Source organism: Acinetobacter sp. 479375, from assembly GCF_000581715.1.
GTDB lineage: Bacteria > Pseudomonadota > Gammaproteobacteria > Pseudomonadales > Moraxellaceae > Acinetobacter > Acinetobacter ursingii.
In genome coordinates this window covers 1-57671 of the sequence record NZ_JEZN01000002.1, presented here as the reverse complement: position 1 = coordinate 57671, position 57671 = coordinate 1, and the positions used below count along the sequence as shown (strand labels likewise).

The 57671-nt window shown below is 41.2% G+C and carries 55 protein-coding genes, 2 rRNA genes and 3 pseudogenes (1 of these 60 running past the window's edge); 30 read left to right on the top strand and 30 right to left on the bottom strand.

Annotated elements, in window-relative coordinates:
- The 7 genes in view from J500_RS02660 to tviB are tightly spaced (at most 53 nt apart) and all read right to left on the bottom strand, a layout consistent with a single transcriptional unit that may run on beyond the window.
- A protein-coding gene (locus tag J500_RS02660; RefSeq protein ID WP_171071565.1) for a glycosyltransferase family 2 protein crosses the window boundary here: on the bottom strand, positions 1 to 769 show its 5' portion. Its footprint begins 143 nt before the window's first position; the window shows 769 of its 912 coding nt (coding positions 1-769); it begins with the start codon at positions 767 to 769; its stop codon lies off the left edge, out of view.
- 5 nt (positions 770 to 774) lie between these two features.
- Complete coding sequence (locus tag J500_RS02655) at positions 775 to 2064, bottom strand: oligosaccharide flippase family protein (protein WP_034698017.1); 1290 nt, start codon at positions 2062 to 2064, stop codon at positions 775 to 777.
- Positions 2065 to 2117: 53 nt separating this feature from the next.
- Positions 2118 to 2693, bottom strand: a complete 576-nt coding sequence (gene rfbC, locus J500_RS02650) for a dTDP-4-dehydrorhamnose 3,5-epimerase (protein WP_034698014.1) — start codon at positions 2691 to 2693, stop codon at positions 2118 to 2120.
- A 41-nt stretch (positions 2694 to 2734) separates the two neighbouring features.
- A complete protein-coding gene (gene rfbA / locus J500_RS02645) occupies positions 2735 to 3628 on the bottom strand; it encodes a glucose-1-phosphate thymidylyltransferase RfbA (protein ID WP_034698011.1) in 894 nt (297 codons plus the stop codon).
- Between the two features lies 1 nt (position 3629).
- The gene (gene rfbD / locus J500_RS02640) at positions 3630 to 4535 is read right to left on the bottom strand and encodes a dTDP-4-dehydrorhamnose reductase (protein ID WP_034698009.1); all 906 of its coding nucleotides are present in this window, start codon (positions 4533 to 4535) and stop codon (positions 3630 to 3632) included.
- Between the two features lie 18 nt (positions 4536 to 4553).
- Positions 4554 to 5624, bottom strand: a complete 1071-nt coding sequence (gene rfbB, locus J500_RS02635; RefSeq protein ID WP_034698006.1) for a dTDP-glucose 4,6-dehydratase — start codon at positions 5622 to 5624, stop codon at positions 4554 to 4556.
- Positions 5625 to 5655: 31 nt separating this feature from the next.
- Complete coding sequence (gene tviB / locus J500_RS02630; protein WP_034698003.1) at positions 5656 to 6933, bottom strand: Vi polysaccharide biosynthesis UDP-N-acetylglucosamine C-6 dehydrogenase TviB; 1278 nt, start codon at positions 6931 to 6933, stop codon at positions 5656 to 5658.
- Between the two features lie 217 nt (positions 6934 to 7150).
- Here tviB and J500_RS02625 point away from each other — a divergent pair, with 217 nt between their 5' ends.
- The 5 genes from J500_RS02625 to J500_RS02605 all read left to right on the top strand — a co-directional run bounded on the left by J500_RS02625 (position 7151) and on the right by J500_RS02605 (position 12814).
- The gene (locus J500_RS02625; protein ID WP_171071564.1) at positions 7151 to 8254 is read left to right on the top strand and encodes a polysaccharide biosynthesis/export family protein; all 1104 of its coding nucleotides are present in this window, start codon (positions 7151 to 7153) and stop codon (positions 8252 to 8254) included.
- A gap of 12 nt (positions 8255 to 8266) precedes the next feature.
- Positions 8267 to 8695 (top strand): low molecular weight protein-tyrosine-phosphatase, encoded by a 429-nt coding sequence (locus J500_RS02620; RefSeq protein ID WP_034697997.1) that lies wholly within the window; start codon positions 8267 to 8269, stop codon positions 8693 to 8695.
- Between the two features lie 20 nt (positions 8696 to 8715).
- Complete coding sequence (locus J500_RS02615; protein WP_034697994.1) at positions 8716 to 10908, top strand: polysaccharide biosynthesis tyrosine autokinase; 2193 nt, start codon at positions 8716 to 8718, stop codon at positions 10906 to 10908.
- A 190-nt stretch (positions 10909 to 11098) separates the two neighbouring features.
- Positions 11099 to 11806, top strand: coding sequence for an FKBP-type peptidyl-prolyl cis-trans isomerase (locus tag J500_RS02610; RefSeq protein WP_004988785.1), 708 nt, complete (start codon positions 11099 to 11101; stop codon positions 11804 to 11806).
- A 318-nt stretch (positions 11807 to 12124) separates the two neighbouring features.
- Positions 12125 to 12814, top strand: coding sequence for an FKBP-type peptidyl-prolyl cis-trans isomerase (locus J500_RS02605; RefSeq protein WP_034697991.1), 690 nt, complete (start codon positions 12125 to 12127; stop codon positions 12812 to 12814).
- Positions 12815 to 12950: 136 nt separating this feature from the next.
- Here the strand turns inward: J500_RS02605 and murJ are convergent, their stop codons facing one another.
- Positions 12951 to 14504, bottom strand: a complete 1554-nt coding sequence (gene murJ / locus J500_RS02600; protein ID WP_171071563.1) for a murein biosynthesis integral membrane protein MurJ — start codon at positions 14502 to 14504, stop codon at positions 12951 to 12953.
- Between the two features lie 70 nt (positions 14505 to 14574).
- Positions 14575 to 15144 carry a 1,6-anhydro-N-acetylmuramyl-L-alanine amidase AmpD gene (gene ampD, locus J500_RS02595; protein WP_034697985.1) on the bottom strand — a complete coding sequence of 190 codons (570 nt, stop codon included), beginning with the start codon at positions 15142 to 15144 and terminating at the stop codon, positions 14575 to 14577.
- 161 nt (positions 15145 to 15305) lie between these two features.
- On the opposite strand from ampD, the gene nadC reads away from it, so the two are divergent.
- Positions 15306 to 16151, top strand: a complete 846-nt coding sequence (gene nadC, locus J500_RS02590; protein WP_034697982.1) for a carboxylating nicotinate-nucleotide diphosphorylase — start codon at positions 15306 to 15308, stop codon at positions 16149 to 16151.
- Here nadC and J500_RS02585 read toward each other — a convergent pair.
- From J500_RS02585 to J500_RS02565, 5 genes are all read right to left on the bottom strand, one after another.
- Entirely contained in the window at positions 16148 to 16348 is a 201-nt protein-coding gene (locus J500_RS02585; RefSeq protein WP_004988797.1) for a hypothetical protein, read from the bottom strand. The genes nadC and J500_RS02585 overlap by 4 nt on opposite strands.
- Positions 16349 to 16531: 183 nt before the next feature.
- Complete coding sequence (locus tag J500_RS02580) at positions 16532 to 18697, bottom strand: phosphocholine-specific phospholipase C (RefSeq protein ID WP_034697979.1); 2166 nt, start codon at positions 18695 to 18697, stop codon at positions 16532 to 16534.
- A gap of 297 nt (positions 18698 to 18994) precedes the next feature.
- Positions 18995 to 19711: a ribonuclease PH gene (rph, locus tag J500_RS02575; protein WP_004988810.1), complete on the bottom strand. Its 717-nt coding sequence runs from the start codon at positions 19709 to 19711 to the stop codon at positions 18995 to 18997.
- Between the two features lie 105 nt (positions 19712 to 19816).
- Positions 19817 to 20968, bottom strand: coding sequence for a fatty acid desaturase family protein (locus J500_RS02570; RefSeq protein ID WP_004988813.1), 1152 nt, complete (start codon positions 20966 to 20968; stop codon positions 19817 to 19819).
- A 38-nt stretch (positions 20969 to 21006) separates the two neighbouring features.
- The gene (locus tag J500_RS02565; protein ID WP_004988816.1) at positions 21007 to 22029 is read right to left on the bottom strand and encodes a flavin reductase family protein; all 1023 of its coding nucleotides are present in this window, start codon (positions 22027 to 22029) and stop codon (positions 21007 to 21009) included.
- Between the two features lie 189 nt (positions 22030 to 22218).
- Here J500_RS02565 and J500_RS02560 point away from each other — a divergent pair, with 189 nt between their 5' ends.
- On the top strand, positions 22219 to 22854 hold the full coding sequence (locus tag J500_RS02560; RefSeq protein WP_004988819.1) for a TetR family transcriptional regulator: 636 nt from the start codon (positions 22219 to 22221) through the stop codon (positions 22852 to 22854).
- A 124-nt stretch (positions 22855 to 22978) separates the two neighbouring features.
- Positions 22979 to 23626 (top strand): TetR/AcrR family transcriptional regulator, encoded by a 648-nt coding sequence (locus J500_RS02555; RefSeq protein WP_004988820.1) that lies wholly within the window; start codon positions 22979 to 22981, stop codon positions 23624 to 23626.
- Between the two features lie 63 nt (positions 23627 to 23689).
- Here J500_RS02555 and J500_RS02550 read toward each other — a convergent pair whose 3' ends face one another.
- On the bottom strand, positions 23690 to 24307 hold the full coding sequence (locus tag J500_RS02550; RefSeq protein WP_004988821.1) for a thiol:disulfide interchange protein DsbA/DsbL: 618 nt from the start codon (positions 24305 to 24307) through the stop codon (positions 23690 to 23692).
- Between the two features lie 199 nt (positions 24308 to 24506).
- On the opposite strand from J500_RS02550, the gene ubiG reads away from it, so the two are divergent.
- From ubiG to J500_RS02495, 12 genes are all read left to right on the top strand, one after another.
- Entirely contained in the window at positions 24507 to 25223 is a 717-nt protein-coding gene (gene ubiG, locus J500_RS02545; RefSeq protein ID WP_004988822.1) for a bifunctional 2-polyprenyl-6-hydroxyphenol methylase/3-demethylubiquinol 3-O-methyltransferase UbiG, read from the top strand.
- Positions 25224 to 25231: 8 nt separating this feature from the next.
- Entirely contained in the window at positions 25232 to 25927 is a 696-nt protein-coding gene (locus J500_RS02540; protein WP_026039966.1) for an HAD family hydrolase, read from the top strand.
- Between the two features lie 43 nt (positions 25928 to 25970).
- Entirely contained in the window at positions 25971 to 26717 is a 747-nt protein-coding gene (locus J500_RS02535) for a YciK family oxidoreductase (RefSeq protein ID WP_004988824.1), read from the top strand.
- Between the two features lie 160 nt (positions 26718 to 26877).
- Positions 26878 to 27033, top strand: a complete 156-nt coding sequence (locus J500_RS17485) for a hypothetical protein (RefSeq protein WP_004988825.1) — start codon at positions 26878 to 26880, stop codon at positions 27031 to 27033.
- Between the two features lie 295 nt (positions 27034 to 27328).
- Positions 27329 to 27724, top strand: coding sequence for an RcnB family protein (locus J500_RS02530; protein WP_004994549.1), 396 nt, complete (start codon positions 27329 to 27331; stop codon positions 27722 to 27724).
- A gap of 197 nt (positions 27725 to 27921) precedes the next feature.
- The gene (locus J500_RS02525) at positions 27922 to 28266 is read left to right on the top strand and encodes an RcnB family protein (RefSeq protein ID WP_004994551.1); all 345 of its coding nucleotides are present in this window, start codon (positions 27922 to 27924) and stop codon (positions 28264 to 28266) included.
- 120 nt (positions 28267 to 28386) lie between these two features.
- The gene (argA, locus tag J500_RS02520; RefSeq protein WP_004994553.1) at positions 28387 to 29742 is read left to right on the top strand and encodes an amino-acid N-acetyltransferase; all 1356 of its coding nucleotides are present in this window, start codon (positions 28387 to 28389) and stop codon (positions 29740 to 29742) included.
- Between the two features lie 361 nt (positions 29743 to 30103).
- Positions 30104 to 31078 (top strand): sulfonate ABC transporter substrate-binding protein, encoded by a 975-nt coding sequence (locus J500_RS02515; RefSeq protein WP_034697972.1) that lies wholly within the window; start codon positions 30104 to 30106, stop codon positions 31076 to 31078.
- Positions 31079 to 31102: 24 nt separating this feature from the next.
- On the top strand, positions 31103 to 32110 hold the full coding sequence (locus tag J500_RS02510; RefSeq protein WP_004988835.1) for an aliphatic sulfonate ABC transporter substrate-binding protein: 1008 nt from the start codon (positions 31103 to 31105) through the stop codon (positions 32108 to 32110).
- A 74-nt stretch (positions 32111 to 32184) separates the two neighbouring features.
- Positions 32185 to 33360, top strand: coding sequence for an FMNH2-dependent alkanesulfonate monooxygenase (gene ssuD, locus J500_RS02505; protein WP_004988836.1), 1176 nt, complete (start codon positions 32185 to 32187; stop codon positions 33358 to 33360).
- Positions 33357 to 34160, top strand: coding sequence for an aliphatic sulfonate ABC transporter permease SsuC (ssuC, locus tag J500_RS02500; RefSeq protein ID WP_004988837.1), 804 nt, complete (start codon positions 33357 to 33359; stop codon positions 34158 to 34160). The genes ssuD and ssuC overlap by 4 nt, the downstream gene beginning before the upstream one ends.
- A gap of 18 nt (positions 34161 to 34178) precedes the next feature.
- Positions 34179 to 34982 carry an ABC transporter ATP-binding protein gene (locus tag J500_RS02495; protein WP_004988838.1) on the top strand — a complete coding sequence of 268 codons (804 nt, stop codon included), beginning with the start codon at positions 34179 to 34181 and terminating at the stop codon, positions 34980 to 34982.
- A 46-nt stretch (positions 34983 to 35028) separates the two neighbouring features.
- Here the strand turns inward: J500_RS02495 and J500_RS02490 are convergent, their stop codons facing one another.
- The 6 genes and pseudogenes from J500_RS02490 to rutA all read right to left on the bottom strand — a co-directional run bounded on the left by J500_RS02490 (position 35029) and on the right by rutA (position 40190).
- A complete protein-coding gene (locus J500_RS02490; protein WP_004994558.1) occupies positions 35029 to 35895 on the bottom strand; it encodes an NAD(P)-dependent oxidoreductase in 867 nt (288 codons plus the stop codon).
- A 15-nt stretch (positions 35896 to 35910) separates the two neighbouring features.
- A pseudogene (rutG, locus tag J500_RS02485) lies at positions 35911 to 37276 on the bottom strand (pyrimidine utilization transport protein G).
- Positions 37277 to 37304: 28 nt separating this feature from the next.
- Positions 37305 to 37871, bottom strand: a complete 567-nt coding sequence (gene rutF / locus J500_RS02480) for an NADH-dependent FMN reductase RutF (protein WP_004988841.1) — start codon at positions 37869 to 37871, stop codon at positions 37305 to 37307.
- Positions 37872 to 37953: 82 nt separating this feature from the next.
- On the bottom strand, positions 37954 to 38334 hold the full coding sequence (gene rutC / locus J500_RS02475) for a pyrimidine utilization protein C (protein WP_004988842.1): 381 nt from the start codon (positions 38332 to 38334) through the stop codon (positions 37954 to 37956).
- A gap of 12 nt (positions 38335 to 38346) precedes the next feature.
- A complete protein-coding gene (gene rutB / locus J500_RS02470) occupies positions 38347 to 39084 on the bottom strand; it encodes a pyrimidine utilization protein B (RefSeq protein ID WP_004994559.1) in 738 nt (245 codons plus the stop codon).
- Positions 39081 to 40190: a pyrimidine utilization protein A gene (gene rutA / locus J500_RS02465; RefSeq protein ID WP_004988849.1), complete on the bottom strand. Its 1110-nt coding sequence runs from the start codon at positions 40188 to 40190 to the stop codon at positions 39081 to 39083. Before rutA ends, rutB begins: the two co-directional genes overlap by 4 nt.
- A 453-nt stretch (positions 40191 to 40643) precedes the next feature.
- Between rutA and J500_RS02460 the strand changes: the two genes are divergently transcribed.
- On the top strand, positions 40644 to 41264 hold the full coding sequence (locus tag J500_RS02460) for a TetR/AcrR family transcriptional regulator (RefSeq protein WP_010588879.1): 621 nt from the start codon (positions 40644 to 40646) through the stop codon (positions 41262 to 41264).
- A 92-nt stretch (positions 41265 to 41356) separates the two neighbouring features.
- Here J500_RS02460 and rutD read toward each other — a convergent pair whose 3' ends face one another.
- The 3 genes from rutD to J500_RS02445 all read right to left on the bottom strand — a co-directional run bounded on the left by rutD (position 41357) and on the right by J500_RS02445 (position 44001).
- Positions 41357 to 42148: a pyrimidine utilization protein D gene (gene rutD / locus J500_RS02455; RefSeq protein WP_004988852.1), complete on the bottom strand. Its 792-nt coding sequence runs from the start codon at positions 42146 to 42148 to the stop codon at positions 41357 to 41359.
- Positions 42149 to 42226: 78 nt separating this feature from the next.
- Positions 42227 to 42808 (bottom strand): 5'-nucleosidase, encoded by a 582-nt coding sequence (locus J500_RS02450; RefSeq protein WP_372463886.1) that lies wholly within the window; start codon positions 42806 to 42808, stop codon positions 42227 to 42229.
- 53 nt (positions 42809 to 42861) lie between these two features.
- Positions 42862 to 44001, bottom strand: coding sequence for a TDT family transporter (locus J500_RS02445; RefSeq protein ID WP_004994564.1), 1140 nt, complete (start codon positions 43999 to 44001; stop codon positions 42862 to 42864).
- Between the two features lie 204 nt (positions 44002 to 44205).
- Here J500_RS02445 and ribF point away from each other — a divergent pair, with 204 nt between their 5' ends.
- The 4 genes from ribF to J500_RS02425 all read left to right on the top strand — a co-directional run bounded on the left by ribF (position 44206) and on the right by J500_RS02425 (position 49117).
- On the top strand, positions 44206 to 45207 hold the full coding sequence (ribF, locus tag J500_RS02440) for a riboflavin biosynthesis protein RibF (RefSeq protein ID WP_004994568.1): 1002 nt from the start codon (positions 44206 to 44208) through the stop codon (positions 45205 to 45207).
- A gap of 65 nt (positions 45208 to 45272) precedes the next feature.
- Positions 45273 to 48110 (top strand): isoleucine--tRNA ligase, encoded by a 2838-nt coding sequence (gene ileS / locus J500_RS02435; protein ID WP_004994570.1) that lies wholly within the window; start codon positions 45273 to 45275, stop codon positions 48108 to 48110.
- Complete coding sequence (gene lspA / locus J500_RS02430; RefSeq protein ID WP_004988863.1) at positions 48103 to 48642, top strand: signal peptidase II; 540 nt, start codon at positions 48103 to 48105, stop codon at positions 48640 to 48642. The genes ileS and lspA overlap by 8 nt, the downstream gene beginning before the upstream one ends.
- Entirely contained in the window at positions 48635 to 49117 is a 483-nt protein-coding gene (locus J500_RS02425) for an FKBP-type peptidyl-prolyl cis-trans isomerase (protein WP_004988866.1), read from the top strand. Before lspA ends, J500_RS02425 begins: the two co-directional genes overlap by 8 nt.
- 148 nt (positions 49118 to 49265) lie before the next feature.
- Here J500_RS02425 and J500_RS02420 read toward each other — a convergent pair whose 3' ends face one another.
- On the bottom strand, positions 49266 to 49769 hold the full coding sequence (locus tag J500_RS02420) for a hypothetical protein (RefSeq protein WP_010588881.1): 504 nt from the start codon (positions 49767 to 49769) through the stop codon (positions 49266 to 49268).
- A gap of 6 nt (positions 49770 to 49775) precedes the next feature.
- The gene (locus J500_RS02415) at positions 49776 to 50222 is read right to left on the bottom strand and encodes a hypothetical protein (RefSeq protein ID WP_004994572.1); all 447 of its coding nucleotides are present in this window, start codon (positions 50220 to 50222) and stop codon (positions 49776 to 49778) included.
- A gap of 71 nt (positions 50223 to 50293) precedes the next feature.
- On the opposite strand from J500_RS02415, the pseudogene J500_RS02405 reads away from it, so the two are divergent.
- From J500_RS02405 to J500_RS02385, 5 genes and pseudogenes are all read left to right on the top strand, one after another.
- Positions 50294 to 51450 (top strand): annotated as a pseudogene (locus J500_RS02405) (IS3 family transposase); the annotation flags it as partial.
- Positions 51450 to 52079 (top strand): annotated as a pseudogene (gene icmH / locus J500_RS02400) (type IVB secretion system protein IcmH/DotU); the annotation flags it as partial. The pseudogenes J500_RS02405 and icmH, both read left to right, overlap by 1 nt.
- Before the next feature lie 9 nt (positions 52080 to 52088).
- Positions 52089 to 52661 (top strand): hypothetical protein, encoded by a 573-nt coding sequence (locus J500_RS02395; RefSeq protein WP_010589050.1) that lies wholly within the window; start codon positions 52089 to 52091, stop codon positions 52659 to 52661.
- Positions 52662 to 52670: 9 nt separating this feature from the next.
- Positions 52671 to 53627: a M15 family metallopeptidase gene (locus J500_RS02390; RefSeq protein ID WP_004988880.1), complete on the top strand. Its 957-nt coding sequence runs from the start codon at positions 52671 to 52673 to the stop codon at positions 53625 to 53627.
- A gap of 70 nt (positions 53628 to 53697) precedes the next feature.
- Complete coding sequence (locus J500_RS02385) at positions 53698 to 54246, top strand: NADPH-dependent FMN reductase (RefSeq protein ID WP_004988882.1); 549 nt, start codon at positions 53698 to 53700, stop codon at positions 54244 to 54246.
- A gap of 213 nt (positions 54247 to 54459) precedes the next feature.
- On the opposite strand, the gene J500_RS02380 is transcribed toward J500_RS02385, so the two are convergent.
- The 4 genes from J500_RS02380 to J500_RS02365 all read right to left on the bottom strand — a co-directional run.
- Positions 54460 to 54771 (bottom strand): ankyrin repeat domain-containing protein, encoded by a 312-nt coding sequence (locus J500_RS02380; RefSeq protein WP_004988885.1) that lies wholly within the window; start codon positions 54769 to 54771, stop codon positions 54460 to 54462.
- A 619-nt stretch (positions 54772 to 55390) separates the two neighbouring features.
- Positions 55391 to 55732 carry a hypothetical protein gene (locus tag J500_RS02375; RefSeq protein WP_004994577.1) on the bottom strand — a complete coding sequence of 114 codons (342 nt, stop codon included), beginning with the start codon at positions 55730 to 55732 and terminating at the stop codon, positions 55391 to 55393.
- Between the two features lie 179 nt (positions 55733 to 55911).
- Positions 55912 to 56026 (bottom strand): 5S ribosomal RNA (rrf, locus tag J500_RS02370).
- 174 nt (positions 56027 to 56200) lie between these two features.
- Positions 56201 to 57671, bottom strand: a 23S ribosomal RNA gene (locus tag J500_RS02365); the annotation flags it as partial.

Genomic DNA, 57671 nt, shown 5'->3' with positions numbered 1-57671 from the left:
AATCAACTTTAAGCTTTACTAAGCTTAATTTTACAATATCAGCTTTACTGTTATCGTACTTTTCCAAAAACAAAATAGCTTTTTTGTAGCCATCAATTAGTTTCTGATTTGCCTTCGCAACTGAACTTGTCGTTCTTTGTCTATAGTGCACCAATGATTTGTTAATGTGGTATATAGTAATATCTTCAAGATATATCTTCGAAAAGACTTGTACATCTTCAAGCAGGATGTTTTCAGGAAAAAGATTCTTTTGCATGATTTCTGCTTTAACAATCCGACTCCAAGATTGCCATGAGCACTCTTCAAATACTTTTTTTAAAAAAATATGATCATTCTTAAACAAGCCTTCTGGTAATTGATCCCCTAATATTCCTAGTTGTTTATTGCTAACATCTTCAAAATGAATCGCTGAGAAACTAAATAAATCTACATTTGGCTGTTGTTCAATATGAGTCAAAATTGTTTCAAAGTAATTATCTGCAATATAGTCATCGGAATCAAGAAAGCCTATATATCTTCCCTTCGCAATTTTGATTGCATTATTCCTTGCGACACTCTGCCCTTGATTTGATTGATTAAGTATGACGAACTGTTTTTGCTGATTTTCAGAAAGGCCTCTAAGAACCTGCTCGACTATGCACATCGAATCATCAGGAGAGCCGTCATTTATAATAATAACTTCAACATCACTTGGGAGCTGTCTTACTATGCTTAAAAGACACTCCTGTATGTAATCTTGTACCTTATAAACAGGTACAATTAAACTCAACTTCACTATGCACCTGCTTTCTTATAGGTTGAACTGAGGAAAATTCGTCTATGGGTATCAAAAATGATATTGTTTTTAAAGAAATAATTAAAAATGGTAGTCGAAAGAATTTCAGTAACAAGTATGGCAAATACGGCGCCATATACTCCATATACTTGAATGATTAAAAATGCCAGCACAATATTAAATACAACCAAAACGTTTGTTTTCTTTTGTAGATATGAATAAGCATTGAATTTTAATAGGTACTTTTCAGCAACTGTTGATAAACCAGAGAATAAACAAACAACGACCATCCACAAGATGATCTGTGCCGCCTGTTGAAACTGTTCGCCATACAATACTTTGATAATCCACTGCCCAAAGAGCAAGAAAAAGACAAATGCACCTATGCTAATAAATATGACCAATGCATTTAATCGAGCAACTTTCTTTTGAGACTCTTCCAATGACTTTTCTTGATAAATATCTGTCATAAAAGAAGAGATTAGAGCAACCAGTACAAAATAAAAACTTGTTCCCAGTGTGGCCGCTACAGTGTAAATACCTAAATCGTAAGCCGACTTTAAACCTAAAAATATTTGCGAGGTTTTAGTAAAAATTGCTACCGATAAACTATAAAAAACTAGTTTAGATCCCACATGCATCATATAAGATCTGTATCTTTTATCTTTAGAGTCGAGCAAAACATTCTTTTGTTTTACTCGCTTATAAAATATTACTCTTCGGAGAAGAAAAGGAATAAGCGCAACAGCAATAATTGGTATTACCAAATATTCTACATTTAATTCTAGTACCGCGATGATATAACGCAAAATCAAAGATATGATAATACCGATGACGTTACAAAATGCATTTATTTTTGACTCTAAGACAGCATTGAAATATATATTAAAAACATCATGTAATGAAAAGAATACCGCAATACAAGACGCAACTGAAAAAATAAAAGTAAGTAAATCAACAGAAAAATATAAGTATGTTAGTAATATCGAGCTACTTATTAAGAATAATATATTCCGTATAATCCTTGTGGCTGCAATAATTTTAATCCCCATTTTGGGATCTTTACTTGTTTTTTGGAAAATAACACTTTCAGAGCCAAAAAGAGAAATTGTTTGGACAATTGCAAACAAAGATCCAGCAAATGTAAGCTTCCCAAAATTTTCAGGACCTATATATTTAGCAACAAATGATGTCACAAAGATTAACCCAAAGATTGAGATAATTTTTTCAGATATCATCCAAAGCGAATTAGAAAAAAGCCGGCCTTTTAATAAAGAAAATAGTTTCATGGTTTATAATTTTGTACCGACTTAATTTCTATACAATATTTCATCTAGCTAGATTAAAAAATTTTATTTTCTAATATAGCCTGCTTTAAACTCAATGCGTATTTATCTTTATCTGTTAATTTCAGCTCAAGTCCATGCTCAATTGGCCATTCAATGTTAATGGTTTCATCATCCCAAACAATAGAGCACTCACATTCTTTAGAGTAATAGTTCGTTGTTTTATATAAGAACTGCGTATTATCCTCAAGAGCCACGAAACCGTGTGCAAAACCTGCTGGAATCCAGAACTGCTTATGGTTTTCGCCAGTAAGTTCTACACCGACCCATTGACCAAATGTAGGAGAACCTTGGCGAATATCAACAGCCACATCCCAAGCACGGCCTTGTACTACACGTACCAATTTGCCCTGAGCATGTGGATTCAACTGGTAATGCAACCCTCTCAGTACACCTTTTTGAGAGTACGAATGATTATCCTGAACAAAATTTGGAACCTCAAGACCGCGCTCTGTTAAAGCTTGTTCAAAGTTTTTTTGGTTAAAGCTTTCCATAAACCAACCACGGTCATCTCCAAACACGCGTGGTTCAAGTATAAGTAGGCCATTAATTTTTGTTTCAATAATATTCATTCGTATCACTCAGTTTTATCTAGTTTTTTATGGCACTATATTTATGCTTGACGCTCTTTATATAGTTTCAGCAAGTACTGACCATAACCTGTCTTTTTAAAGAACTCGCCACGCGCTTTGAGCTGATCGGCATTGATCCATCCATTGTTGAAAGAAATTTCTTCCAAACTCGCCACTTTCAAACCCTGACGGTGTTCAATTGTTTGTACAAACTGACTTGCTTCGAGCAATGAGTCATGTGTTCCCGTGTCTAACCACGCAAAACCACGACCAAGTACTTCTACATTCAGGTTGTTCTGTTGCAGGTAAACATTATTCACATCCGTGATTTCTAATTCGCCACGATGTGATGGTTTAATATTTTTGGCAATTTCAACGACTTTGTTGTCATAGAAATATAATCCCGTCACCGCGTAGTTTGATTTTGGTTGTTCAGGCTTTTCTTCAATACTGAGAGCCTTTCCTTCCGCATCAAAGTCAACCACACCAAAACGTTCTGGATCATTAACATAGTAACCAAACACTGTAGCACCCTGATCTTGGACTGCTGCACGTTTGAGTTGTTCACTGAAATGTTGACCATAGAAAATATTATCACCCAATATCAGTGTGACATTATCCTGACCAATAAATTCTTCACCCAAAATAAATGCCTGGGCAAGTCCGTCTGGTGATGGTTGTACTTTATAAGACAACTTAATTCCGAGTTCTTGGCCTGTACCTAATAATTTCTCAAAGTTTGGCAAATCCTCTGGTGTCGAAATAATTAAGATTTCATTAATCCCTGCCAACATTAACACTGACAATGGATAGTAAATCATCGGCTTATCATAAATTGGGAGAAGTTGTTTGGATGTTCCCATCGTGATTGGATACAAGCGTGTTCCAGAACCACCCGCTAAAATAATACCTTTACGTTTTTTTTGTACTGTCATATTAAATCATCTCTGCAATCGCATGTTCTACACCCTGTTGCCACTCTGGTAAGTGGATGTAAAAAGTCTGTTGTAATTTTTGGGTATTTAATCTGGAGTTAAGTGGACGCTTGGCAGGCGTCGGATAAGCAGTTGTCGGAATTGCTTCTACCTGCTTAATCTGTAGCTCAATACCCTTTTGACGTGCTTGTTCAAAAATAAATTGTGCATAGTCATACCATGAGGTTTCACCTTGTGGAGCAAGATGATAATGCCCATGTAAATCATGGTGTTGATCTGGATTAAAATCATAATATCGTATGACTTGAGCTGTGACATCCGCGATCAATGCTGCACCTGTCGGTACACCAATTTGATCCGCAATAATATTCAGTTCATCTTTACTTTTTGCGAGTTTCAACATGGTTTTAATAAAATTATTGCCATGCGTACCATAAACCCAACTGGTTCTAAAGTTAATAAATTTAGCTTGGCTTTGCTCTAGTGCAATTTCACCTGCTAGTTTGGTATGTCCATAAGCATTTTGAGGAGCTTTCTCATCTGTTTCTTGCCATTCGGTTTGTCCCTGACCATCAAACACATAATCAGTTGAGTAATGTATCAACAATGCATTCATTGTTTTACATTGTTCGGCCAAATGCTTTACCGCCAAATGATTAATTAAATCCGCCTGTTCAAGATCAGTCTCAGCTTGATCCACCGCAGTATATGCGGTTGCATTCACTACAATATTGGGACGAAATTGTGTAATGACTCGAGCGATGGCATCAAAGTTTGAGATATCACCACAATAATGAGTTTTCGTATCTTGATAGCGATCTAGAGCCAATACTTCACCTAAGGGTTGTAATGCTCTTTGCAATTCCCAACCAACCTGCCCATTCTTACCTAAGATTAACAGCTTCATCTCTATTCACTCACTGTTTTAGGCATTGGCATACTGTTGTTCAACCCAGTTCTGGTATTCGCCACTTTGTACATTCCGCACCCAATCCTGATGATCCAAATACCACTGTACTGTCTTTCGCAGCCCTGTTTTAAACGTCTCTTCAGGTATCCAATTTAAATCTTGTTTAATTTTAGTAGCATCAATCGCATAGCGTAGATCATGACCTGGCCGATCTGTAACATAAGTAATCAGATCTTGATACTGTGCTATACCTTCTGGCTTGTTAGGTACAAGTTCTTCTAAAAGTTCACAAATCGCTTTGACTACATCAATATTTTTCTGCTCATTATGACCACCAATATTGTATGTTTCGCCTACTTTAGCTTCAGTAACAACTTTATAAAGTGCACGTGCATGATCTTCAACATATAACCAGTCCCGAATTTGTGCACCATTCCCATAGACTGGTAATGGCTTACCAGCAAGCGCATTTAAAATGACCAGTGGAATCAGTTTTTCTGGGAAATGATAAGGTCCATAATTATTAGAACAATTGGTTAATACAACAGGCAAACCATAAGTACGATACCAAGCACGGACGAGATGATCCGAACTAGCTTTACTTGCAGAATAAGGTGAACTTGGGGCATAAGGCGTGGTTTCCAGGAATAAATCCTCTGTACCCTCTAAATCACCATAGACTTCATCAGTAGAAATATGATGAAAACGAAATGCTGATTTTTTATCTTCTGCTAGGGTATTCCAATAATATCGTGCTGCTTCCAGTAACTGATAGGTACCGATGATATTCGTTTCTATAAAATCAGCTGGACCTGAAATTGAACGATCCACATGTGACTCCGCAGCCAAATGCATAACGGCATCGGGTTGGAAATCCAAAAAAAGTCGATCTAAAGCAGCACGATCACAAATATCGGTTTGGGAAAATTGATATCTTTCATTTTGATCAATTTCTTTTAATGACTCTAAATTCCCCGCATAGGTTAATTTATCTACATTTAAAACTTTATTATCAGTATGTTGAATAATATGGCGTACTACAGCAGAACCAATAAAACCCGCTCCACCTGTAATTAATATTTTCATAACCAACCTTTTAGTATTTTTAACTTTAAATTTACAAACGAATATTACTTTGCTCTTTATCGAGCACATATTTTAAATCATACAAGACATGTTTTTCTTTGCCTAATTGTTTAAATTGATCAATTGTCATACTTTTAAACTGGTCATGTGCCACCGCAAGCACGATGGCATCATACTGCCCTTGATGTAATTCTTTAATAGGTGCTAGGCCATATTCATGTTGGACTTCTGTATCATCGACCCACGGATCATAAATATCCAGATCAAGATCATATTCTTTCAGAGCTTTGACCATATCTACAATTTTGGTATTACGGATATCAGGACAATTTTCTTTAAAACTCAGTCCCATGATGAGGATTTTTGAACCCACCACTTGTATCCGTTGTTTGACCATTTCTTTAATCAATTGGGTCGCCACATATTCGCCCATTCGATCATTTAAACGTCGAGCGGCGAGTATAATTTCTGGATGTAAACCGATCGATTGTGCTTTATGGGTTAAATAATAAGGATCGACACCAATACAATGCCCACCGACTAAGCCAGGACGGAACGGTAAAAAGTTCCACTTAGTGCCCGCCGCTTTCAGCACTTCTTCAGTATCAATGTCGAGTTTATTAAAAATTAATGCCAATTCATTAATCAACGCAATATTCACATCACGCTGAGTATTTTCAATGACCTTTGCTGCTTCAGCGACCTTAATACTTGGTGCTTTATACGTGCCTGCATCTATGATCAACTGATAAACTTGATCAATATAATCAGCGACTTCAGGCGTAGAACCCGAGGTTATTTTTAAAATATTGGTCACACGTCGTTGTTTATCACCTGGATTAATACGTTCAGGACTATAACCCACAAAAAAATCCTGATTAAATTTTAAGCCTGAAACCTTTTCTAAAACTGGAATACAAACCTCTTCAGTGGCTCCTGGATAGACTGTGGATTCATAGACTACGATGTCGCCTTTTTTTAGGACTTGACCAATGGTTTCAGAAGATTTGATCAATGGGGTTAAATCAGGCTGCTTAAAATCATCAATCGGTGTAGGTACAGTCACAATAAAGAAATTGGATTGTTTTAATGCAGTAAAATCATGGGTATAACGCAAATTGACTGCTTGTTTTAATTCTTCTGCCGAAGTTTCTAGCGTATAATCATGCCCAGCAAGCAGTTCAGCAATACGTTGTTGATTAATATCAAAACCAATGGTGGGTTTTTGCTTGCCAAACTCAACGGCTAGTGGCAGCCCAACATAACCTAGTCCAATAATTGCAATACTGAGCTGTTCAAGCTGAAACATAAGAAACCCGATAATGACGAAGCAATCTGCGAAGTATATTAAGTATATTACAAAAGTAGATCTTTACATGTTACAAAATATAGCAGATCTTACATGACGGATGTTTGAATTATACAATTTAACATTTAAAAACCTACATCTTATTTTCATTATAGTCTACAATTCTGACAGAATTTTGATTCAAAGTTACAACGAATTACAAACAAAGGGTTTTGCTGTGAAGTTGAGAAGCGCCTCATTTTTATTATCTATCTGTATTTTAAGCCTTTCAGGATGTGCTGTTACTTCCGGATTACAGACCTACGATTTACCAGAACAAGGTCATTTTAGAACAGACCAAGGCGCAGATGTCTCTGTTGTTCAACTTAATCAGGCGAATCTTCCTGCATTACAAACCACAGCGAATGTGACCTCCTCAGATTTAGCATCATTATTTCGTTCGCAGCATACCTTATACCGCTTAAGTGCAGGTGATGTACTGTCGATACAGCTTTGGGCTTATCCAGAACTAACACCTCCTCTTCAACAAGATTCTGCCAATATCAAAGCTTCAGGCTATCCGATTGATAGCGATGGCAATATCTATTTACCACTTGTCGGTAAAATTCACGCTGCTGGCAAAACCGTGTCTGAACTGAATCGAAACCTTCGAGCTCAATTTGCGCATTATTTAAAAACCCCTGATGTTGTAGTTCGGGTACTTTCTTACGAAGGGAATCGTTATTTTGTCAATGGTCAGGTGATGAAAAGTGGTCAATACACTTTAAATGACCAACCGATTAGTATTTATACCGCACTGGGTATGGCGGGTGGTGTCAATACCGAAACTGGTGACAATACCTCGATTCAACTGATTCGTAATGGTAAAACGTTTGATTTAAACGCGGTGAGTCTAGAAAAACAGGGCTACTCGCTACACAAACTTCTCATCCAGCCCAATGATACGATTTATGTCAACACCAAACAAAACCAGAAACTCTATGTGATGGGTGAATCGAGTAAAAGTCAGGCGCTGTCTTTACGTGATCAAGGCATGACTTTAAGTGACGTATTGGGTGAAAGTGAAGGGATCAATCCATATTCAGCCAGTGCAGCGCGAATTTATGTGATGCGTACCAATTTACAAACGCGTACCTCAACCATTTATCATTTGGATCTCAGCAGTATTGGAAACCTAGCGTTGGCCAATCAATTTCAAATGCAAAAAAATGATATTGTTTATATCGATGCAACAGGTTTAACGCGCTGGCAGCGTATTATGAACCAGATTGTACCGTTCTCTAGCGCACTTTATACATTTGACCAATTGGGTAAAAACTAAGCGAATAAACGAATGCAAATACAAAATATTTTGGTGGTTTGTGTTGGAAATATCTGCCGTAGCCCAATGGCTGAGTATTTATTAAAACAAACGTATCCACATCTCAACATCGAGTCAGCAGGGATCTCTGGCTTGATTGGCGAAGGCGCAGATGCCAAGGCTATTCAGTGCATGGATGTACTCGATATTGATATGCGTCCACATGTTGCACGTAAACTAAATAGTGATTTAATCAAAAAAGCTGATTTAATTTTAGTGATGAGCTTAAATCAACAAAAGCATCTAGAACAGACTTGGCCTTTTGCCAAAGGTAAAGTGTTTCGACTTGGACATTGGCAACATAAAAATGTGCCTGATCCCTATCAACACGATCAGGCGTTTTTTGATGAAACCTGCCGTAATATTCAGGCTTACGTGTCTGACTGGAAATCACATATTTAATTTTAAGTAGTTGCATACCCATGAGTCAAAATTCAACAACAACTGAAGACACCATTGATTTAAAAGAGCTATTTTTCTCTTTGATTGCGCAATGGAAAATTATCGCGCTGTGCATTATTTTGAGTTTAATCTGTGCCTTGCTTTATCTTCGCGTTACGCCTGATGTCTATTCAGTCGATGCCATGGTACAGGTTGAAGACAGCAAGAGTGCTGCTTCAGCTGCTTTATTAGGCGAGTTAAGCAGTGTTGCAGGTGCAGTAGGCGGACAAAAATCCCCTGCCGATGCAGAACGGGAAATCCTGAATTCGCGACTCGTTTTGGGTCAGGTCATTCAGAATTTGCATCTGGATATTCAGATTAAAGATACACAAGATACGTTGTTTAATCGTCTCGTATCAGAATCAAAACGTAAACTGGATTATTCTCAATCAGGCGTTTTATTTAAAGAAAATGGACAGTCTTTTTTTGTTGAAACGTTTGAAGTGCCTTATTACTTTTTGGATAAGCCTTTAACCCTTCAATTTAAGCAAAATCAATTTAGTTTGAGTTATAAAGACAGTATTGTTGCTGAAGGCCATTTAAATCAGGATAACCTTTTAACCACCAATAAAGGTCAATGGAAAATCCGCATCAATAGCACTACACCATTTAAACATGAGTTCAAAATCACCAAATTTGCTTTACCAACAGCGGTTAAAAATTTAACTGAAAATTACAGTGTGGCTGAAAAAGGCAAGATGACGGGAGTGCTTGGTCTGACCTATCAAGGACAAGATCAGGAGGAAATTACTCAAGTTCTGAATAATATTTTAGTGGTTTATCATGCACAAAATATTGAAAGAAAGTCCTTAGAATCTAAACAAACTTTGAGTTTCCTAGATAAACAGTTACCTGAATTGCGCAAACAATTGGAAGATTCTGAAAAGAAATTCAACCAGTTCCGTGAACAACATAATACCGTTGATGTCACTCAAGAATCAGAGTTATTGCTTAAGCAAAATATTCAACTTGAAACCATGCGAATTGAATTACAACAGAAACAAGCTGAGCTGGCTGCAAAATACACGCCTGACCATCCATTAATGGCTGAAATTAATGCGCAGGTGGCGACCGTTAATAAAAAACTGGGTGAACTGAATGGAACCTTGAAACGTTTACCAGAACTACAACGCTTATATTTACAGTTATATCGTGACGTCAAGGTCAATACTGAACTTTATACGAATTTACTTAATAGTTATCAGCAACTTAAAATTTCTGAAGCGGGTGAAATTGGTAATGTACGAATTATCGATAATGCAGTTGAGCCGATTAAACCGATTAAACCGAAAAAGCTGATCGTTCTGATTCTGTCTATTTTTGTCGGTGGTTTTATTGGGGTACTGATTGCTTTAACCCGTAATATGTTACGGACAGGTATTAAAGATTCTGCCCAAATTGAAAATGAACTTGAACTTCCTGTATACGCTACTGTGCCTCGTTCTCCAGTACAAGAAAACCGTTTGGCTGTTTTGAAAAAGAAAAAGAATATTCCTATTCTTGCAGTTAAACACAGTGATGATGTTGCCATTGAAAGCTTACGTAGTATTCGTACTGCGATTCATTTCGCGCTTTCAGGTGCCAAAAATAATATCATTATGATCAGTGGTCCTGCGCCAGAAGTTGGTAAGTCCTTTATCTCGACCAACTTGGCGACAATTTTTGCTCAAGGTGACAAAAAAGTCTTACTGATTGATGCCGATTTACGTCGTGGTTATTTACATAAATATTTTAATCTGGAGACTCAACCCGGTCTTACCGAATTATTAACCGATCAAGCTTCTTTGACGCAAATAATGCATTCAACTGAAGTGCCAAATTTAAGCTTTATCAGTCGTGGTAAGAGTCCGTCGAATCCCTCTGAGCTACTCAGTTCTCAAAAGTTCCAAACTTTATTGCAAGAACTTTCTCAACACTATGATCATATTATTCTGGATACACCGCCAGTACTTGCAGTGACCGATGGTATTATTATTTCACAATATACTGGTGTAAATCTGATTGTGGCGCGTCATGCCAAAACGCAAATGAAAGAGCTTGAATTGACGCTTAATCGTTTCGAGCAAGCTGGAACCAAAGTGAATGGCTTTATTCTTAATGATATTCAGCGTTCTGCTAGCGGTAGTTATGGCTATAACTATGCTTATGCCTATAAAGCGGCCAAAGATGATTAATTATTCTTAAGCTCTGTATCGTTAAAAAATCGAATCTACGGATTCGATTTTTTTATGCAGAATTCAGGATTGGTGTGAAATTAGATAAAAATCCTGTTATTTTTTTTATTAAACAGGATATGCTTAAGGTAGCCATGCTAAGATTGCATGCGATTGATATTTGGTTAAATAAACAACATTTGGAACACTCATGAGTAAAGCCTTACCCATTGCTGTCGCTGTAATTTTAGGCGGTGCTGCACTTATTCCCGTTTACTATGCATCTCAACATCCAGTGGCAGAGGTTGGTTCAAAGGCAGACAAGAATGCCTCGCCTGTTAAAAAAATCAGCTATGCACTGGGATATGAAGTTGCCCACCAAACGCCACCAGAACTTGATGTTAATGCCTTTGTTAGTGGGATTCGTGATGGTCATGACAAGAAACCTGCGGCTTATACTGAACAGGAACTTCAAGCTGCCTATGTAGAGTTTCAACAGCAAATGCAACAAAAACAATTGGAAGATGCGAAAAAAACCGAATCTTCTAATGCGAACTTCTTAACTGAAAATGCTCACAAAGACGGCGTTAAAACTACGGCTTCAGGTTTGCAATATAAAATTATTAAAGAAGGTACAGGTAAGCAACCGACAGCGACCTCTGTCGTCAAAGTCCATTACAAAGGTCAATTGACCGATGGTAAAGTGTTTGACAGCTCTTATGATCGTGGTGAACCTGTCGAGTTTCCACTGAATAAAGTCATTCCTGGCTGGACAGAAGGTTTACAACTCCTAAAAGAAGGTGGAAAGGCAACTTTCTATATTCCTGCGCAACTGGCCTATGGTGAACAAGGTGTGCCGGGTATGATTCCACCAAATAGCACTTTAATTTTTGATGTAGAACTGTTAGAAGTTAAATAATTCGTGAGGAAGGAGAGCAGGGTCTGTTGACATTTCACAGATGCGTGCGACAGAGGATATTTTTTAGACGGTACAAGGCATGACTTATGAAATTTAGTCATTCTAAATGAATAAGGCATAACGCAGTAACGGCAAAAAAAGTCCCTGTCCCGAAGGGTTATAGCTAAAACTGCCTCAAAATTCGTTATGAAACTTGACAAGGGAGATGCCATTGCCTGCGTTTCACGCCTCGTTTGAGTTGTTTTAGCGAATAACGCAAGGCATGGCTGAAGTGTCAACAGACCCTGAATACTCTCCTCTTTTATTTTAGGAAGCACAATGAAAAAAACCAGTTTAGCACTCTTATTACTTAGCATGACGGTGACCAGTTTTGCTGCTCCTGTCACATCAAAAAGCCCACAAAAAGACCAATTGGGTTATAGCTATGGTTATGTCATGGGACGTACCAATGCAGATACGCTAAAAGATTTAAATTTAGAAACGTTTATTCAAGGTTTAAAAGAAGGTTCTACAGGCAAAGCCTCTTCTTTAAGCGATGAGGATATGGCTAAAGCCCTAAGTCAATATAAAAAACAGGTTGAATCCAAACAACTGATCGAATTTCAAAAATTAGCACAAGACAATCAAAAACAAGGCCAGACTTTTTTAACTGAAAATGCTAAAAAATCAGGGGTCATCACCACTAAATCAGGTTTACAATATCAAGTACTTCAAGCGGGTACTGGCAAATCGCCAAAAGCAAATTCAAAAGTTAAAGTGAATTATGAAGGTCGCTTACTGGACGGTACCGTATTTGATAGCTCGATCGCACGTAATCATCCTGTTGAATTTCAGCTCAGTCAAGTCATTCAAGGCTGGACAGAAGGCGTACAAACTATGAAAGAAGGCGGAAAAACGCGCTTCTTTATTCCAGCGAATCTAGCCTATGGTGATGTCGGTTCGGGCGATGCGATTGGTCCCAACAGCGTTTTAATTTTTGATATTGAACTGCTACAAGTTTTACCCTAATTTATGATCTATGCGATCTCAAAAAGCATACCATCCTTTTTTACTTAAAAGCACAGCCAGATTTAGGCTGTGTTTTTTTATTCTCTATTAAAGATTTCATGACAGCAAAAACATCAAGTTCAATTTAGCAAGCTCATCACTCATGGCGTAAGTCGCGTGGTCGAAATCCTGTGGCTAACAGTGCAACACCATAAGCAATCACGCCCAATACACATAAAGCAGCCACTTCAATAATCCGTATCCACTGTGAAGACTGACCATCGTACCAGTGCAAACCAAGCCATAATGCAGCAATCATCGCAATATTGGCAATGGCATATTGAACTGCCAGTTTTTTCCAATGCCCACCAAATCGAAAAATATTGCGTTTATGCAGATAAAAATAGAGTAATCCTGCATTCACCAATGCCGAACCAGATGAAGCCAATGCCAATGCCATATGCTCGGCATGCCAATTGATTAATTTAAAAAAGCCAATCAACACCACGTTTATAATCGCATTGGCAGCCACTGCCATCAACCCAACACGCACGGGTGTCTTGGTATCCTGCTGCGCATAAAAACCTGGGGCAAAGACTTTAATCAACATAAACGCAATCACACCACCGCTCATACACTGCAATGCCAGAGCGGTCATCTGGGTATCCCGTAGATCAAATTCGCCACGCTGGAACAATGCCTGAATAATCGGGGTAGATAACATGAAGAGCGCAATACTGGCAGGTAATCCCACCAAGACAATGACACGTGCCGCCCAATCCAGCATGCCGCGAAACTTAGCCTGATCCTGTTCTGCATGTCGTGTTGAAAGTGAAGGTAAAATTACCGTACCAATCGCCACACCAATGAGACCGAGCGGTAATTCGGTCATCCGTTCCGCACTATACAGCCATGACACTGAACCATCCTGCATAAAGGATGCCCAGATGGTATTGAGTAATAAATTGATCTGAGTGACCGATACACCAAACAAGGCAGGCAACATCAATTTCATGATGCGTTCCACCCCCTCATGTTTAAAGTCAATTTTGGGTGGAATGAGCAGTTTTTTACGCCATAGTTCAGGAATCTGCACCGCAAGCTGTAAAATACCCGCGCCCAATACGGCCCAGCCCAGAGCCATAATCGGTTGTTGCATATATGGCGTCAACCACCACGCTCCCGCGATCATGGCGAGATTGAGTAACACGGGAGAAAATGCAGGTGAGGCAAACGAACCATAGCTATTTAAAATACTACTGGCAAAAGCGGTCAACGACATAAACATCAGATATGGAATGGTCAGACGAAATAGACTCACCGCCTGATCAAATTTTTCAGGATCATGATGAAAACCGGGCGCATAAGCATAAATGATGACAGGCGCGATAATCATCGCCACTAAGGTCAATAAACTCATGACTAGAAGCAAGCAACCAAAGACTCGACTAATCAAAATCTGAACTTCAGCATGCGCCCGTCCAGTTTTATATTCAGTTAAGACTGGAATAAAGGCCTGAGAAAATGCCCCTTCAGCAAACAATCGCCGAAAAAAATTGGGAATACGAAAGGCAACCACAAAAGTATCGAAATCCTTCCCTGCTCCAAATACATTGAGCAAGACCATATCCCGAACCAGTCCCAGTACACGAGACAACATCGTCATAGCACTGACAATAAAGGTTGATCGCCATAATGCCATCGCATCCACCCACGGCTAAATACAAAGCCGATATTGTAATGAAAGTAAAAATTTATTTCGTTGTGAAATGATGTCTAGCCTACATTTTTTTTGCATTCAACAGTCGCCGGAAATAAGGCCACTGAAAAAATGAGCCAGGATCAGTCTTACGACCACGTGCAATGTCTGAATGTCCTGCAATATGCTGCTGAATTTTGGGATAAGTTTGCTGCAAAACGGCGGTAATTTCCGCTAATGCTTGATATTGTATCTCTTCAAAAGCGAGGTCATCACTGCCTTCAAGTTCTATTCCTATCGAATAATCATTGCATTCGACCTGTGCCAAATAGCTGGAACGTCCTGCATGCCAAGCCCGATCATGAAAGTTAACAAATTGAATCACCTCACCTGTTCTTAAAATCAACAAATGTGCTGAAACCTGCATGCCCTCAATGGTCTGAAAATAAGGATGAAGTGACCCATCCAATTGATTTTGAAAAAACTGTTCAATATAGCCTCCGCCAAACTGAGACGGTGGCAAACTGATGTTGTGCACTACAATCAGTTGAATTTCAGCAGATTCAGGACGCTGATTATAGTTTGGAGACGCAATCTGTCTGGCACCAATCAACTGCCCATTTTCAACTCGATATGTTGTGCTTAATGGCATGGTTAGGATGATCCCATCTGGTTTTGAATGCTTCTAGTTTAATCGACTCCTCAAAAATTAAAACGGTATTGATGGCATATTTATGACAATCGTTTGTGAATTTTGAGAGGGACAGTGCTAATATATCGCTCAATTTTCTGGGTTAATACTGGGCATCAAGTATGAGCATTCCTCAATCTTTGCTAGAACAATCGATTCAAATCAATGTACAACAAGCACTGGCTGAAGACATTGGGGATGGCGATATTACTGCGCTATTGACACCAGAAAATGAACAGGCGAATGCAACGATTATTAGCCGTGAAAATATGGTGTTGGCAGGTCGTCCGTGGGTCGATGCACTGATTTCACAATATGACCCAACTGTGCAAATTGTATGGTTAAAAGAAGACGGTAACTCGGTTAACGCAGGCGAGGCTTTTTTAAAACTGGCGGGCTCAGCACGTAGCCTATTAACCGTTGAACGCCCTGCGCTAAATTTTATTCAGACTTTATCTGCGGTTGCTACAAAAGCTGCTTTTTATGTAAAACAACTCGAAGGCACTCAGACCAAGTTATTAGACACGCGTAAAACCTTACCCGGTCTACGTATTGCCCAAAAATATGCGGTTGCCATTGGTGGTGGTCAAAACCATCGTTTAGGTTTATTTGATGCGTTTCTCATTAAAGAAAACCATATCATGGCCGCAGGCGGGATTGCCCAAGCCATTGCTCAGGCGCATCGAATTGCACCGAATAAACCCGTTGAAGTTGAAGTTGAAACTTGGGATGAACTCAATCAGGCACTTGAAGCTGGCGCAGATATTGTCATGTTAGATAATTTTAGCCAACAACAAATGATCGATGCGGTTAAATACGTGGCAGGTCGTTGTAAGTTAGAAGCTTCTGGTAATATTACCTTAGACAACCTACGTGAAGTCGCAAGCACTGGTGTAGATTATATTTCGATGGGTGTACTCACCAAAGATGTGAGCGCTGTTGATCTTTCGATGCGGTTTAATGCTTAAGTCTGCTCGGTTTCAATATTTGTTTTTGTGGTTTGATTTTCAATCTTGGTCGCATGCTTAGGCTGGGTCAAAACTTCTGAAGTTTTGGCTTGAGCCTGCCATGCGGATGGATTGCGTGATGTCTCATTTGGGCGTGGATCACAGGCCATAATGGTAAATGTAATAATGGCAAACAGTACAATAAAACCTTGTAGCATATAGATTTCCCCAATTTCATAGAACGATAAAAATTATTCGCTACTTTAAAATTTAATCATGACCAACTTGAGCAGGCTTTGTTTTTAAGCTGAATGTAAAAAGTTATCGTTTGTGAAATAGTTGAGGTTTGTGTAAAAAGGATGCCTGATCGCATCCTTTTTCTTCATTCATTTCCAATTCAATTAGTTTTCAATATAGCCCATATAGGGATCAGAAATTGAATCTTTCTGGGTTTCAATACGTCCTGCAAATCGCCGACTATAGCTCGCGTCAGACTCTATATAGACTGTAAAATCGTACCATCCTCCAAATTCAGTCATATCCCAAGCCAGTTCTTTTTCTGAGTTCATGGTTTCAATTGACCATTGCTGATTGGGTAAATAAGCATTGGCTTTTACCTTGAGTTTACTACTCGATTGTCCATCATGACGAACTTTTAAAAACAGCTTAGCTTCACAGTCTTCCACACACACCCGAATCTCAGGTAAAGCTTGCCGCTGTAAACTTTGATTCAGGTTGCCTGTAAATGCACGATGAAAACCATTTGGACCTAAGACCCATAAATCATAGAGACCTTGTTGCGTATTCCATTCATCCTGTAATTGCTTGCCTGCTTCAACCATATAACGGCGAGGAATCGCATCCAGATTTAAACGATCATAGACATGAAAAACTGCTGCTTGTTTACCTGTATTGGCAAATAAAAGCTGTACGCTTTGTCCTGATGGATTGACCTTGGCGCTGGTATGCAAGATATACGGTAATGCTCTGGATGGACGAATCCCCATTTCTTGCTGTGGGAAGGCTTGTTGGCTCGGAACAGCGACTTGTGGCAATAACGACTGCGCCAAGCGAATTGCATCTGCTTCAGTTTTGGCTTTTTTACCTTCAAGTTCTGGAAGCTGTGCGCTATTTGGGGTTTTAAAATCAAAGGCAGTGGTTAAATCACCACAAATTGCACGACGATAAGCACTGATATTCGGCTCTTTCACACCAAAACGCTGTTCAAGAAATTGAATAATCGAGGTGTGGTCAAATACCTGTGAATTGACCCAACCACCCCGACTCCACGGTGAAATCACATACATCGGCACACGAATCCCCGGCCCGTAGACTCGACCATCGGGCTTAGGTTGAGATTTGGCTGTCGCCACCGCAGGATGGCTAAAATACTCTTGTGAGAGTGATTCAGCAGGCAATGTGGTTTTACCATATATCCTGCCTGTATCATCTTTAGATGGCGCACTTGGTGATGGTACGTGGTCAAAGAAACCATCATTTTCATCAAAATTGATCAGTAACACGGTTTGTGACCAAATCTCAGGGTTTGCGGTAAGGGCATTGAGCACTTCCTGAATATACCATGCGCCTTGTACTGGACTAGAAGGGCCTGGATGCTCACTATAAGTGGCTGGTGCTACAAGCCAACTAACCTGCGGTAATTTCCCTGTGGCAAGATCTTGCTTGAATGTCCCTAAAAAGCCTCCATCTGGCATGGTATTGGCAATCCCTTTGTATAAAGGTTGAGTGCTATCAATTTTCTCATCATAGGCAGGACTAATCAGATCATCATGGCTGACAGGTTGACCTGACAACTCATTGGCACGACGATATTGCTTAAAACCCGCCAATGGATTATCCGTAAAATTATCGGGCATATTTTGATAAACTTTCCAACTAACCCCTGCTTGTTGTAAACGCTCAGGATAAGTCGTCCATTCATAACCGCTTGAAGATGCACCCAAACCATCAAATTCATTCACCACCGCAGCAACACCCGCCGCTGGACCATTAGTACCTGTCCAGATAAACATGCGATTGGGATTGGTTCCTGCATGCATGGCACAATGATAAGCATCACACAGCGTAAAGGCATTGGCTAAAGCAAACTGAAACTCAACCTCCTGTTTTTTATAATATCCCATGGATTGCGGTTTTTTAAATTTCACCCAATCACCCATGCGCCCATGATTCCAAGCATCCTGACCATCTGACCATGAATGCGGTGTACCTGAAACACGCTGAGCATTGCCTAAACGACTATCTAAATGATAAGGCAAAATTTTATTTTGCTTGGCATCATATTGTTCCCAGACTTTACGCTTTTGACTCAATGGAATGCTAAAGCGATCACCAAAACCACGGACGCCTTTTAAGGTGCCAAAATAGTTATCAAAAGATCGGTTTTCTTGGGTCAAAATCACCACATGTTTAACATCCTGAATGCTACCTGTTTCTACTTTGGCATCAATGGCGAGTGCTTTCTGGATACTTAAGGGAAAACTGGATAATGCAGCAGTGCCAAATAAAGTCTTGGCAGTATTCAGTACAAAATCACGACGGTTCATTATTTAATCCTTATTTATGATTTTTATTATGGCGCACAGTGCATCGTGCAATTATTTTTAGGCGGTTGTGTCGGCTGGGTCGATGAGTCATCGTCCTTGCAAGCACTGAGCATGACAGTGCTAATCATGAGAAAAAAACAAAAGAATTTAGACATGGGTCTCTCCATTGAAGAATGGAGACTAGTAAAAAGCTTGAAAATTACAACAATATGATGATTTGATGTCGATTAGATGAAGACATAAAAAAACGCATCCGAAGATGCGTTTTCACTTAAAATATTTCCACTCAAGAAAAGATTACCAGCCCAATGCTTCCTGTTGTTTTTGAATCAGGGTTTGAATGCCTTTTTCAGCCACTTCCAACATGTCATTGGCTTGAGTACGAGTAAATGGTTTTTCTTCAGCCGTGCCCTGAATCTCGATAAATTCGCCCGCTTGGGTCATCACTACATTCATATCGGTTTGGCAATTTGAATCTTCTTCATAGCACAAATCCAGTAAAACTTGGTCTTGATAAATCCCGACCGAGATCGCTGCAACCAAACCTTTAAGAGGATCTTGTTTGATTTTCTTCTTTTCTAATAACACATTCATGGCATCAATCAAGGCCACTGCCGCACCTGTAATCGCTGCGGTACGTGTCCCCCCATCGGCCTGAATGACATCACAGTCGATGGTAATGGTATTTTCACCCAATTTTTTCAAATCGACCATCGCACGTAAACTACGACCAATCAAACGTTGAATCTCTTGGGTACGGCCACTTTGTTTGCCACGAGCCGCTTCACGGTCACTACGAGTATGCGTAGAACGCGGCAACATGCCATATTCCGCTGTCACCCAGCCTTGTCCCTGCCCTTTTAAAAAGCGTGGTACCGAGTGATCAACGCTTGCGGTACATAATACCTTGGTATGACCGAATTCGACCAAAACCGAACCTTCAGCATAACGGGTGTAATTTCGCGTAATTTTTACATCACGTAATTGATCAAGTGCTCGTTGGTCAAGACGCATCATCTATCCTTTCTTTGCCGCTAATAAGATTGCAACATAGTATAGCAAAAGCCCTCAATAAAATTGGGCCGAATTTGGCCCAATCTTGTCTTTTTACAAAAGCACTTATTTTGCAAATGAAAATAGATTTTTCACTTTTTGAATCGTATTGGATACTTGATCGCTATAGCCATTGGGTAATGAACATTTAGCTAAACGCACCCAAACACTCCAGAACTGTTTCATAAAGTTGGCTTCGTTATAGTTCACGCCATATTCTTCACACAATGCTCTGATTTTAGGGGCAACTTCCGAATAACGATTTGCGGGCATATCAGGAAATAAATGGTGTTCAATTTGGTGGCTCAAATTACCACTCAAGATATGTAAACCTTGAGTTCCACTAAAGTTACTTGAACCCCGAATTTGACGTAAATACCATTGCGCGCGGGTTTCAGTCTCAGTGTTATCTTCTTCAAAAGTCTCAGCATCTTCAGTAAAGTGACCGTTAAAAATCACCGCAGACGACCATAAACTACGAATGACATTTGCTACAGCATTACCCAAAAAGACAGGAATGGCATTTGGTCCAGCAATCAATGGAAAAAACACATAATCTTTACCGACCTGACGCACTACTTTTTTGCGCAATTTAGCCGAATCTTTCCAAACCTCTTTCCATGATTTGGTTTTGTATACAATGGCATCTTCTAAATGTAAATTCTGCGCCCCAACATACCATTCAAAAAACACCATTAGTTGCATTGCCATTGGAACATTCAATAAGAAGCGGGGTTCCCATTTTTGTTGTTCACTGACGCGCAATAGTCCATAACCGACATCATGATCTTTACCGACAATATTGGTATAGGTGTGATGGACATAGTTATGGGTATGTTTCCAGTCATCCCCTGTGGCAATGGTATCCCAGTCATAATTGGCACCGTTTAAGCTTGGGTCATTGAGCCAGTCAAACTGACCATGCATGACATTATGACCCAGCTCCATGTTCTCTACAATTTTGGAAATACCGAGTAAACCTGTACCGACTAACCATACGGGTGGAATCCAGCCGCCAAACATTAACATCCCGCGTGATGCGATTTCGCTATAACGGACAAAGTTACGAATTTTGTAGATGTATTTGGCATCGGCTTCGCCCAGATTATCCATGACTTCACGGCGAATCTCTTCGACACGGCGACCAAATTCCTCAACCTGTTCTGGGGTTAAGTAGTTAGATTTACTGTTTAATGGAAATTTTACGGACATATTCATTATTTTTCTCCGAATCTATTCAAATGGACTGACGATTGTTAAAGATTGATCGTGACAGGACTAATCGCCTGACTGACGCACAGTTTAATTTGGGTGTTATTGCCATGATCAATTTCACCCGTCAGAATATTTTTGGTGGAACCACTGATTTTGGTACAGGTACAGGTATTACAGATTCCCATACGGCAACCATGTGCTGGACGTAAACCCGCTTGTTCAGCACTTTCCAGTAAATTGGTATTGGCTTCAAATGCTTGCTGCGAGCGCAAAAAAGTGACGGGTTGCGCTTCAAGCGTTTCATCGACTACAGGCTGGAAATACTCCATATGCAAACGATCACTCAGATTTAACTCTGCAAAAATCGTTTTGGCTGCTTGCATCATGTTCGATGCACCACACAAATACGTGTGCTTTTGCTCTAAATCGCCAATTAGCTTATTTAACAAATCTACAGTTAAATGCTGTTTTTGCTGAGTGGTATCAATGTGGTGATAATGAATTGATGGATGATGATCAGCTAAACTTTGTAATTCTTGATGAAACGCCGCATCACGACTAAAGTAAATCACATCAATTTGCGGTAATTGTTGTTTAATCGCTTGCTGTAATAAGGAATAAATCGCGGTAATGCCACTGCCTGATGCAATCAGTAGCGCAGCGCTTTGATCCTGATGCAAACAAAACTCACCCTGAGTTTGAGAAATCTCAATCACATCACCCGCGTGTAATTGGCTCATAGCGCGTGAAACGACACCTTGAACTTTAACGCCCAAATACAGATTGCCCTGAGCATCGATCTGCATCACAGAATAACTACGCTGATAACGTACGCCTGCCACTACCACCGTTACCAGAACACTTTGACCTGTCTTAAAATTGTGTGCGGCAAAGTTGCTATTGGGTTGTAAACAAATTTGATAAAGTTCAGGCGTGATCGCGGTCACTGAAGTTACCTGAGCTTTGACTTTTTTCCAAGTCCACATTGGGTTAACTTTTTCCAATATGAAATCGACAAAATCTTCGCGAATCCATTGAGGCTGATAATTGGCTGCAATGTTCATACGTTCCTCGTTTGTATCTGGCTATTTATATGAGTGAACAAATGTTCTTTCAGTGAACATGTGTACACATTATTCTTTTTTTTTAATTCAGTCAACAGGTGTTCACTGATTTTTTATTGATTGATTTATTTTTTTGAAAGCAGGACAGTTTTTGGTAGACTCATGGCTGGTTTAACATAGGTCAGTTGCATGTCGATACGGGATGAACGTAAACAACAAAGTCGCCAAGCATTACTTGATGCAGCATTGCAACTGAGTACTGCTGGACGTTCATTTAGCAGTATTAGTTTGCGTGAAGTCGCGCGTGAGGTCGGTTTAGTTCCTACCGCGTTTTATCGACATTTTCAGGACATGGATGCGCTAGGTCAGGAATTGGTTGATCAAGTGGCGCTGCATATTAAAAATCTGATTCATCAACTCGGACAAAGTTATTTACATCAAGCCAAAGCCAACCCTTTAAGCAGCATCGAATTATTTGTGCAGGCAGTCAATCACAGTCCACTGGAATGGCAATTTATGATTGCTGAACGTTGGGGTGGATCTGCTACTGTTCGCTATGCGATTGCCCGTGAAATTGAAGATTTGACCGAAGCCTTGACCACAGACCTGCGTAAATTGCCGACCTTTGAGCATATTCAGGACAATCAGGATCTTAAAGTGCTTTCTACGATTTTGATTAATATGTCATTTACATGGGCCATGACGTGGCTCAGTCTACCGCGACAATACGAAGGCGAAGCGCTACACCAGCAGCAACAGGCTTTTATCGAAAATGCTTCTACACAAGTTCGTTTGATTTTCCGTGGTATTGCCAACTGGGAATAAGGCCAATGCCAAACACCATTTGATAGCAAAAATATCAGTAAATTCCTGCAATCAGCTTGGCGAATTTACCAATTTGGCTTAATGTCAGTACATGCGTGTATGTACTGCTGTAATAGGAAGGGTTATGAATCCAGATCGCCATCAACAATTTTTAATTCGCAAGGAACGTATCTTAAGCGTTGCAGAAAAACTATTGTTGGAAAACAATCAGGAAATCACGCTGGATGAACTCGTCGCTGAACTGGATATTGCCAAAGGGACGCTGTATAAACATTTTAAAAGTAAAAATGAGCTGTTACTGGAACTGGTCATTGAAAATGAGAAAAAACTCTTAGAAATCTCGCAAAAGCACAATAATAATTTTAAGGAATATGCCCCAATTTATATGCTGCATCACTTGCTTGCGCCAGCGCGAACTATTTTGCTGCATCAGCTCGAAGAAAATCTAACCATGAGCGAGTCCAAACTTAATCATTTATTTAAAGAACTGTATGACATTCGTCAGGAACGCATTTTGGCGATTAAAGACATTACTGAAGCCTATTTAAAATCAGTCAATTACGATATGTCGATTCGCGATTATCTGTCTTATATCTGGTCATTGACCTATGGCGCGGCGTTACTGCTCAATTCAAGTTATTATCAACGTTCGATTGGTTCACGGCAAAAATTGATTAATCTGTATGTCAATCAGGCACTTTCTCTACCAACGCAATCCATCAATCTGGATGCTTTTGAACTAGAAATTAAACTCGATGAACTCAACAAATAAAAAGATAAATAAAAATAAAGCCCCTTTATCTAAACAATAGAGGGGCTTTTATGACATTAAGGCTTATTTGCCTTTACGTTCTTTTTCAATTAGATAGTTAATAACTTGAGTCACTTTACCATCTTCACCCTGAACCACGTATTTACCATTCACCACCACCGCAGGAACGCCTGTGAGCTGATATTGCTGTGCCAATTTATTGGATTCTGCAATTTTTGCGGTAATTGGGAATGAGTTAAACATGCTATTAAATTTCTGCTCTGGAACGCCATAACCTGCGTAGAACTTCGCTAAAGATGCCTGATCAAAAATTTGCTGCCCTTGGTCATGAATCGCATGGAACAATGGCAAATGGGTCTTTTTACGCACGCCAAGCGCTTCAGAAACATAATACGCACGCGCGCCTTGTTCCCAAACCTTATTCATAGCAGCAGGTGTACGCAAAAAGTTTACATCTTTTGGAATCTGTTTTAACCAAGTTTGCATATAAGGTTCAAGCTTGAAGCAGTGCGGGCAACCGTACCAAAAAAACTCACGCACTTCGATTTTCCCGGGTACCGCTACCTTGCCAGGATTGGCAACAACCGTATAATCCTTTCCTGCTACAAAATCAGCCGCCATAGCTGTGCCAGAAATTGCCATCATCGCGGCACACAGACCACCAAATACAAACTTTTTCATTCGCTGTTTTTTCCTCTAAATCATTGTGTTAAGTTTATGCTCTAAATATAAAACAAATATGCTAAATTCGTTTTGCTTGTGTGAAGATTTTTAGCATATCTTTTAGCAAGCTGGTCGCTTTTTTCCGATTTCTGGTTACACTAACACTAGTAAACCAAACTTAACGATTGATGAAAACACTTATAAAAGAGGTGACACCATGTCGCAACTGAATGTTGATCCACAAGAAATCGCAAAATTTGAAGCACTCGCAGCCAAATGGTGGGATCAGCATTCCGAATTTCGTCCGCTACATCAGATTAATCCATTGCGTTTAAACTGGATAGATGAACACGCAGGCGGCATTGCAGGCAAGAAAGTGTTGGATGTCGGTTGTGGCGGCGGGATTTTAGCCGAAAGCATGGCACGTCGCGGCGCAAATGTGTTGGGGATTGATATGGGTGAAGCGCCGCTGAACGTCGCGCGTTTACACGCACAGCAGGACAATGTTAAGAATATCGAATATCGTCAAATTCCTGTTGAACAATTGGCTCTGGAGCAAGCAGGACAATACGATGTGGTAACGTGTATGGAAATGATGGAGCACGTGCCTGATCCAGCCTCTATCGTTAAGGCTTGTCAGACTTTGGTCAAACCCGGCGGTCATGTGTTTTTTTCAACCATTAACCGTAATCCAAAATCGTATTTGTTTGCCATTCTTGGGGCCGAATACGTTTTACGCTTATTGCCAAAAGGCACGCATGACTATCACAAATTTATCCGTCCCTCAGAAATGGCACAGGATATCCGTGAAGCAGGTCTGACCTTAAAAGAAATGACGGGCTTACATTACAATCCATTGACCAAACATTATTGGCTTGCACCGAATGTGGATGTCAACTATATGGTACATACCGTCAAGGCTGTCGCAGTATGAGTGCAGACATGAAAGCCGTTCTGTTTGATCTGGATGGTACCTTAATCGATACCGCTGCTGATTTTATTCGGATTATTCAGGCCATGTGCCGTGAAGAACAACGCCCAGTCGTTGAGGCTGATCTGATTCGTACTCAGGTATCTGAAGGCGCACGTGCGATGGTGAAATTGGTCTATCCAGAGTTAGAACTAGATGACCCTGTATTTTTACAGCATCGTCAGCGTTTTTTGGATATGTATGCCCAGCAAATTGTGGTGGATACCGATTTATTTTCAGGCATGTATCCATTACTTGAAGAACTAGAGGCACATCAAATTCCATGGGGCATTGTCACCAATAAACCGCGTGGCTTAAGTGAGTTGTTACTGGCTGAACTGAATTTAACTGAACGATGCAGTGTACTGGTGTGTCCTGAAGATGTCAGCAAGACCAAGCCCGACCCTGAGCCGATGTATCTGGCTGCCAGACAGTTAAATTTGCCTAGCGAACACATCGTTTATGTGGGCGATCATCCACGTGATATCGATGCAGGTCGCGCTGCCAAGATGTATACGATTTTGGCCGCCTATGGGTATTTGCCGCTGGAATATCAGGATGATCTGGACGCTTGGCAAGCCGATGCCATCGTGCAGGATGTTACTGAATTACACTGCATGTTACGCCAATTACTACAGTTAAGTTCACAAAAACCCGTTAGCATGTGAGCAGTATCATTATAATTTGAATCAAATTTTAGGGAGGTTCACCATGAAATATTCAGAATATCAGCCTCGTACCGATTTATTAAAAGACCGTATTATTTTAATTACTGGTGCGGGTGATGGCATTGGTCGTGCTGCTGCCATGAGCTATGCGCTACATGGCGCAACTGTGGTATTACATGGTCGAACCCTGAATAAACTTGAAGTGATTTATGATGAAATCGAAAGTCTAGGCGCACCGCAACCTGCGATTTTACCGCTACAACTTTCCAGCGCATCGGTGCGTGATTATGAATTGTTGGTGAATACCCTTGAATCGCAATTTGGTCGTTTGGATGGAATCTTGCATAATGCAGGAATGTTAGGTGAACGTGTTCCTCTAGCCGATTATTCACCCCAAATCTGGGATGATGTCATGGCCGTCAATGTACGTGCGCCCTTTATGCTGACTCAGGCTTTATTACCCCTTTTACAAAAGTCAGAACATGCTTCGGTGGTATTTACCAGTTCTGGTGTCGGACGTGAAGCACGAGCGCTTTGGGGGGCGTATTCTGTTTCCAAAGTCGCCATCGAAGCGGTCAGTAAAATTTTTGCCGCAGAGCATATCCATCCCAATATTCGTTTTAATTGTATTAATCCGGGTGCAACCCGCACCGCCATGCGTGCAAAAGCCTATCCTGATGAAGATCCATTAAGCTTACCTACTCCAGAATCGATTATGCCGGCCTATTTATATCTGATGGGTGATGATAGTTTGCATCTGGATGGTCAAAGTATCGATGCGCAAGACTGAACCTACTCTTAAAGAAAAAGATCAGCATTCTTCGGGATGCTTTTTTCTAACACAATAATCGTATTTTTAAATTAAAATAAGAAAATTATTCGTTTTTACAAATTATACAACCCCATTTAAACTGCCTTCATATTTTCATTGATCCTTAAGGAGAACAGTCATGCGGGATTCCATTCATAAGAAACAAATTATTCAATCGATTCGTCATTTACAACTTTCAGAAACCCTTGTGATTGCACTAGATGATGCTCAACAGGCAACAGACATCATCGTCATGCTAGATTCCTTGCAGCGTTTTTCTGAACAATGGCATTAAACCCGTTTCACTTCGCTAAGGATGTGAAACGTATGGAAAATTTGCTTTGAAATAAATTACCCAAGCTCTGTTATTGCTATATCTGCTATTTATAGATGTATTAAGCTTCAAATCCCTCAGACTTAAGACTTATCCGACTGGACAAAACAAATTAAAACAGTGCAAAATGCCTAGGCAAAAAGATCAGTCTTATCTTCATATTTTTAATTGAATTATTGCGCAATCTTCACAGTTTCTCTGCATTTTTTTTGTACATTAAAACCATGAAAAAGAAGTACGTCACCGAGGAAGCATGATGAAAAAGATTTTGACAGTTCTGGCATTATCTTTGACTGCACTAATGAGTACGGTTGCAGTGGCTGGACCGTATTTTGATCGCGATAATAGCCATGATTTTCCTCAGGCACGTAAAGAGCGTGGTTATGATCGCAATCATAATGATGACAATGAACAGATGCGCTCAGAACAACGCCGTATGCGTGAAGAACGTGGCGTACAACGCTTAAAACAGCATCGCTGGCAAGCAGGCTATGTCATGCCTCAACACTATCGCAGCAATGGCTATAAAGTTGAATATCGGGATCATAATCTGCCGAAACCTGACCGAAATCAGCAATGGTATAAAATCAACAATGACTATATCTTAGTCAACTCAGATACCAATGATATTATTCGGATTGTAGGTTTCTAAACGATTTAATTTTATTAAAAATATTACTTTTTCTAGCCCAGATTCCAAATCTGGGCTTTTTTTAACCCTATGTTCACATGCTCTTCTTAATCCGTCCCGATCTTTCACAATTTGCTATGCACTCTTCACGTTTTCTCTCAAATTTGACGTTAAGTTAAAACCATCAAAGATAAGTTGAAACATGATAGAGGTACATTATGCAGATGAATAAATGGATCAGTACAATGGTTTTGAGCATGAGTGGATTACTGGCAACCAGCGCCATGGCCGCTCCACAAGATCCGCATTCAAAACATTATGTCCATCAAAATCAGGCAGAACTTCATCAACCCAAACATGAAATGGATAAAAAGCTGGATCCGAGCCGTGACTGGCGGATTGGTCATACCCTACCACGTCAGTATCAGTCATCGCGTTATCAGGTTGATTACCGTAGCCACAAACACTTGGCACAGCCCAAACGTGGTCAGCAATGGTATCAGTTGAATGGACACTATGTTCTCGTCTCTCAACATGATCATAAAATTCTAAAAATGCTTTGATCACGTCTAAGCTTTTTTAAAACACCCTGATGATGATTAGGGTGTTTTTTTGCATCAGGCATTCCCCTTTAACGAATTTTGTTTAAAATCAATCTATGTTTCTCTATTTTTGAGTCGATTATGCAATTACACGAGACTGAGTCTACTTCTAGCACCACGCAAGATTATGTGCGTTGGTTTCGTCACTCAGCACCGTATATCAATGCACATCGAAATAAAACTTTCATTTTAATGTTCGGCGGTGAAGCCGTTCAACACCCTAATTTTCAACATATTATTCATGATATTGCGTTATTGCATTCGTTGGGTATCCGACTAATTTTAGTCCATGGCGCACGTCCACAAATTAATCAAAATCTGCAAGAAAAACAGATTCAAACCCCGATTCACCTGCATCGTCGCGTCACCACGCGTGAATCATTAAGTTGTGTCATGAATGCTGTGGGTTCTATCCGACTGGAAATTGAAGCCCTGTTATCGATGGGACTGGCTAACTCACCCATGTTTGGTGCGCGTATTGATGCTGTTTCTGGCAACTTTGTCACCGCTAAACCTTATGGAATTCGTGATGGTGTGGATTTTCAGTTGACTGGAGAAGTTCGCAGTATCGATACCGACGCGATTCAACGGCACCTAGATAATCATAATATTGTGGTGCTGGGGCCAACAGGCTATTCCACCACAGGCGAAGTCTTTAACCTGTTGGCAGAAGAAGTTGCCACCAAAACTGCAATCGCCCTACAAGCGGACAAACTGATTTTTTTGGGCAATAAACAAGGCTTACTGGATGATCAGGGCAAAGTATTACGGGAACTCAATTCACATCAGTTAGACCATTATATTGAGCAATTTCAGAAAGATGATGATGAAATGGCCTTGCATTTACAGGGAGCGCAGCGCGCCTCACTGTCAGGCGTACATCGGGTGCATTTGATTTCTTATGCCTACGATGGTGCTTTAATTGAGGAGTTATTTACTCGTGATGGTATCGGCACCATGATTACCGATGCACATTATGAAGAAGTCCGTATGGCAACCATTCAGGATGTTGGTGGACTGATCAATCTACTACGTCCACTGGAACAAGATGGTATTTTGGTCTATCGCTCCCGCGAACGATTAGAAAGTGAAATTGGACAATTTGCCGTGATCGAACGCGATGGCATGATTCTAGCCTGTGCTGCGCTCTATCCAATTCCAACAGCAAAAAATGAAATCCGTTCTGCTGAAATCGCCTGTGTCGCAGTGGATCCTGCTTATCGCAAGTCGAACCGTGGCAGTCAAATCCTACATTTCTTAGAAGAAAAAGCCCGACAAAACGGCATCTTACAATTATTTGTACTCACCACGCGCACCGCGCACTGGTTCTTGGAACAAGGTTTTCAGACTGCCAGTGTCGACGATCTCCCCAATGCACGGCAAGAGTTGTATAACTATCAACGAAATTCATTGGTATTTAAAAAAATGTTGATGTAAATCCTGATGTTCTTTTTTTGAGCGGCCAGTCCATTGAGCATAATGGGCTGGCTTTAGCATAACGGTGTATATCTTTATTCTAACTAAGCTTAGTCATAAAACTTCTGTTGCGCTTTAACAAGATTATTAATTATTTTCATAAACTTATTCTTATTCAATAAAATATTTAAGATCAAATATTTAATAGATATGTTTTGATCTTTGCTATTTCTTTTAAATATTCCTTTTTGCATATCCTTAGCACTTTTTTATTTATCCATTTTTTTCATAACTAATGTCAAAAAACTTATTTTTTATGCAATAGAAATGGTTTTAAGGTGTGCCCTCAAAGCTTACTTTTAGATTTAGGGCAATACACCTCATGACACGCATCCTTTCTTCTTCGTGGTTCAAATTTTCAGTGATGACGGCGAGTATCGCAGGAATCATGATGCTCAGTGGCTGTGCCAAAAAAGAAGCTCAGGATCTCACCACCTTAAATATCGGTTTTCAAAAATATGGTTTATTGCCGATAGTCAAAGAGCGTGGCGTACTAGATAAAGCGTTAAAAGATCAGGGGATTACGGTCAAGTGGGTGGAATTTCCTGCGGGTCCACAGCTTCTGGAAGGTTTAAATGTCGGAAGTGTGGTGTTTGGCGAGGCAGGTGAAGCGCCTCCTATTTTTGCTCAAGCAGCCAATTCGAATTTGGTCTATGTCGCCAATCAGCCTGCTGCACCCAATGCTGAAGCGCTGATTGTGCCTAAAAATTCTACAATTCAATCCGTTCAGGACTTAAAAGGTAAACGCATCGCCTTCAATAAAGGCTCCAATGTGCATTATCTATTACTTAGAGTCCTAGAAAAGAACCAACTAAGCCTGAATGACATCCAAGTGGTGTACTTACCGCCTGCCGATGCCCGTGCTGCCTTTGAAAAAGGTGCCGTCGATGCATGGGTGATCTGGGATCCATTCTTTGCTGCGGCAGAACAACAAATTGGTGCACGTGTCCTTGCCACTGGACAAAATCTGGTCAGCAACCATCAATTTTATCTGGCAGATCGTAAATTTGCCCAGAACCACCCAGATGTGTTGAAAACATTGGTCAATGAACTGAATCAAAGTACGGAATGGGTTAAGACTCATCAGGATGATGCTGCCAAACTCCTAGAAAAACCGACTGCACTGGATTTCAATATTCTAAAAACCTCAATTTCCCGCATGGGCTTTGGCGTGACGCCATTGTCGCCACAAGTGATTAACGAACAGCAACAAGTGGCCGATGCTTTTTATCAACAAAAGTTAATTCCACAGCCATTAAAAATTCAAGATGCCATCTTAACTGGCGAAATTAAATAAATAAAACCAATAGGATAATAACTGATGATTAGCTTAAAACAGTGGAGTGCGATTGGCGCTATAAGTCTTGGATTGGGGCTCAGTGCTTGCCAGAAAACCGAATCTCATGCGCAAGCACAAAAAGAGGCAGGCACAACCCAGACCGCGCCAGTGAAAACCTTAACCATCGGTTTTCAAAAATCTTCACTGAATTTTTTGATTGCTAAACAGCAAAAAATATTTGAGCAGGAATTTCCAAATGCCAAAATTGAATGGCGTGAATTTCCAGCTGGCCCACAAATGCTTGAAGCGTTGGCTGTAGGTGCCGTAGATTTTGGTGCAGTCGGCAATACACCGCCCATCTTTGCGCAAGCCGCTGATAAAGATCTGAGCTATGTCGGTTATGAAGTGGTCCCTGCCAATTCTCAAGCCTTGCTGATTCCAGCCAATAGCACAATCAAATCGATTCAAGACCTTAAAGGAAAACGTATCGCGGTACAAAAGGGTTCAAGTGCGCATGAATTGCTTGCCAAGGTGCTACAAAAAGCAGGTTTAAGCTGGCAGGACATTCAACCCGTCTGGCTCCCCCCTGCCGATGCCCGTGCCGCCTTTGACAAAGGTGCCATCGATGCTTGGTCAATCTGGGAACCGTACTTAAGTACCACTGAGCTTAAAGGTCATGCTAAATCGCTGATCGATGGCACAGCTTTCCCAACTACCTATTCTTTCTATATTGGTAATCCAAAATTTATCCAACAGCATCCTGATGCTGCGCAAAAAGTATTAACTGGCTTAAACCAAGCAGATCAATGGTTTGTGAAACATCAAGATGAAGGTTTAAGTATTTATGCACAAAGCACTGGACTGGATACCCAAGTCGCCAAAGCAGTACTAGACAAGCGACTTAAGCCATCACCTGTACAACCTGTGACGCCTGAAGTCACCCAAGCCCAACAGAATATTGCCGATCTATTTCTGCAAGTTCAACTGATTCCTAAAAGTATTCAGGTGAGTCAAACCATCTGGACAGCCAAATCACCCAAGGCTTCTTAATTTTTAAGTTAATGAATACTGAGTTTCTTAACACTCACGCAATTTGATGAAAACGCATTTAAAGGAAGGTTAATATGAATATTTTCTGGTTTATTCCCACTCACGGTGACAGTCGCTATTTAGGAACCAGCAAAGGTGCGCGTCAGGTGGATCATGCGTATATGAAACAAATTGCGGTGGCGGTGGATAATCTGGGTTATAGCGGTGTTTTGATTCCAACGGGACGTTCATGTGAAGATCCTTGGATTACTGCGGCCAGCCTGATTGATGCAACCAAGCATTTGAAATTTCTGGTGGCGCTACGTCCGGGGATTACCACCCCTGCACTGGCAGCCCGTATGGCCGCCACCTTTGATCGTTTATCTGGCGGTCGCGTATTGCTCAATCTGGTGACAGGCGGTGATGAACAAGAACTTAAAGGTGATGGCTTGTATGAAGACCATTCAACCCGTTATCAGACCGCCAGTGAATACGTTAAAATCTGGCGTGAAATCCTGACGCGCTCACATACAGGCGAAGCATTTACCTTTCATGGTGATCGTTTGAGCGTCGATGAAGCCAAACTGCTCTATCCACCGATTCAAAAACCTTATCCACCCTTATGGTTTGGTGGTTCATCCGATGCTGCTTCAGAACTGGCGGCTGAACAAGTCGATACCTATTTGACTTGGGGTGAACCTCCTGCGGCGGTTAAAGAGAAAGTTGAAGGTATGAAAGCAAAAGCTGCTGCAAAAGGACGCACTCTGAACTATGGGATCCGTTTGCATGTGATTGTGCGTGAAACCAATGAACAGGCTTGGGCAGCAGCCAACGAACTGATTCAATATCTGGATGATGACACCATTGCCGCAGCACAAAAGAAATTTGCACAAATGGATTCGGTTGGTCAGCAACGCATGGCGGCTCTACACGGTGGTCAACGTGACAAACTTGAAGTTTCGCCAAACTTATGGGCAGGCATTGGACTGGTTCGTGGTGGAGCAGGTACCGCGCTGGTGGGTGATCCAGAAACGGTTGCTGCGCGCATTCAGGAATATGCCGACTTAGGGATCGACACCTTTATCTTCTCTGGTTACCCTCATCTGGAAGAATCGATTCGTTTTGCTGAACTGGTGTTTCCACTACTTCCACTCAAAACCCGTGAAAAACTGGCGCAACCGAACCTTACAGGACCTTTCGGTGAAATTATTGCCAATAACTATGCACCTGATCAGACCAAGAAAGAAAAAGTGGTCAAGGAGCCTGTATGAGTTTCAATACAGCCTCCTCTATTGTTTCACGTGGAACAATAGCGATTTTTAAACGCAGCTTACCGTGGCTGTTTCCAATCGCATTGATCCTGATCTGGCAACTCGCGTCCAGCACAGGAATCCTGCAAAGCCGCGTCTTACCTGCGCCAACGGCGGTGATTAGTGCATTCTGGCATCTGCTGGTCAGTGGTGAACTTTGGCATCATGTCAAAGTCAGTGCAGGTCGAGCACTGCTCGGTCTGTTAATTGGGGGCGGATTAGGACTGCTGTTAGGATTACTGAATGGCTCATCCAAAACCGCCTCGACGCTACTCGACACGACCTTACAGATGATTCGTAATATTCCTGCATTGGCGCTAATTCCTTTGGTGATCCTGTGGTTTGGCATCGATGAATCTGCCAAATTATTTCTGGTCGCAGTCGGTGTTTTTTTCCCAATGTATATCAATACCTATCATGGTATTCGTTCAGTTGATCCACAATTGATCGAAATGGGAAAAAGCTATGGTTTGACCCGCTGGCAACTGTATAAAGACATCATTTTACCGGGTGCGATGCCGTCCATTCTGGTCGGATTACGCTTTGCACTGGGTCTGGTGTGGGTACTGTTGATTGTGGCAGAAACGATTTCGGCACAGTCTGGTATTGGTTATATGACTATGAATGCACGTGAATTTTTACAGACCGATGTGGTGCTGGTCGGGATTTTACTTTACGCCTTATTGGGCAAACTTGCTGATGTTCTGGCACAGGGGCTTGAGCGCTATTTCTTGCGCTGGCATGCAGGCTATCAACCATAAATTTCGAGGGCTTTGATCATGACCAATTTAAATTTACCGTTATATCCAGATAAACCAGCGAACCGACCTCTTGAAACGTCTGTTCAGGTTGAAGATGCACCGATAGGTGCCGAAATCAGTATTGAACAGCTGCATAAATTTTATGGGCAGGTGAAGGTTCTAGAAGATCTTGATCTGCATATTCGACCGGGTGAGTTTGTTGCGATTGTAGGTCGAAGTGGCTGTGGCAAAAGTACGCTGCTGCGCTTAATTGCAGATTTGGAACAACCCAGTTATGGCGAGATTAAGTTTAAATCTGCACGAAATTTTCGTGAAGGCATTACCAGTGATGATATTCGGGTGATGTTTCAGGATCCACGTCTTTTGCCCTGGAAAAGTATTTTACAGAATGTACAGCTAGGATTAGCCAAAGATAAACGTGATATTGCTGAACAACTCTTGGAAAAAGTCGGACTCAAAGACAAAGCAGATCAATGGCCATCACAGCTATCGGGAGGTCAACGCCAACGTACAGCGCTGGCTCGGGCTTTATCGCATTCACCACGTATCCTGCTTTTAGATGAACCTTTAGGCGCACTGGATGCTTTGACCCGTCTGGAAATGCAAAATCTGATTGAGCGCTTGTGGAAAGAACAAGGTTTTACCGCCATTTTGGTCACACATGATGTCAGTGAAGCAGTCCAACTCGCGGACAAAATTATTTTGCTGGATAAAGGTCATATTGCGCATAGTTTTGAGGTCAATCTACCTCGACCACGCAAAAAAGGGGCTGAATTTGCAGAATTAGAACAACGTGTATTAGAGGCTGTTTTGGCCACATAAATAAAGCCGCAATCTGCGGCTTTTATTCATTCAAGAATTTACCTATTTAATTCAACAATACTTGATGAGATTGCTCAAGCACTTGAATAGCCGCTGAAAAATCGACGTGCTCTGCTGTTTGTCGATCGGTTTGAGCATACAACTGTTGTACAGCATATAATAAACGTCCCTGCTGCTGAGTCTCTGCGATCAGATCAAGCGCGATTCCGATATCTTTTTGCAATAAATGCAGCGCAAACGTTTTATTAAAGCGCCGACTCATGATTTTTTGCGGCATCACCGTCTCAGACATGGTACTTTTACCACTGGAGTGATTAATACATGCCAAAGCAGCTTCTAAATTGACCCCACGCGCCTTGAGTACCGACAACCCCTCACTTAATGCCCAAAGATTAGCAGCCATCAAGCTATTATTAATCGCCTTGACCGCAAAGCCAGCTCCACTTTCTCCGACATGTTCAATCTTTCCCGCAAAGGCCTGAATCACAGCTTTGGCTCGTTCAAAAGCAGTGGCATCACCCCCAATCATTACAGTCAATGTTCCCTGTTCTGCACCAATGGTTTGTCCTGAAACTGGCGCATCCAAAAACTCGATATTCCGCTGTTTTAACGAATGGCTCAAGTGTTGTGCCGAGCAAGGAACACCACTGGTACAATCTATCCAGATACTGCCAGATTGAGGTGGATGTGCAGCAATCATCGCTTCCACCTCTGCACTTGTTGGAAGGGAGGAAAAAATAAAATCGGCCTGTACTAACACATCCAGATCAACTGCAACTGTTGCAAATTGGGCTGCATGTGCCTCTGCTTTACGTTGAGTTCGATTCCATACCATGACCGTGGCATCGAGCTGAGTTAAATGCCCCGCCATATGCCATCCCATCGCGCCTAGACCTATAAATCCGATACGCATCAGCAGATTTACTCCTTAAGACCGCGGGCTAAGCGGTTGAATATTTTGATCATCATGTGCTGAAGTGTCTGTCTGGTTTAAAGTCTTTTGATTTCGATTCAGTAATAAATTCAGTACAATCGCAGCCAGCGTCGCAGTTCCAATCCCGCCCAGATCAAACGAACCGATATGTAAACTGAAATTTCCTGCCCCCATGATCAAACTCACTGCGGCAATAATCAGGGTACTGTTTTGACTAAAATCAACCCGATTATCAATCCAGATTTTAGCCCCTGCCACGGTAATCAAACCCAAAGACCACGATCGAAGCGCCGCCCAGTAAAGCAACCGGAATGGTATGAATCACGGCACCAAATTTAGGTGAAAGACCCAGTAAAATGGCAAATATTCCCGCAACAACGAATACGGTCGTCGAATAAACTTTGGTTACCGCCATCACGCCAATATTTTCAGCATAGGTGGTCATCCCTGTCCCGCCAATTGAGGCAGACATGGTGGTACACACGCCATCAGCAAAAAATCCACGCCCCATATACGGCGAAAGATTGCGTCCAGTCATGGCAGAAACCGCCTTAAAGTGCCCCAGATTTTCTGCTACTAAAATCAAGGCAACAGGGGCTATCAGCAAAATCGCATTGGCTTGAAAAACGGGCGTATGGAAGGTCGGTAAGCCAAACCAAGCCGCTTGCGCAATGGGGGTAAAATCAATGGGTTTGCCCCATCCCAATACATTGGCGAAGATAAAATAGGCAAAATAAGCCACACATAACCCGACCAGTAATAGCAAACGTCGAAGCATGCCTTTGGTGAATACTGCTACTGCGCTAATACATAGAATAGTGAGAACCGCCATCCATGTATCAAAACCATTGCTAGAAACGCCTTTAATCGTCACTGGAGCAAGATTTAATCCGATGATCATGACGATGGCACCTGTGACAATCGGTGGCATCAATTTTTCAATCCATGCCGTACCTGTACGCATCACCACCAAACCAATCAGCGCATAAATTATTCCGCAGACAACTGTTCCTCCCAAAGCCAAAGCCAGATTTGGGTTTGCTCCAATACCGTTGTAGCCCGTTGCCGCGGCAACTGCTGCAATAAACGCAAAACTTGAACCTAAATAGCTGGGTAAACGCCCACCTGTAATTAAAAAGAATAAAATGGTGCCAAAACCAGTAATAAAAATCGTCAGATTGGGATCAAAACCCATCAATAACGGTGCCAGCACGGTTGCCCCAAACATGGCAAAAGCATGTTGTAAACCCAGTACAACACTTTTTCCTGCGGGAAGATATTCATCAATCTGAACAGGATTTTGATCCAGATTGCCTTGATAAGGTTTAAATTTGACAAACCACGGTTCTTGACTCGACATCGCTATTTCTCCTCATTTCACATGAGATTTAAGCTACATAATGGGGTTCACAATAGTTGCGGTTAAAATACATTAGGGGGTTTTGCCCCTGACCATACTGGATCGCCTTGACCTCGCAGAAAAAAACATCGTGGCTACCGACGGATAGGCTCTGCACCACTTCACAATCAAACGACACCAAGGCATCTTCTAAAACAGGCGCCTGTGTGACCAATGTTTGCCATTCTCCCTGAGCAAAGCGTTCAGGCATTGGTGTTTTGCCACCAAAAAGATTAGATAGGGTGGTCTGATGCGCCGCCAGCGTATTGACACAGAGCACCTGATTTTTCTGAAAAGTTTCAAATACAGAAGCAGAACGGTTTAAACACACCAATAATGTCGGTGGGCTATCGGTAACACTGCACACGGCGGAAGCCGTAAAACCTGATTTCCCAGCGACACCATCGGTGGTAATCACATTAACCGCAGCGCCCAGATTGGACATCCCCTGTCGAAAGGCCTGTTGATCGACCTGCAAATGCGTAGAACGATGAGACGGTGTAATTTTTTCAAGCAAGCTTTTAAGCTGATTTGTGGTGTGTGTTAATACAGTCATTGCTGATCTCCCCCTCAAAACATCAACGTCATGAGGATTCACGTATGCTATTTAACAGCATAAGAAATTGGTTTTGGTGTAGTTAAACGTGCGCCACTGAGGCGATTTCAACCAGCGCATCGGGTTTGACCAATCCCACCTGAATGCAGTAACGGGCGGGACGTTCATCTGGAAAATATTCCGCATAAACCTGATTGATCGCAGCATAATCGACCCAGTCACGCAAAAAGATGTGATTAAAGGTGACATCTTTTAAACTGCCACCTGCATTGCTCAAGATGCTCTTGATGGTCTCCAGCACATGCCGGGTTTGTGCAGCAGCATCGCCTACATGCACCACATCGTTGTTTTCATCCAGCGCTAAAATGCCTGAGACATATACGATATTATCGGCTTTGGTTGCAGGCACATACGGTGCTAAAGGCGGTGGTGTTCCTGCTGGTAAAATAATCTGTTTAGGCATGACGATACTCCCTTAAGCGGTCTTGGCAAACTCTGGGTTATGTTGAAATGTGTCGACAAAACTTTGCGTATCTGACACCCAGCCAAAAAAGGTTTTGATGTTGTACATACTGGCCGTATGCATTTCTGGCGGACCTGCTTGATAACAGGCATCATCCAGAGCCACCCCAAAATATTCGAGGAAGAAACCATCGCGCAGAGTCGATTCCACACAGACATTGGTGGCAATCCCGACAAACACCAAATTGCGAATCCCGCGAGCGCGTAACATGCTATCCAGTGCGGTATTGAAGAAACCGCTATATCGTGGTTTTTCAATCACAATATCGTGTGCGGTGGGTTGTAACTCATCAATGAGTTCAAAATCCCAACCGCCCTTTGCCAGTAATTTACCCTGTAGCTCAGGCTGCTTACGCATGGTTTTCAGCGCATTGGATTTATGAAAATTAGGCGAACCTGCACCGCCCGCTTCGACATATTGATCATCCCAACCATTTTTAAAGTAAATCACTTGAATGCCCGCAGCATGGGCTGCTGTAATCGCTTTTTGAATATTGGCAACCACAGGTTTGGTTTTGGACACATCAAAACCTGCCAGATCCAGATAACCTCCGATCGAGTTATAGGCATTTTGCATATCAATTACGATGAGAGCGGTCTGTTCTGGCACAAGTTGGATCGCTTCAGGTTCTGCTTTCAACACACGACCTGTACCTGCGCGTTCGGTAAAATCTGCAATCACGGTATTCATGCGCTTTTCTCCAAAGTTTGAGTGGGTTGATACTCAGCAACCACCTCCTGACGCGATTTCATCAGCGGTTGGATCCGTTCGCCAAAGTCTTCAACGCCTTGTACAAAGTCATCAAAAGTCAGCAAGATGCCTTCTGTCCCCTGAATTTCAGCAATTTCATCCAGCATGGCGGCGACCTTCTCATACGAACCAACTAGCGTTCCCATGTTGATATTGACGGGTGAAACACTGGATGCCATTTGACGAATATTGGTATCTGTGCCTGATTTAGTATCTTTGCCGCCCTGATTCATCAGCCAATTGATCGCCTCTACATCGGCACCGTCGTTATAGCTTTGCCATTTCGCCATTGCTTTTGCATCGTTTTCTGCCGCAATCACCATAAACAACACATAGGTCTGAACATCACGACCTGTTTGGTCGGTAAAATGTTTTAAACGATCATTAATTTCTGCGTATGCCGTTGGTGTATTCAATCCTTTACCAAATACAAAGTTATAGTCGGCATGTTGGGCGGAAAATTCGAGCCCTGTATCGGATTGTCCTGCGCAGATAATTTTCATCTCACTTTGTGGTTGCGGGCTCACCCTGCAATCATCCATCTGAAAATGTTCGCCCTTAAAATCCGACTGCCCTGTCGCCCAAAGTTCTTTCAAAATTTGAACGTACTCAGATAAGTATTCATAACGCTTACCGAAATATTCATCGCCTGGCCACATCCCCATTTGGCTATATTCAGGGGCTTGCCAACCTGTCACGACATTCAGACCAAAGCGTCCATTGGAGATTGAATCAATGGTCGAAGCCATCCGAGCCACAATCGCTGGCGGCATGACCAATGTTGCCGCAGTTGCATAAATCTTAATTTTGCTGGTAACCGCAGCCAATCCTGCCATCAGGGTAAAAGTTTCGAGGTTATGATCCCAAAATTCAGTTTTTCCACCAAATCCACGCAACTTGATCATGGACAGGGCAAAATCGAAACCATAATGTTCAGCGCGTTGTACAATTTGCTTGTTGAGTTCAAAAGTGGGCATATATTGTGGCGCATTTTCTGAAAGCAGCCAGCCATTGTTTCCGATGGGACAAAAAACACCTATTTTCATTTGGTCAATCCTCTTGGGAAGATGTAATGCATGGATGACTTGAGCAATCGCTAAAACTCATCGATTCAATTTTTAAGAATGGCCATTTCTTGTTATTTTCTAATGCATATGCCATGCCAACTTTGTTTTATTCATAATTTATAAGCATTTGAATAAAACATATGGTCAAATTGTTTTTACCGTTTAGTAAAATTATGGCGCACAACAATGCACTATTTGAGTGAAACGCGAGTCAATAACGTGCAAAAAAACAGCAAAACCATCATCATGACATTCGACTAAAATTTATATAATTTGTTTGCTTTTTGAACAAAAAGATGCTGGAATTTCAAACAACTCCCGCAAGATGAAGTACTTATTTTTTCTTCTCGGGCAGAAAAATAAATTTAGGCTGTGCACAAATCGCGCGGTTTACCTTACAATCCTTCTGAACCGTCTAGACTAGTTATGCCAATGGAACAAAAAAAGAGTACGCAAAAACGAAATCAGTTGCTCAGTGCTGCACTGGATGTCTTTTCAACTTACGGTTTTAGCGGGGCAAGTCTGGATGAAATTGCTCAACTGGCAAATATGCATAAGTCCAATATTTTCTATTATTATGAAAATAAAGAAGCGCTTTATGTGGAAGTGCTGACCACGGTTTTACAAAAATGGCTGGCACCTTTACAAACACTGGAAGTTGAACTCGAACCGACAGAAGCACTGGCGCATTATTTGATTCAAAAAATAGAAGTATCACGGACTCAACCTAAAGCCTCTAAGCTTTTTGCTTTAGAGATTATTCAAGGTGCACCGCATATTTTGGAAATTTTAAAAGGGCCATTAAAAAAACTGTTTAAACGCAAGGCCAAAGTGATTCAAATATGGCAGGAACAAGGCAAGATTTCTGCCGACATTGATCCAGAATTATTGATTTTAAACATCTGGGCGGTCACTCAAAATTATGCTGACTTTAGTATTCAAATGGAAATGGTCACAGGCAAAACCCTGCGTAATCGTAGTATGCAGCAACGTGCCATTGAGCATACGGTACATATGATGCTTTACGGCGTATTGCCACGTCCTTCAGCTTGATCTTTATCGGTGTTAATCAGCTTTAGAAGATTAAAATTGACGAGACTCGTCACAGCGCATTTTACTACCATCTGAATGGTGATAAAGATCGATCAAATCTGCTGTAAAAATCTTAAAATCCGCTGATTGACCAAAGCCGCTTGCGTTACCGTTGAAGCGTGCCCTCCATCTGCCATCAAATAGAGTTCGGCTTGAGCTACTAATTTCCACAGTTTTAAACTTTGATGATATGGCACCAACATATCATCTTGATTTGCAATCAAAAGAACGGGCCTTTGCGCAAGCTCAGTCAAATGCTGTGGTGTGATCTGAAAATGCATTAATGCTGAAATACGTCGTATAACATTTTGAATTGGTGGAAAATCTTTTTGCTGTTTTTGTTCTTGTTGCTCAATTTCAAGATGATACTGAGAAATCCAGCTTGGCGGATATAAAAATAAAGCCTGTGCAGCAATATACGCCGCAACTCCCGCATGTTCGAGTAAAGCCAATCGGGTTTGGAAAGATTTTAAAGTGTGTGGATCTAGCGCTGCCCACCCATTAATCACGGTTAAGCTTTGCATGTTTAATCCAGATGTAGCAAGCAACTGAGTTAATTCCAGCCCAATAAATCCGCCTATCGCATGACCAACAAAATGGAACTGGTGAATATTCAGTTGTAGCAATAGATTTTTAATTTGCTCGGCTAAATCCTGAAAAGAATAAGTTTCTGACAATAAGGCACTATCAGCATGACAGCCTTCATGATCATAAATCAAAACATTATAAGCTTGCTGAAAAGCAGCAATCTGTGGCTGCCAAAACTGGCCGTGTCCACCCAGACCCGAAGAAAAAACCACATATTCCTGACTGGCATTGAAAGCAGGATAAAGCTGATAGTTCATTTTAAACCATTTGGTCAAATTAAGTTATCAATCACCCAGCAAGATTTATGCCTTTTTCTTCAAACCTAATTCACTATTTTAGAAATGGCGCTGATATAAGGCCAGTAACTTCTGTGCGCCCAAAAGTAAATTGGCTTCCCAATCCAAATGCGCCGTATCATTGGCACCATCACTAATGTATTTAACGGAAATACAGCGAACACCTAGTTTTTTACACACCTTGGCGATCGCATACGCTTCCATATCCACCAGATCACAGGTGAGCTTGGGTACACCGGTTTCAAAAGAATCACCTGTACCACAAATGCCTTTTGGCAATTCTGAAAAAAAGGGTTCAAGTTCAATTGCAGCAGGAAAGTCCTGATCCAAAGGCGTAGTTCCAATCGCAAAGCCCAAAGGAGAAACGTCCATATCACGTTGCACCACCTGACTGACTTCAACCAATGTATGTGCATCAAACGTAGCACTGCCTGCACTCCCCAAATTCAACAGCACATCACAGCCCGTTTTTTGAATCACGTCAAATGCACTAAAGGCGGCATTGATTTTGCCAATACCGCTATAGTGAACACGAATACCCGCCTGCTCAAATAGACCTTTGGATTCATCAGGAATTGCCATGATCAGCGCAACTTTCATGTTGTATTCTCTCCGTTTCATTACAGCGCATTTAAGCTGATCAATTTTACATATACAACTTTATCTAAAAAGAATTAATGATTTTCCTGCTGCTGTTTCCAAATCTGTAAGCAAGGAGAAAAAAATAATTGTCCTGAATATGCCCCACGAATGGTTTTTAAAGTGACCAACACCCATAAACCCAATAACAACATCATCAAACCGTGGACAATCACCGTCAAACTACTCCATTGTAATTGTAACGCCAATTGTTGCAGTGCCAAGATGAACACTCCTAAAGGAAAGGTCAATCCCCACCAGCCCAAATTAAATGGAATGCCCTGTCGCAAATGATGCAAACTTGCAAAAATCGCAATGCCTAACCACCAAATACCGACTCCCACAAACACCAGAGCAATGAATAGACCGCTATGCTGCAAAAAAGGCCCAAGCAGTTGTAAATTATGCTGTTGCAAAACCTGTGGAGCAGCCTGTCCAAGTAACAGCATTGCCAGTGCTCCCGTTCCAATCGGGCCAATCGATAACCAGCTTGAAATCGCCAATTCTTTTGGGGGGATTTGATGTAAAGCCAATCGCAATATCAAAATGGCCAAAACTAAAAAAGCAGGTAATACAGACGTGCCCCAGAGGATGTAACTGCCCCACAAGATGGTGACAGCATTGGGTAAATCTGGCGCAACATTCAAAATTAAGCCCCCAGAGCTTGCGGCAACTTCTGCGGCGACAATAGGAAGCAACCACATTGCGGTCATGCTCGGTAGTGTATGTTGCTGACGACTAAACATACAAAATGGCACAATCCATCCCACCAAAATCGCCAATAGCACATCCAGATACCAAAGTTTAAGCGCAATCAGCACAGCCAATTCACCGAAAAGAGGCACGCCATAGCTCAAAAAACCATTGAGAACCGTGGCCAATGCCATGGGAATCGTACCCAGAAACAAACTCATCGTCGGATGACTCAAAATCTGCTTGGCTTCTTCAGGGTAAAAAAACCAGCGCGCCAGATACAGCACACTAAAAACAATGAACAATGCGCTATTGAATATCCATAACATCATGCCAAGACGATAAAATGAACTGGATGCAAAAGGAAAATGCGCCAAAATCAAGGCGACCACACCGGTACCCATGACCACCGCAAACCAATTTGGGGTAAATTCCCGAATCAATTTTTGCTTCAATTGCATTTGATCAAATAGAATATTCATCCAATTTATCTCATCGTCTGATAGAAGCATCATAATCAAAGTTTAAAATAAGAAAAATTGATTTATTTTTAATTTAATTATCAATATTATTGATAATAAGAAAAAAGATCGTGCTTTTTGCCTGCATAAAAACGCAACAATAGCACCAAGCCCTCAGTTTATGGCAATATAGAGGACTTTCAAAAATTAGCTTCATTGACATCCATGAAACTGCTCCGCCTGAATGCCTTATCGCCAAATTTTAAGTTGCCTGCGACTGCGGTGACGATTGGCAACTTTGACGGTGTCCATTTGGGGCATCAGGCGATGATCGCGCAACTCAAAAAAATTGCACAATCAAACGGCTTAAAAACGCTGGTGATGGTCTTTGAGCCCCAACCCCTTGAATATTTTAAAGGCTTTGATGCGCCACCAAGGATTAGTTCGCTTCGAGAAAAAGTCGAATATTTGACTGAATTAGGCGTGGACTATATTGCTATTGCCAAATTTGATGAACAATTTCGCGGTCTAAGCGCGCAAGAATTTGCAGATTTACTACATTTTAAACTCAATGCACAGCAACTGATTTTGGGCGATGATTTTCACTTTGGTAAAAACCGTCAGGGCAATAGCGCGTTTTTACGTGATTATGGCTTTCAAGTCACCAATTTAGACACCATTGAATATCATGGAGAACGGGTCAGCTCTACTCGTATTCGTCAGGTTTTGGCCGAAGGTGATTTGGCTCTGGCAGCACAGCTGTTGGGTCGTCCTTATAGCATTATAGGTCGAGTGCAATATGGCGATCAGATTGGTCGAACCATTAATTTCCCGACCATTAATGTGCGTTTAAATCGTCATAAGCCGTGTTTAAGCGGTATTTATGGGGTAGATGTGGTCTGTGAAAGCAGGTCTCTACGCGATAAAGTGCAAAGTGATGATCCTACACAGATAGGCATTGCGGGCTATCATCCAGACAGTTTATTTGGTGCAGGTCATGTCGGAACACGCCCTGCGATTCAACAGGAACATCCCGAATGGCGATTGGAAGTACATTTCCCGCAAGTTTCTGCTAATCTGTATGGCCTATTGATGCGAGTGACGTTTCTAAACTTTTTGCATGGTGAACGAAACTATCCATCGCTGGACGCGCTGAAAACTGGAATTGACCAAGATGTGGAAGATTTGCTTGAATTTCGAGAGCAACACCCACAATTCCCTTTTTAATCTTGAATTTTTTTGATGCTAAAACACGTCAGCTTTAACGCTGATCGAACTGGAAGACAACTTGCATGAGCGATAAGCAAACTCCTGAAAATGCCGTGGATTATAAAGCCACACTCAACCTGCCGGGCACCGAATTTGCCATGAAAGCCAATCTGGCTGTGCGCGAAGTCAAATGGTTAGAAGAGTGGTATGCCGACAACATTTATCAGAAGATTCGTGCAGCGCGTATTGGCAAGAAAAAATATGTTTTACATGATGGCCCTCCTTACGCGAACGGTCAGATCCACTTGGGTCATGCAGTCAATAAGGTCTTAAAGGACATTATTGTTAAAAGCCGTGTCATGGATGGTTTTGATGCGCCTTATGTACCGGGTTGGGACTGTCACGGTTTACCCATCGAACTCAAAGTCGAAGAAAAAGTCGGTAAGGTTGGTGTAAAGGTCGATGCTTCAACTTTCCGTAAAGCTTGCCGTGAATACGCCATGAGTCAGGTCGATTTACAGCGCAAAGACTTTATTCGTATGGGTGTGTTTGGTGATTGGCAAGATCCGTACCTGACCATGAATTTTAAACAAGAAGCGGATATCGTCCGTGCTCTAGGTGAAATTCAAAAAGCAGGTCATATCGAGCCAGGCTTAAAACCTGTCAATTGGTGTATCGATTGTGGTTCAGCACTGGCAGAAGCCGAAGTTGAATATGAAGATAAAAAGTCCGATGCAATTGATGTCGGTTTTGGTGTGGTTGATCTGGATGATCTTGGTCAGCGCGTAGGTGTTGCAGTCACTGCACCAACCGATATCGTGATCTGGACGACGACGCCATGGACATTACCTGCCAACCAAGCGGTTGCATTACATGCCGAAATTGACTATCAATTGGTACAGGCACAAAGTGACCGCGGTACTCAGAACTTTATCTTAGCCAAAGATCTGGTTGAATCTGCGATTGCCCGTTATAAACTAGAAAATCCGGTTGTTTTGGCAGATTTTAAAGGCGCGGTGCTTGAACATCTGAGCTTACAGCATCCCCTGTTGGCTGATCGTCAAGTGCCTGTGATTTTAGGTGAGCACGTCATTGCGACCAGTGGTACAGGTGCTGTACATACCGCGCCGGGTCATGGTGCAGACGACTATAAAGTGGGTCTGATCTATAACCTGAAAGTGGATAATCCTGTCGGTGGCAATGGCGTGTATTTACCGACTGCGCCCATTTTTTCAGGCGAACATATTTATAAAGCCAATCCGCAAATTATTGAAGCATTAGGCGCTGTGGGCCGTTTATGGGCGCATCAACCGATCGTACACAGCTATCCACATTGCTGGCGTCATAAAACCCCTATTATCTTCCGTGCCACACCGCAATGGTTTATCAGCATGGATGCCAAGGGTTTACGTGAATGTGCCTTAAATGCGATTGAAAATGACATCAGCTTCGTGCCTGACTGGGGTAAAAACCGAATTGAGTCGATGATCGAAGGTCGTCCAGACTGGTGTATCTCACGTCAACGAACTTGGGGTGTTCCAATTCCGTTCTTTGTGCATAAAGATACGCATGAACTGCATCCACGTACGGCTGAACTGATCGAAGAAGTAGCGGAGTTGATTGAGAAAGAAGGCATTGATGCTTGGTTCAATCGTGAAGCCAAAGACTTTATCGGTGCAGATGCCGAACAGTACAATGCGGTACGTGATACGCTCGATGTCTGGTTCGATTCAGGTACAACCCACTATGCCGTATTACGTCAACGTGAAGAACTCACCGATCCTGCCGATTTGTATTTAGAAGGGTCAGATCAACATCGTGGCTGGTTCCAGTCATCTTTATTGACTTCGATTGCCATCAACGAACGCGCGCCATATAAAGGTCTACTCACACACGGTTTCGTGGTCGATGAAAAAGGTCGCAAAATGTCGAAGTCTTTGGGCAATATCATCACGCCACAAGACATCATCAAAGACATGGGTGCCGATGGTCTTCGTTTCTGGATTGCTTCGAGCGACTATCGTTATGAAATGACTGCGGGTAAAGAAATTTTCAGTCGTGCATCAGACGGTTATCGTCGTATCCGTAATACCTTGCGTTTCTTGTTGGCCAACCTCAATGGCTTTAAACCATCAACCGATGCCCTGCCAGTTGATCAACTGATTGCATTGGATCAATACATCCTGCAACGTGCTGTTGAGGTTCAAAAAACGATTCAACAAGCCTATGAAGATATGAACTTCCATATCGTATGTAGCGCTTTGACCAATTTCTGTATCAATGACTTGGGTGGTTTTTATCTCGATATCATTAAAGATCGTCAGTACACCACCAAAGCGGATTCACAGGCGCGTCATTCTGCACAAACTGCACTGTATCACTTAGTTCAAGCCTTTGCTCGCTGGATGGCACCGATCTTGAGCTTTACTGCACAAGAAGCATGGCCATTGATCCCAGAGCAAACCGAACAATATGTGTTTACGGCTGAATGGTATGATTTGCCTGTCGCATCCACAGCAAACCTGATTTCTGAAGCCGATTGGCAAACCTTGATTCAGGTTAAATCAGCAGTCAACAAGCAGATTGAAGCGGCACGTAATGCCAAGCTGGTCGGAAGTAATTTGTCTGCCAAAGTTGAGATTTGGGCCAAAGATGAACTGCAAACAGTATTGAACCAATTAGGTGATGAATTACGTTTTGTTCTCATTACGTCTCAAGTCAATGTCTATCCATTCGCTGAACAAGGTGAAGCAACCGAGATGGATGGCTTACGCGTGCAAATTTCGGCAGCAGAAGGTGAAAAATGTGTGCGTTGCTGGCATGTATTGCCAGATGTGAATACCCATACTGATCATCCGGGTTTATGTGGTCGTTGTATCGTAAACGTCACAGGTCGTGGCGAAGTGAGAAAATATGCCTAAGACCCAAACAAAACAAGGCTTATTCCAGTTTTATCCACATAATCTGATTTGGCTTGGACTGGCTGTCCTTGCCATCATTTTAGATCAATGGACCAAATGGATCGCCAGTACTCATCTGAATTATGCCGATCCTGTACCTGTCTTACCATTTTTAAACTGGACGCTGTTGCATAACTATGGCGCAGCATTCAGTTTTCTCTCGGATGCAGGCGGTTGGCAGCACTATTTATTTACAGGGCTAGCAGGTATTGTCTCGATTATTTTTGTGTTTTGGCTGATGCGTATGCCTAAACACAGTATCATCTTGCCTGCGGCCATTGCTCTGATTCTAGGCGGTGCTTTAGGCAATTTAATTGATCGTATGACCTTGGGTTATGTGGTCGATTTTATTCATGTCTACTATAAAGACCACCATTTTCCTGCATTCAATATTGCCGACAGTGCCATTACGCTAGGAACCATCCTCTTGTTAATTGATACTTTTTTTCTTGAAAAGAAACGTATCCAACGTGCAGAAGTGAAACATGACTGAAATTATTCAACCAAATGAAGAAATTCGTATTCAAGAAGGCGCTCAGGTCGAGTTACATTTTTCTGTAGCGCTGGAAAATGGCGTCGAGATTGATAATACGCGTAGTCGCGAACAACCAGTCAGCTTAACCATTGGTGATGGTAATTTATTACCGGGTTTTGAAAAGGCTTTATTTGGTTTACGTGCAGGCGACCGTCGTACCGTGCATTTGCCACCAGAAGATGCTTTTGGTCCGTGGAACCCTGAAAATGTTCAAAAGTTTGATACAGTTAAATTTGAACAGCGTCCTATCGTCGGTCATATGATTGAATTTGAAGATAAAGCCAAAGCATCATTATTTGGTGTTGTGGCATCAGTCAATGATGATATTACCGAAGTGGATTTTAATCATCCGCTTGCAGGTAAAAATATTAGTTTTGAAGTTGAAATCTTTAAAGTCACCCCTGCTGGTCAGCAAGGGATCAAGTTGATGTGATACCCATGTAAATGATTTGAACCTTCTAGTTGGACTAACAACGTCCAACTTTAGGAGGAAGGTTAATAAATGAGGTTTTTATTGACGATAATCATCTGTATCTAAAATTTTAAATAACTTTCTTCGAATAAATAGGTAAAATTTTAAATTATTTTAGATTCAAACATTTTAATTGATTTAAATAGTCTTTATCTTCATTAAGACGTTGAATATAAAGATTTTGGTATTTTAGTATTTTTTTTGTATCTTTCTGAAGACTTTCTGGAATTTTTTCCAAATCTATAAATATTGAATACTTCTGAATAAATTTATTCATTATACAAAGACCATCAACGGCTTCCAGAGTTATTTTCTTATTGTGTTTAATATCATTTTCAAAATTATCATTATCTACTTCATAAGTACCTATTAAATTTTCTACTTTACGAACTGTATAAACAAATAACTCATTATTCATTTCAGACTTACTATTAACAGTATTATATGCCGCTATATATAATTTTCTTGACTGGCTTATATCATCAGCAATACTGATAGTTCTTGATCTAAGTTCATTACTTATTTCAATTTTTCGTTTTTGCTGATTTCCACTATCTGCATGACTACAACCGACCATTAGCATGCTCATAAATAAAATAATTAAATTTTTCATCGATATTCACCATTCAGTGCTATCAAAGGTTGCTTCCTCTTCCGAAATTGGCACTTGATAACTGTATTTTGTTCGGCAAAGTTCATAAGCTTGCGTATTCCATTTTTTATTAAAAATCATTTGATAAAGCCTTTGTCCAATCATAAATGGGCCTCTATTTCTTCTAGTATTCATAGCCAATGCTGTGTATCTAGCACTACCAAAAATACCGTATCCAGTAGGACTAAGCTGTATAATATCTTCCAGATTCTTATAGTGAGCTGCCACTCTAATACTAAAACTATCCTTCAAAAGTTCTGTCGCCACAATAAGAGCCTTATCTCTTGAAATTCTATATAAATAGCTAGCAAATCTTAAATACATCATTGTATGAAAATATTCAGTATAGATTAACCCTGGACTATTTTTTTCAATTTCTTTCAAATCAAATTCAAGACCAAATCGTAAAGCCATTGATCCTAGCCAAAATAATGGACAATGATTCCCTCTAAAGATAACGTAACATTAACTTTGGAGATGTAAAAATGGCTAAACGCTTTAGTCCAGAATTTAAACAACAAGCAATTGATTATGCACTTTCAAACTCGCACGAATCTGTGGCTGCTATCGCCCAGAAATTAGGTGTGGGTTATTCAACATTAGATAAATGGATTCGTGAGACCAACCCCACTGGTTCCAGCAAAAGACAGCTCTCGCCAGAACAACAGCGTATTCTCGATTTAGAAAAAGAAGTCAAACAACTCAGGGAAGCTAATGATATTTTAAAAAAGGCGCATGTGTACTTCCTGACAGATCATGCCAAGAAAAGTACACGGTAATCCAAGGCCTAGCTGTGACTGAAATTACGGTTTCTTCTGCCTGTAAATGCCTAGGTGTCAGCACTTCGGGCTACTATGCTTGGCGAAAGAGACAGATTTACGTCAATCAGAAGTACACTGATTTAAAAGCTGTATATTGGCAACACCATGCTCGCTTAGGAGCACCTTCATTGGTGCACGACATGCATGATTTAGGTTACTGCATGAGTGAACGTACAGTTGGAAGGATGCTGAAAAAGCTCAGTTTACGCAGCAAGATTGGACGTAAATATAAGCATACGACTGATTCAAATCATCATTTGCCGACGGCACCGAATTTATTAGATCGCCAGTTTACAGTCACTCTGCCAAATAAAGTTTGGACAACAGACATCACCTATATCCGAACCAAAGAAGGTTGGCTGTATTTATGTGTGATGCTAGATTTATTTAGTCGTCGTATTATAGGTTGGCAAACCAGCCATCGGATAGATCGTCAATTGGTATGTGATGCATTTAATTATGCAATGGCACGTCAGGGGTATCCAACAGGTGTCATGGTGCATTCGGACCAAGGCTCACAGTACTGTAGTCGTGATTTTAGAGCACTATTATTGGCGAATAACTGTATTCAAAGCATGTCACGTAGGGGGAATTGTTGGGATAATGCGGTGACTGAAAGCTTCTTTCATACATTGAAAGGTCATGTGATACATGGCAGTGTATTTGCCACTCGAAAAGAAGCCAATGCTGTCTTGTTTGAATATATTGAAGTTTACTACAATCGAATCAGACGACATTCTGCAAACGGCTGGTTAAGTCCTGAAACCTTTGAACATAAATATTTTAAGAATTTAGAGGGATATGTTGTCCACGATACTGTCAATTTCGGACAAAAATTCTGGATTTGCTCAATCGATTTGAACAACAGGCCAAGAAATTACATTTTTCTGCTGATGATATCCATGATGCAAAATACGCGTTTTGTGCATTATTAGATGAAACCATTGTCACACAACCAGACCCTAGTTATTTTAATCTCCAAAATGCATGGTTAATTAGCCCCTTACAACTCAGCCTATTTGGTTCTCAACTAGCAGGCTATCGTTTTTTTGAAATTTTGGAACAATTACGTAGCCGCGGCAAAGATCGCCTCCCTGCACTTGAAGTTTTCCACTACTGCTTACTTTTAGGTTTTCAAGGCAAATATCGTATTGAATCCATTGAAAATTTAAATCATTTGGTGGCACGTGTTGGTGATGAAATTGATTATCTCAAAGGGAAAAAAGCAGCTTTTTCTCCTTTTGCTGCGATTCCAGATCAAATTAAACACATGATCCATGGCGAATTACCGTTCTTCTGGATTCTGATTTTCCTACTCTTATTTGCATTACTTAGTTTTGCTGGTTTACGTTATATGCTTTCCAACCAAAGCTCTCACGCACTAGCACCTTATCAGAACGTAATTTCGGCTCCTGCTGAAGAAGCTCACATTACTATTTATTTGCCTTAGTGAATGCATATGGCTCAAGATAAACCAACATCGATTCGCATCTTACAAAGTCATAAAAAGAAGATGTTATCACCAGCTATACTGGTTTTGAGTGGTTTTTTAGCTGGAATATTAGTCAGTATTTTCGGATTTATGCTTTTTATCAAAAGCTCAAATATCAATGAAAATACCAATTTAAACTTAGATGCAACTTCAGCGGCTGACCATACTGAAGCCACTCAACAACCTATAAATGCTGAGCATACTACGGATCATTCACATTCTAAGCAAGAGCATGCCTTAGCCCCTCAAGAAGCAGACGATGATGAAGCAATTCAACAGCCTAAAGACAGTGATTTGAGTAAGTTATTTCAACATGCTCCTGCTGCTGCACGTGTTTCTCCATTTGAAGTCACCAAAGCTCCAACACCTGCTCAAAAGCCAATGCCTACAGTAAAAGCAGCCGCCCAATCTATAGCGATTGAACCGAAAAACAACGCAGTTCAGACGGATAAAAATTCGATTGCTCCGTCAGAAAAAGTTGAGAGTCCGCGTGCTTCTGTCGAAATTGAAGTCACTCGAAAACCTTTTGAAGTACAGTAAACAGCTTCCATGATTCTGCTGATTTTGATTTGTTTTTTCGGGCTTGCTTTCGCTTTAGCCTGTCTGATGTCCTACGAATTGCGTCAAAAGCTTTTAAACTCATTACATAATGTATTACCACAAAGCAAACAAAAGCTAAATCGGGTAAAAACTTTTGCACAGCATGTTCATCACGCTTCTGCACCTGAACGACTTCAATCGCACTGGTATGTACAACAATGGTGGATTTTAATTGCTGGTTTTTTTCTGTTTGCCAGTGTGATGATATTTGCTTTTACACGACCCATTCAGCCAACACATATAGAAGCTGAATATTTAAAAGAAGTCGATCCACAAATTTATACGCTTTTGAATGGTGAAATTTTAACTCCTCCTCCTGAAGTGGATGAGTCTCTGGTTGAAGCTGCCATCGTTGAAGCCAATCAGCTTGAACAACAATATCAAGCTCAAAATAATCAGTCGATTCAGACATCACAACTCGAATCTCTACATCATCATGGTTCACTAGACGATCAGTTGGTTGATCGTAAGTGGGATAAAATGCATCCACGCTATAAACAACGTTTGCTCATGGTCTTTAAACTGATGAAAGAGCGTTATGGCTACGAACTGGTTTTACTCGAAGGTTATCGTAGTCCTGCACGTCAAAACCTTCTTTCAGGCAATCCTAATACAACACGCGCACGTGGTTATCAGAGTTATCACCAATTTGGTCTAGCCGCAGATGTTGCCTTCAAGCGTAATGGTAAAGTGGTCATTACTGAACGTGATCCATGGGCGATGCGTGGCTATCAATTGTATGGTGAAGTCGCTGAATCAGTCGGTCTTACTTGGGGTGGTCGTTGGAAATCGATTCAAGACTATGGACATACTGAATACCGCATGCCAGGTTTGAAAAAGACCAAAGAAATGGCAGATCAACTACTAGCTGAAGCAGAAAGGACAGTAAACAACTCAAATTTATAACAAAGCTCTACTTTTCAAATCTACTCTAGATTGGTTAACTGCTAATTGACATTATAATTTTGGAATAATCATGCGCATTTATATTATTGTTGGAAGTATCCGTGAGGGACGTACTGCGATCAAAGTCGCAAATTGGGTAAACCATTGTCTTTCGAGTCAACCAAATACAGATCTTCAAGCTGAAATTATTGATTTAAAACAATGGGATTTACCACTTTTCGCAGGCAGCCATCCACCTGCTACGGGAATTTACGATCAACCCAAACAACAAGAGTGGGCCGATAAAATTGCGCAGGCAGATGCCTTTATTTTTATTAGCCCTGAATACAATCACGGTTATAGCCCTGCGCTTAAAAATGCATTGGATTATTTGGGCAAAGAATGGAGTGGAAAACCAGCCTCATTTATTAGCTACGGGGTGACCTATGGTTCAAATTCGGTTGGACAAATTCGTCAAGTCACCTCAAGTTTGAATATGATCGATCCGAATGCAGTGATTGAAATTCGAGATATCTTCAAACGTAATAAAGAAGAAAGCTTTGAAGCCAATGAATTTGAAGAAAAAGCATTAACCGATTTGGTACAGAAACTCAAAAAATACCAAAAAAATTCTGTGTAAGCTAAAACTTACATATATCGTCGTTATTGCCGAATTGGTGTATCAATAGATTTCATCTATTCTATAAAATATACAGAGACAGGAAGTCTCATTGAAAATAATAAGATGCATAGGATGCGGTCATAGATAGGATATTTGTGGCACTATAAACGGAATATAAAGAAGCCCTGTCAGGATGATGGGGCTTCTTTTTATCTATTACTTATATACGATTTACAGACTTCTTAAATATTCAACCACATCGATATTTTTTGCCATTTCAGCAAGCTGTAGCGCAGTATATTCGCCTTTATATGCAACATTTGCACCTTTTCCCACGAGTAACTTCACTACGGCTAAATTGTCATTCTCAGCAGCGGCCTGTAATGCACTATACCCCTCATCATCCGTCTGATTGGGATCAGTTCCTTCTGCCAATAATTGTTCGACTTGTTCCACATCACCAAGAGATGCACAGTATACAAGTTCAGGAAGATGTAACTCTTCATCATCTTCAGGGAGTTGAGAGAAGGAGTTGAAATGCATAATCAGATATCTCCTTTAAATTAGTTCATTACGATTTCTAAGTACCCAGTATGAGTAATAATGAAATTAAGATATCTTTAAAAGTATAAATATTACAACTGACGGAAAACAAATATAGTCTCCTAATATTTATACCGTGATTTCTAACCCTTACTCTAGATCTTCTACCCAAACGAAACAATTACAGGATGAACTCACGTATAGAGTACTATTAAATCATCCTTTAAATCACAAGAGATCCATGTATCTCATGGAGGAATATCATAATGATCTATATATTCCCTTTGCAAGCTGGAAAAATTAAATTAAATTGATGCTGACATTCATCAGCAATCATTGAATCATTCAAACCAAGCTCTTGATAAAACTCAATATTCGTTCTTTCAATGTCTCATAAAAAAATCCTTGCTTTGATAAATTACTATGCTTTTCAACAAACTAATGAACTAACGCACTGAAATGATCGAATGTAAAATAAGTAACATTCAATTCCACTGTGCGCATCACCTTATATGGAAAGAGTCCTGAATCTCTATGGCAACTTTGAAATGAGTTCTAATCGATTTTTTTATTGCATCAAAAACATCATGAAATAAAGAATATTTAATCTGATTCATCGTTATGCATTTTCGCTGTGAAATTTTTCCCATGCTATAGATTCGATATTACCAGTCAGTTCATTTGATGCCTCATCAAATAACTTATACATGATTTGATACTGAGCGATTGACGCACTTCCTTCAAGACCTAACAAAATCGTATATAGCGCATCCGTTAAAACTTCTGAAACAATATTTTTAGTCAAATTAATTTGTTCATTACTCATTCCAGATTCTGCTAACACATGAATTCGTGATATATCGGAATCAATAGTAAAGTATCCTCTAATCAGATTATCCTTTAGGTCTTTAAATTCTTGTACAAATTCTTCTGTGGTAATAAAAACATTATTATTAATCACTTAAATTCCTCATTCTATAACCCAACTTCCTTAATTTTAATTAGGGTCTAAAACAATAAGACGTGTATTAGTTTAGCCGATTTTTTTAATAATTTTTCCTTTATTCTTAGTCAATTTTAAAATTCCGTACATTAAAAAAACCTCCCTTACTCTAAGTAAGGGAGGTTTTGCATTTAAAAAGCTGGCGATGACTTACTCTCACATGGCTAACGCCACACTACCATCAGCGCGAAGAGGTTTCACTTCTGAGTTCGGGAAGGGATCAGGTGGTTCACTCTTGCTATTGTCGCCAGCAAACTGTTGTGGTGCTTTGGGGTCTTATTCACATTACTTAATAATGTATGCCTTACTTACAAACCAAAGAGTTATTAACGGATTGGAAATTGAGTCGGTATTGTAACTAGTTTATTGACTAAATCAAGTTTTGTATTGAATTTATCTTGAATACAACAACTGTTTGGGTGTTGTATAGTCAAGCCTCACGAGCAATTAGTATTGGTCAGCTTCACATATCACTATGCTTCCACATCCAACCTATCAACGTCCTAGTCTTGAACGGCTCTTTAGGTGACATATAGTCACAGGGAAATCTTATCTTGAGGTAGGCTTCCCGCTTAGATGCTTTCAGCGGTTATCCCTTCCGAACATAGCTACCCGGCGATGCGACTGGCGTCACAACCGGTACACCAGAGGTTCGTCCACTCTGGTCCTCTCGTACTAGGAGCAGATCCTCTCAAATTTCCAGCGCCCACGGTAGATAGGGACCGAACTGTCTCACGACGTTCTAAACCCAGCTCGCGTACCTCTTTAAATGGCGAACAGCCATACCCTTGGGACCTGCTTCAGCCCCAGGATGAGATGAGCCGACATCGAGGTGCCAAACACCGCCGTCGATATGAACTCTTGGGCGGTATCAGCCTGTTATCCCCAGAGTACCTTTTATCCGTTGAGCGATGGCCCTTCCATACAGAACCACCGGATCACTAAGACCTACTTTCGTACCTGCTCGACTTGTGGGTCTCGCAGTTAAGCGCGCTTTTGCCTTTATACTCTACGCGTGATTTCCGACCACGCTGAGCGCACCTTCGTACTCCTCCGTTACTCTTTAGGAGGAGACCGCCCCAGTCAAACTACCCACCAGACATGGTCCTCGCCCCGGATTACGGGGCAGAGTTAGAACCTCAACATTACCAGGGTGGTATTTCAAGGATGGCTCCAATGCAACTGGCGTCACATCTTCATAGCCTCCCACCTATCCTACACAAGTAAGGTCAAAGTTCAATGTCAAGCTGCAGTAAAGGTTCACGGGGTCTTTCCGTCTAGCCGCGGGTACACTGCATCTTCACAGCGATTTCGATTTCACTGAGCCTCTGCTGGAGACAGCGCCGCCATCATTATGCCATTCGTGCAGGTCGGAACTTACCCGACAAGGAATTTCGCTACCTTAGGACCGTTATAGTTACGGCCGCCGTTTACTGGGGCTTCGATCAAGAGCTTCGCTTACGCTAACCCCATCAATTAACCTTCCAGCACCGGGCAGGCATCACACCCTATACGTCCACTTTCGTGTTTGCAGAGTGCTATGTTTTTAATAAACAGTTGCAGCGGCCTGGTTTCTGCGGCTGCCAAGCGCTCAGGGAGCAAGTCCCATCACCCTCAGCAGCGTACCTTCTCCCGAAGTTACGGTACCATTTTGCCTAGTTCCTTCAGCAGAGTTCTCTCAAGCGCCTTGGTCTACTCGACCTGACCACCTGTGTCGGTTTCGGGTACGATTCCTGTGTAACTGAAGCTTAGAGACTTTTCTTGGAAGTATGGTATCAGCCACTTCACTATACAAGTACAGCTTGATATCGACTCTCAGCATAGAGCACCCCGGATTTGCCTAAGATGCATGCCTACTGTCTTTCACCTGGACTACCAACGCCAGGCTGACTTAACC

Coding starts and splice junctions, on each gene's coding strand:
- rph (WP_004988810.1), bottom strand. CDS start 19,711: ATGCGTCTTGACCAACGAGCACTTGATCAATTACGTGATGTAAAAATT.
- ssuD (WP_004988836.1), top strand. CDS start 32,185: ATGAATATTTTCTGGTTTATTCCCACTCACGGTGACAGTCGCTATTTA.
- J500_RS02380 (WP_004988885.1), bottom strand. CDS start 54,771: ATGCATTTCAACTCCTTCTCTCAACTCCCTGAAGATGATGAAGAGTTA.
- J500_RS17485 (WP_004988825.1), top strand. CDS start 26,878: ATGCGGGATTCCATTCATAAGAAACAAATTATTCAATCGATTCGTCAT.
- J500_RS02395 (WP_010589050.1), top strand. CDS start 52,089: ATGGCTCAAGATAAACCAACATCGATTCGCATCTTACAAAGTCATAAA.
- J500_RS02610 (WP_004988785.1), top strand. CDS start 11,099: ATGAGTAAAGCCTTACCCATTGCTGTCGCTGTAATTTTAGGCGGTGCT.
- J500_RS02555 (WP_004988820.1), top strand. CDS start 22,979: ATGAATCCAGATCGCCATCAACAATTTTTAATTCGCAAGGAACGTATC.
- J500_RS02560 (WP_004988819.1), top strand. CDS start 22,219: ATGTCGATACGGGATGAACGTAAACAACAAAGTCGCCAAGCATTACTT.
- nadC (WP_034697982.1), top strand. CDS start 15,306: ATGAGCATTCCTCAATCTTTGCTAGAACAATCGATTCAAATCAATGTA.
- J500_RS02495 (WP_004988838.1), top strand. CDS start 34,179: ATGACCAATTTAAATTTACCGTTATATCCAGATAAACCAGCGAACCGA.
- lspA (WP_004988863.1), top strand. CDS start 48,103: ATGCCTAAGACCCAAACAAAACAAGGCTTATTCCAGTTTTATCCACAT.
- J500_RS02510 (WP_004988835.1), top strand. CDS start 31,103: ATGATTAGCTTAAAACAGTGGAGTGCGATTGGCGCTATAAGTCTTGGA.
- J500_RS02425 (WP_004988866.1), top strand. CDS start 48,635: ATGACTGAAATTATTCAACCAAATGAAGAAATTCGTATTCAAGAAGGC.
- J500_RS02580 (WP_034697979.1), bottom strand. CDS start 18,697: ATGAACCGTCGTGATTTTGTACTGAATACTGCCAAGACTTTATTTGGC.
- J500_RS02515 (WP_034697972.1), top strand. CDS start 30,104: ATGACACGCATCCTTTCTTCTTCGTGGTTCAAATTTTCAGTGATGACG.
- J500_RS02550 (WP_004988821.1), bottom strand. CDS start 24,307: ATGAAAAAGTTTGTATTTGGTGGTCTGTGTGCCGCGATGATGGCAATT.
- J500_RS02615 (WP_034697994.1), top strand. CDS start 8,716: ATGAGTCAAAATTCAACAACAACTGAAGACACCATTGATTTAAAAGAG.
- rutB (WP_004994559.1), bottom strand. CDS start 39,084: ATGAATACCGTGATTGCAGATTTTACCGAACGCGCAGGTACAGGTCGT.
- J500_RS02605 (WP_034697991.1), top strand. CDS start 12,125: ATGAAAAAAACCAGTTTAGCACTCTTATTACTTAGCATGACGGTGACC.
- J500_RS02535 (WP_004988824.1), top strand. CDS start 25,971: ATGAAATATTCAGAATATCAGCCTCGTACCGATTTATTAAAAGACCGT.
- J500_RS02540 (WP_026039966.1), top strand. CDS start 25,232: ATGAAAGCCGTTCTGTTTGATCTGGATGGTACCTTAATCGATACCGCT.
- J500_RS02445 (WP_004994564.1), bottom strand. CDS start 44,001: ATGAATATTCTATTTGATCAAATGCAATTGAAGCAAAAATTGATTCGG.
- J500_RS02490 (WP_004994558.1), bottom strand. CDS start 35,895: ATGCGTATCGGATTTATAGGTCTAGGCGCGATGGGATGGCATATGGCG.
- J500_RS02525 (WP_004994551.1), top strand. CDS start 27,922: ATGCAGATGAATAAATGGATCAGTACAATGGTTTTGAGCATGAGTGGA.
- J500_RS02385 (WP_004988882.1), top strand. CDS start 53,698: ATGCGCATTTATATTATTGTTGGAAGTATCCGTGAGGGACGTACTGCG.
- J500_RS02565 (WP_004988816.1), bottom strand. CDS start 22,029: ATGAACATTGCAGCCAATTATCAGCCTCAATGGATTCGCGAAGATTTT.
- rfbA (WP_034698011.1), bottom strand. CDS start 3,628: ATGACAGTACAAAAAAAACGTAAAGGTATTATTTTAGCGGGTGGTTCT.
- ampD (WP_034697985.1), bottom strand. CDS start 15,144: ATGCCATTAAGCACAACATATCGAGTTGAAAATGGGCAGTTGATTGGT.
- argA (WP_004994553.1), top strand. CDS start 28,387: ATGCAATTACACGAGACTGAGTCTACTTCTAGCACCACGCAAGATTAT.
- rfbB (WP_034698006.1), bottom strand. CDS start 5,624: ATGAAAATATTAATTACAGGTGGAGCGGGTTTTATTGGTTCTGCTGTA.
- rutF (WP_004988841.1), bottom strand. CDS start 37,871: ATGACTGTATTAACACACACCACAAATCAGCTTAAAAGCTTGCTTGAA.
- tviB (WP_034698003.1), bottom strand. CDS start 6,933: ATGTTTCAGCTTGAACAGCTCAGTATTGCAATTATTGGACTAGGTTAT.
- J500_RS02655 (WP_034698017.1), bottom strand. CDS start 2,064: ATGAAACTATTTTCTTTATTAAAAGGCCGGCTTTTTTCTAATTCGCTT.
- ileS (WP_004994570.1), top strand. CDS start 45,273: ATGAGCGATAAGCAAACTCCTGAAAATGCCGTGGATTATAAAGCCACA.
- J500_RS02415 (WP_004994572.1), bottom strand. CDS start 50,222: ATGGCTTTACGATTTGGTCTTGAATTTGATTTGAAAGAAATTGAAAAA.
- J500_RS02620 (WP_034697997.1), top strand. CDS start 8,267: ATGCAAATACAAAATATTTTGGTGGTTTGTGTTGGAAATATCTGCCGT.
- ribF (WP_004994568.1), top strand. CDS start 44,206: ATGAAACTGCTCCGCCTGAATGCCTTATCGCCAAATTTTAAGTTGCCT.
- J500_RS02585 (WP_004988797.1), bottom strand. CDS start 16,348: ATGCTACAAGGTTTTATTGTACTGTTTGCCATTATTACATTTACCATT.
- J500_RS02450 (WP_372463886.1), bottom strand. CDS start 42,808: ATGAAACGGAGAGAATACAACATGAAAGTTGCGCTGATCATGGCAATT.
- rfbD (WP_034698009.1), bottom strand. CDS start 4,535: ATGAAGCTGTTAATCTTAGGTAAGAATGGGCAGGTTGGTTGGGAATTG.
- J500_RS02570 (WP_004988813.1), bottom strand. CDS start 20,968: ATGAATATGTCCGTAAAATTTCCATTAAACAGTAAATCTAACTACTTA.
- J500_RS02530 (WP_004994549.1), top strand. CDS start 27,329: ATGAAAAAGATTTTGACAGTTCTGGCATTATCTTTGACTGCACTAATG.
- ubiG (WP_004988822.1), top strand. CDS start 24,507: ATGTCGCAACTGAATGTTGATCCACAAGAAATCGCAAAATTTGAAGCA.
- J500_RS02390 (WP_004988880.1), top strand. CDS start 52,671: ATGATTCTGCTGATTTTGATTTGTTTTTTCGGGCTTGCTTTCGCTTTA.
- rfbC (WP_034698014.1), bottom strand. CDS start 2,693: ATGAATATTATTGAAACAAAAATTAATGGCCTACTTATACTTGAACCA.
- J500_RS02420 (WP_010588881.1), bottom strand. CDS start 49,769: ATGAAAAATTTAATTATTTTATTTATGAGCATGCTAATGGTCGGTTGT.
- rutA (WP_004988849.1), bottom strand. CDS start 40,190: ATGAAAATAGGTGTTTTTTGTCCCATCGGAAACAATGGCTGGCTGCTT.
- rutD (WP_004988852.1), bottom strand. CDS start 42,148: ATGAACTATCAGCTTTATCCTGCTTTCAATGCCAGTCAGGAATATGTG.
- J500_RS02460 (WP_010588879.1), top strand. CDS start 40,644: ATGGAACAAAAAAAGAGTACGCAAAAACGAAATCAGTTGCTCAGTGCT.
- ssuC (WP_004988837.1), top strand. CDS start 33,357: ATGAGTTTCAATACAGCCTCCTCTATTGTTTCACGTGGAACAATAGCG.
- rutC (WP_004988842.1), bottom strand. CDS start 38,334: ATGCCTAAACAGATTATTTTACCAGCAGGAACACCACCGCCTTTAGCA.